Source organism: Streptosporangium sp. NPDC004631 (genome assembly GCF_053601935.1).
Map to the genome: position 1 here is coordinate 57,672 of NZ_JBSGCR010000017.1, position 56,457 is coordinate 114,128.

Annotated in this window: 55 protein-coding genes (2 of these 55 running past the window's edge); 29 read left to right on the forward strand and 26 right to left on the reverse strand. The window is 71.0% G+C overall.

The annotated features are described in order from the left end of the window. Both moeZ and ACWEF2_RS18760 read right to left on the reverse strand, forming a co-directional pair. A protein-coding gene (moeZ, locus tag ACWEF2_RS18755; RefSeq protein WP_355598297.1) for an adenylyltransferase/sulfurtransferase MoeZ crosses the window boundary here: on the reverse strand, window positions 1–300 show its start. 882 nt of this gene lie to the left of the window's left edge; the window shows 300 of its 1,182 coding nt (coding positions 1–300); the start codon lies at window positions 298–300; its stop codon lies off the left edge, out of view. Between the two features lie 80 nt (window positions 301–380). Beyond that, entirely contained in the window at window positions 381–1,292 is a 912-nt protein-coding gene (locus tag ACWEF2_RS18760) for an alpha/beta fold hydrolase (RefSeq protein WP_453816760.1), read from the reverse strand. Window positions 1,293–1,578: 286 nt separating this feature from the next. Between ACWEF2_RS18760 and ACWEF2_RS18765 the strand changes: the two genes are divergently transcribed. Further along, entirely contained in the window at window positions 1,579–1,947 is a 369-nt protein-coding gene (locus ACWEF2_RS18765) for a hypothetical protein (protein ID WP_453816762.1), read from the forward strand. Window positions 1,948–2,294: 347 nt separating this feature from the next. On the opposite strand, the gene ku is transcribed toward ACWEF2_RS18765, so the two are convergent. Further along, a complete protein-coding gene (gene ku, locus ACWEF2_RS18770; protein WP_453816763.1) occupies window positions 2,295–3,215 on the reverse strand; it encodes a non-homologous end joining protein Ku in 921 nt (306 codons plus the stop codon). Between the two features lie 239 nt (window positions 3,216–3,454). Between ku and ACWEF2_RS18775 the strand changes: the two genes are divergently transcribed. From ACWEF2_RS18775 to ACWEF2_RS18785, 3 genes are all read left to right on the forward strand, one after another. Then, entirely contained in the window at window positions 3,455–3,691 is a 237-nt protein-coding gene (locus tag ACWEF2_RS18775; protein WP_453816765.1) for a hypothetical protein, read from the forward strand. A 60-nt stretch (window positions 3,692–3,751) separates the two neighbouring features. Next, a complete protein-coding gene (locus tag ACWEF2_RS18780; protein WP_453816767.1) occupies window positions 3,752–4,378 on the forward strand; it encodes a TetR/AcrR family transcriptional regulator in 627 nt (208 codons plus the stop codon). An 89-nt stretch (window positions 4,379–4,467) separates the two neighbouring features. Then, on the forward strand, window positions 4,468–4,698 hold the full coding sequence (locus ACWEF2_RS18785) for a DUF3107 domain-containing protein (RefSeq protein ID WP_355598287.1): 231 nt from the start codon (window positions 4,468–4,470) through the stop codon (window positions 4,696–4,698). A gap of 501 nt (window positions 4,699–5,199) precedes the next feature. Here the strand turns inward: ACWEF2_RS18785 and ACWEF2_RS18790 are convergent. Beyond that, window positions 5,200–5,850 carry a ferritin-like fold-containing protein gene (locus tag ACWEF2_RS18790; RefSeq protein ID WP_453816769.1) on the reverse strand — a complete coding sequence of 217 codons (651 nt, stop codon included), beginning with the start codon at window positions 5,848–5,850 and terminating at the stop codon, window positions 5,200–5,202. A 369-nt stretch (window positions 5,851–6,219) separates the two neighbouring features. Here ACWEF2_RS18790 and ACWEF2_RS18795 point away from each other — a divergent pair, with 369 nt between their 5' ends. Beyond that, window positions 6,220–8,022: a DEAD/DEAH box helicase gene (locus ACWEF2_RS18795; RefSeq protein WP_453816771.1), complete on the forward strand. Its 1,803-nt coding sequence runs from the start codon at window positions 6,220–6,222 to the stop codon at window positions 8,020–8,022. Between the two features lie 141 nt (window positions 8,023–8,163). Further along, window positions 8,164–9,036, forward strand: coding sequence for an alpha/beta fold hydrolase (locus tag ACWEF2_RS18800; RefSeq protein WP_453816773.1), 873 nt, complete (start codon window positions 8,164–8,166; stop codon window positions 9,034–9,036). A 14-nt stretch (window positions 9,037–9,050) separates the two neighbouring features. On the opposite strand, the gene ACWEF2_RS18805 is transcribed toward ACWEF2_RS18800, so the two are convergent. The 3 genes from ACWEF2_RS18805 to ACWEF2_RS18815 all read right to left on the reverse strand — a co-directional run bounded on the left by ACWEF2_RS18805 (window position 9,051) and on the right by ACWEF2_RS18815 (window position 11,427). After that, window positions 9,051–9,956, reverse strand: coding sequence for a RecB family exonuclease (locus ACWEF2_RS18805; RefSeq protein WP_453816775.1), 906 nt, complete (start codon window positions 9,954–9,956; stop codon window positions 9,051–9,053). Window positions 9,957–9,962: 6 nt separating this feature from the next. Continuing rightward, entirely contained in the window at window positions 9,963–10,682 is a 720-nt protein-coding gene (locus ACWEF2_RS18810; protein ID WP_355598278.1) for an MBL fold metallo-hydrolase, read from the reverse strand. A 109-nt stretch (window positions 10,683–10,791) separates the two neighbouring features. Next, a complete protein-coding gene (locus ACWEF2_RS18815; protein ID WP_355598277.1) occupies window positions 10,792–11,427 on the reverse strand; it encodes a DUF6758 family protein in 636 nt (211 codons plus the stop codon). A gap of 72 nt (window positions 11,428–11,499) precedes the next feature. Between ACWEF2_RS18815 and ACWEF2_RS18820 the strand changes: the two genes are divergently transcribed. Then, complete coding sequence (locus ACWEF2_RS18820) at window positions 11,500–11,895, forward strand: NUDIX domain-containing protein (RefSeq protein WP_453816777.1); 396 nt, start codon at window positions 11,500–11,502, stop codon at window positions 11,893–11,895. On the opposite strand, the gene ACWEF2_RS18825 is transcribed toward ACWEF2_RS18820, so the two are convergent. Continuing rightward, window positions 11,882–15,235: a hypothetical protein gene (locus tag ACWEF2_RS18825; RefSeq protein WP_453816779.1), complete on the reverse strand. Its 3,354-nt coding sequence runs from the start codon at window positions 15,233–15,235 to the stop codon at window positions 11,882–11,884. The genes ACWEF2_RS18820 and ACWEF2_RS18825 overlap by 14 nt on opposite strands. Before the next feature lie 310 nt (window positions 15,236–15,545). Beyond that, window positions 15,546–16,487, reverse strand: coding sequence for an HpcH/HpaI aldolase/citrate lyase family protein (locus ACWEF2_RS18830; protein WP_355598272.1), 942 nt, complete (start codon window positions 16,485–16,487; stop codon window positions 15,546–15,548). A gap of 233 nt (window positions 16,488–16,720) precedes the next feature. Between ACWEF2_RS18830 and ACWEF2_RS18835 the strand changes: the two genes are divergently transcribed. From ACWEF2_RS18835 to ACWEF2_RS18850, 4 genes are all read left to right on the forward strand, one after another. Further along, window positions 16,721–16,990, forward strand: a complete 270-nt coding sequence (locus ACWEF2_RS18835; protein WP_355598270.1) for a DUF4180 domain-containing protein — start codon at window positions 16,721–16,723, stop codon at window positions 16,988–16,990. Then, entirely contained in the window at window positions 16,987–17,826 is an 840-nt protein-coding gene (locus ACWEF2_RS18840) for an alpha/beta fold hydrolase (RefSeq protein WP_453816781.1), read from the forward strand. Before ACWEF2_RS18835 ends, ACWEF2_RS18840 begins: the two co-directional genes overlap by 4 nt. A gap of 179 nt (window positions 17,827–18,005) precedes the next feature. Then, the gene (locus ACWEF2_RS18845; RefSeq protein ID WP_453816783.1) at window positions 18,006–18,581 is read left to right on the forward strand and encodes a biotin transporter BioY; all 576 of its coding nucleotides are present in this window, start codon (window positions 18,006–18,008) and stop codon (window positions 18,579–18,581) included. A gap of 153 nt (window positions 18,582–18,734) precedes the next feature. After that, window positions 18,735–19,100 carry a hypothetical protein gene (locus ACWEF2_RS18850; RefSeq protein ID WP_355598264.1) on the forward strand — a complete coding sequence of 122 codons (366 nt, stop codon included), beginning with the start codon at window positions 18,735–18,737 and terminating at the stop codon, window positions 19,098–19,100. Here ACWEF2_RS18850 and ACWEF2_RS18855 read toward each other — a convergent pair. Beyond that, the gene (locus tag ACWEF2_RS18855) at window positions 19,075–20,022 is read right to left on the reverse strand and encodes an EamA family transporter (protein WP_453816785.1); all 948 of its coding nucleotides are present in this window, start codon (window positions 20,020–20,022) and stop codon (window positions 19,075–19,077) included. The genes ACWEF2_RS18850 and ACWEF2_RS18855 overlap by 26 nt on opposite strands. Window positions 20,023–20,153: 131 nt before the next feature. On the opposite strand from ACWEF2_RS18855, the gene ACWEF2_RS18860 reads away from it, so the two are divergent. The 6 genes from ACWEF2_RS18860 to ACWEF2_RS18885 all read left to right on the forward strand — a co-directional run bounded on the left by ACWEF2_RS18860 (window position 20,154) and on the right by ACWEF2_RS18885 (window position 28,851). After that, window positions 20,154–21,395 (forward strand): magnesium transporter MgtE N-terminal domain-containing protein, encoded by a 1,242-nt coding sequence (locus ACWEF2_RS18860; RefSeq protein WP_355598260.1) that lies wholly within the window; start codon window positions 20,154–20,156, stop codon window positions 21,393–21,395. Next, window positions 21,388–21,882 (forward strand): DUF1003 domain-containing protein, encoded by a 495-nt coding sequence (locus tag ACWEF2_RS18865; RefSeq protein WP_453816787.1) that lies wholly within the window; start codon window positions 21,388–21,390, stop codon window positions 21,880–21,882. The genes ACWEF2_RS18860 and ACWEF2_RS18865 overlap by 8 nt, the downstream gene beginning before the upstream one ends. A 443-nt stretch (window positions 21,883–22,325) precedes the next feature. Further along, complete coding sequence (locus tag ACWEF2_RS18870; RefSeq protein WP_453816789.1) at window positions 22,326–24,884, forward strand: collagenase; 2,559 nt, start codon at window positions 22,326–22,328, stop codon at window positions 24,882–24,884. A gap of 341 nt (window positions 24,885–25,225) precedes the next feature. Next, window positions 25,226–25,693: a hypothetical protein gene (locus tag ACWEF2_RS18875; RefSeq protein ID WP_453816791.1), complete on the forward strand. Its 468-nt coding sequence runs from the start codon at window positions 25,226–25,228 to the stop codon at window positions 25,691–25,693. Between the two features lie 435 nt (window positions 25,694–26,128). After that, window positions 26,129–26,605: a hypothetical protein gene (locus ACWEF2_RS18880; protein WP_453816792.1), complete on the forward strand. Its 477-nt coding sequence runs from the start codon at window positions 26,129–26,131 to the stop codon at window positions 26,603–26,605. Between the two features lie 308 nt (window positions 26,606–26,913). Next, window positions 26,914–28,851 carry a collagenase gene (locus tag ACWEF2_RS18885; RefSeq protein WP_453816794.1) on the forward strand — a complete coding sequence of 646 codons (1,938 nt, stop codon included), beginning with the start codon at window positions 26,914–26,916 and terminating at the stop codon, window positions 28,849–28,851. A gap of 123 nt (window positions 28,852–28,974) precedes the next feature. On the opposite strand, the gene ACWEF2_RS18890 is transcribed toward ACWEF2_RS18885, so the two are convergent. After that, window positions 28,975–29,442, reverse strand: a complete 468-nt coding sequence (locus ACWEF2_RS18890; protein WP_453816796.1) for a MarR family winged helix-turn-helix transcriptional regulator — start codon at window positions 29,440–29,442, stop codon at window positions 28,975–28,977. 268 nt (window positions 29,443–29,710) lie between these two features. Between ACWEF2_RS18890 and ACWEF2_RS18895 the strand changes: the two genes are divergently transcribed. Next, complete coding sequence (locus ACWEF2_RS18895; protein ID WP_453816798.1) at window positions 29,711–30,853, forward strand: Mrp/NBP35 family ATP-binding protein; 1,143 nt, start codon at window positions 29,711–29,713, stop codon at window positions 30,851–30,853. Window positions 30,854–30,992: 139 nt separating this feature from the next. Here ACWEF2_RS18895 and ACWEF2_RS18900 read toward each other — a convergent pair whose 3' ends face one another. From ACWEF2_RS18900 to sigE, 5 genes are all read right to left on the reverse strand, one after another. After that, on the reverse strand, window positions 30,993–31,370 hold the full coding sequence (locus ACWEF2_RS18900) for a sec-independent translocase (protein ID WP_453816800.1): 378 nt from the start codon (window positions 31,368–31,370) through the stop codon (window positions 30,993–30,995). Between the two features lie 105 nt (window positions 31,371–31,475). Then, entirely contained in the window at window positions 31,476–33,080 is a 1,605-nt protein-coding gene (locus ACWEF2_RS18905; protein ID WP_453816802.1) for a S1C family serine protease, read from the reverse strand. 95 nt (window positions 33,081–33,175) lie between these two features. After that, complete coding sequence (locus ACWEF2_RS18910; protein WP_453816804.1) at window positions 33,176–34,192, reverse strand: sigma-E factor regulatory protein RseB domain-containing protein; 1,017 nt, start codon at window positions 34,190–34,192, stop codon at window positions 33,176–33,178. Then, window positions 34,189–34,722, reverse strand: a complete 534-nt coding sequence (locus ACWEF2_RS18915) for an anti-sigma factor family protein (protein WP_453816805.1) — start codon at window positions 34,720–34,722, stop codon at window positions 34,189–34,191. The genes ACWEF2_RS18910 and ACWEF2_RS18915 overlap by 4 nt, the downstream gene beginning before the upstream one ends. A gap of 52 nt (window positions 34,723–34,774) precedes the next feature. Then, window positions 34,775–35,407, reverse strand: a complete 633-nt coding sequence (sigE, locus tag ACWEF2_RS18920) for an RNA polymerase sigma factor SigE (RefSeq protein WP_453816807.1) — start codon at window positions 35,405–35,407, stop codon at window positions 34,775–34,777. A gap of 171 nt (window positions 35,408–35,578) precedes the next feature. Between sigE and ACWEF2_RS18925 the strand changes: the two genes are divergently transcribed. After that, window positions 35,579–36,229: an O-methyltransferase gene (locus ACWEF2_RS18925; protein WP_453816809.1), complete on the forward strand. Its 651-nt coding sequence runs from the start codon at window positions 35,579–35,581 to the stop codon at window positions 36,227–36,229. Here the strand turns inward: ACWEF2_RS18925 and ACWEF2_RS18930 are convergent. From ACWEF2_RS18930 to ACWEF2_RS18945, 4 genes are all read right to left on the reverse strand, one after another. Then, on the reverse strand, window positions 36,213–37,739 hold the full coding sequence (locus ACWEF2_RS18930; RefSeq protein ID WP_453816811.1) for a leucyl aminopeptidase family protein: 1,527 nt from the start codon (window positions 37,737–37,739) through the stop codon (window positions 36,213–36,215). The two genes, ACWEF2_RS18925 and ACWEF2_RS18930, sit on opposite strands and share 17 nt — an antisense overlap. A 171-nt stretch (window positions 37,740–37,910) precedes the next feature. Beyond that, window positions 37,911–38,078: a DUF3117 domain-containing protein gene (locus ACWEF2_RS18935; RefSeq protein ID WP_355598230.1), complete on the reverse strand. Its 168-nt coding sequence runs from the start codon at window positions 38,076–38,078 to the stop codon at window positions 37,911–37,913. Between the two features lie 479 nt (window positions 38,079–38,557). Further along, window positions 38,558–39,103 (reverse strand): DNA-3-methyladenine glycosylase I, encoded by a 546-nt coding sequence (locus ACWEF2_RS18940; protein ID WP_453816813.1) that lies wholly within the window; start codon window positions 39,101–39,103, stop codon window positions 38,558–38,560. Next, a complete protein-coding gene (locus tag ACWEF2_RS18945) occupies window positions 39,100–39,699 on the reverse strand; it encodes a hypothetical protein (RefSeq protein WP_453816814.1) in 600 nt (199 codons plus the stop codon). Before ACWEF2_RS18945 ends, ACWEF2_RS18940 begins: the two co-directional genes overlap by 4 nt. Window positions 39,700–39,740: 41 nt before the next feature. Here ACWEF2_RS18945 and ACWEF2_RS18950 point away from each other — a divergent pair, with 41 nt between their 5' ends. Continuing rightward, window positions 39,741–40,112 (forward strand): hypothetical protein, encoded by a 372-nt coding sequence (locus tag ACWEF2_RS18950; RefSeq protein ID WP_453816816.1) that lies wholly within the window; start codon window positions 39,741–39,743, stop codon window positions 40,110–40,112. Window positions 40,113–40,201: 89 nt separating this feature from the next. Here the strand turns inward: ACWEF2_RS18950 and ACWEF2_RS18955 are convergent, their stop codons facing one another. Then, window positions 40,202–40,999, reverse strand: a complete 798-nt coding sequence (locus tag ACWEF2_RS18955) for an LOG family protein (RefSeq protein WP_355598222.1) — start codon at window positions 40,997–40,999, stop codon at window positions 40,202–40,204. Window positions 41,000–41,343: 344 nt separating this feature from the next. Continuing rightward, window positions 41,344–42,417: a succinyl-diaminopimelate desuccinylase gene (dapE, locus tag ACWEF2_RS18960; protein ID WP_453816818.1), complete on the reverse strand. Its 1,074-nt coding sequence runs from the start codon at window positions 42,415–42,417 to the stop codon at window positions 41,344–41,346. 44 nt (window positions 42,418–42,461) lie between these two features. Between dapE and ACWEF2_RS18965 the strand changes: the two genes are divergently transcribed. Then, complete coding sequence (locus tag ACWEF2_RS18965; protein ID WP_453816820.1) at window positions 42,462–43,190, forward strand: MerR family transcriptional regulator; 729 nt, start codon at window positions 42,462–42,464, stop codon at window positions 43,188–43,190. Here the strand turns inward: ACWEF2_RS18965 and ACWEF2_RS18970 are convergent. Then, the gene (locus tag ACWEF2_RS18970; RefSeq protein WP_453816822.1) at window positions 43,180–44,064 is read right to left on the reverse strand and encodes a 2,3,4,5-tetrahydropyridine-2,6-dicarboxylate N-succinyltransferase; all 885 of its coding nucleotides are present in this window, start codon (window positions 44,062–44,064) and stop codon (window positions 43,180–43,182) included. The two genes, ACWEF2_RS18965 and ACWEF2_RS18970, sit on opposite strands and share 11 nt — an antisense overlap. A 125-nt stretch (window positions 44,065–44,189) precedes the next feature. On the opposite strand from ACWEF2_RS18970, the gene ACWEF2_RS18975 reads away from it, so the two are divergent. Continuing rightward, window positions 44,190–45,038: a hypothetical protein gene (locus ACWEF2_RS18975; protein ID WP_453816824.1), complete on the forward strand. Its 849-nt coding sequence runs from the start codon at window positions 44,190–44,192 to the stop codon at window positions 45,036–45,038. On the opposite strand, the gene ACWEF2_RS18980 is transcribed toward ACWEF2_RS18975, so the two are convergent. The 3 genes from ACWEF2_RS18980 to fdxA form a co-directional block, all read right to left on the reverse strand. Beyond that, window positions 45,035–45,706, reverse strand: coding sequence for a DUF4178 domain-containing protein (locus ACWEF2_RS18980; protein WP_453816826.1), 672 nt, complete (start codon window positions 45,704–45,706; stop codon window positions 45,035–45,037). The genes ACWEF2_RS18975 and ACWEF2_RS18980 overlap by 4 nt on opposite strands. Before the next feature lie 11 nt (window positions 45,707–45,717). After that, complete coding sequence (gene dapC / locus ACWEF2_RS18985; protein ID WP_453816828.1) at window positions 45,718–46,797, reverse strand: succinyldiaminopimelate transaminase; 1,080 nt, start codon at window positions 46,795–46,797, stop codon at window positions 45,718–45,720. Between the two features lie 174 nt (window positions 46,798–46,971). Next, window positions 46,972–47,298, reverse strand: coding sequence for a ferredoxin (gene fdxA, locus ACWEF2_RS18990; protein WP_189792132.1), 327 nt, complete (start codon window positions 47,296–47,298; stop codon window positions 46,972–46,974). 110 nt (window positions 47,299–47,408) lie between these two features. Between fdxA and ACWEF2_RS18995 the strand changes: the two genes are divergently transcribed. The 7 genes from ACWEF2_RS18995 to ACWEF2_RS19025 form a co-directional block, all read left to right on the forward strand. Next, on the forward strand, window positions 47,409–47,645 hold the full coding sequence (locus ACWEF2_RS18995) for a putative acetyltransferase (RefSeq protein ID WP_453816831.1): 237 nt from the start codon (window positions 47,409–47,411) through the stop codon (window positions 47,643–47,645). Between the two features lie 63 nt (window positions 47,646–47,708). Further along, window positions 47,709–48,785, forward strand: coding sequence for an ABC transporter substrate-binding protein (locus tag ACWEF2_RS19000; RefSeq protein ID WP_453816833.1), 1,077 nt, complete (start codon window positions 47,709–47,711; stop codon window positions 48,783–48,785). A 105-nt stretch (window positions 48,786–48,890) separates the two neighbouring features. Then, on the forward strand, window positions 48,891–49,667 hold the full coding sequence (locus ACWEF2_RS19005) for a class I SAM-dependent methyltransferase (RefSeq protein WP_453816835.1): 777 nt from the start codon (window positions 48,891–48,893) through the stop codon (window positions 49,665–49,667). A gap of 123 nt (window positions 49,668–49,790) precedes the next feature. Further along, the gene (locus ACWEF2_RS19010) at window positions 49,791–51,806 is read left to right on the forward strand and encodes a hypothetical protein (RefSeq protein WP_453816837.1); all 2,016 of its coding nucleotides are present in this window, start codon (window positions 49,791–49,793) and stop codon (window positions 51,804–51,806) included. A 3-nt stretch (window positions 51,807–51,809) separates the two neighbouring features. After that, window positions 51,810–53,864 (forward strand): UvrD-helicase domain-containing protein, encoded by a 2,055-nt coding sequence (locus ACWEF2_RS19015; RefSeq protein ID WP_453816839.1) that lies wholly within the window; start codon window positions 51,810–51,812, stop codon window positions 53,862–53,864. A gap of 49 nt (window positions 53,865–53,913) precedes the next feature. Next, window positions 53,914–55,761, forward strand: coding sequence for a sigma factor-like helix-turn-helix DNA-binding protein (locus ACWEF2_RS19020; RefSeq protein WP_453816841.1), 1,848 nt, complete (start codon window positions 53,914–53,916; stop codon window positions 55,759–55,761). Between the two features lie 16 nt (window positions 55,762–55,777). Next, window positions 55,778–56,457, forward strand: partial view of a cysteine--tRNA ligase gene (locus ACWEF2_RS19025; protein ID WP_453816843.1) — the 5' portion only. Its footprint extends 712 nt past the window's final position; 680 of the gene's 1,392 nt are visible here — the first part of the coding sequence; the start codon lies at window positions 55,778–55,780; its stop codon lies beyond the right edge, outside the window.

Here is a 56,457-nt window from a genome sequence, read left to right on the forward strand (position 1 = left end):
CGCGGCGCTCTCGGCCTTCAGCCGGCCGATGTCGGACTGGCCGTGGATGACCTGGCGCTGCAGGTTGGACTCGTCGACGACGTCGAAGTCGATGACGCCGAGCGTGCCCACGCCCGCGGCGGCGAGGTACAGCAGGGTGGGAGAGCCGAGGCCGCCGGCGCCCACACAGAGCACCTTGGCGTTCTTCAGGCGCTTCTGCCCGGCCATGCCCACGTCGGGGATGATCAGGTGGCGCGAGTAGCGGCGCACCTCGTCGACGGTCAGCTCGGCTGCCGGCTCTACCAGCGGTGGCAACGACACAGTTCTGCTCCCGTTTCAGGGGGTCTTGACAGTACGGCCAACACAGCACGCACCACTCACAACCTAGTGTGGTGTCCCGGTCATTCCCCAATCGAGGTGAGGGTGGTCTCGCGGATCAGGCGGCGGGCCTCGCGGGCGACCCTTTCCGGCAGCTCCATCTGCGCCACGTGCCCGGCGTCGGGGAGCAGCACCAGCCTCACGTGCGGGAACGTCCGCCCGGCCCTGGCCGCCATCCGCGGGTTGACCAGCCGGTCGTGGCGGCCGTGGATCACCAGGGTGGGCGCGGCCACCAGGGCCGCCTGCCGCCACAGGTTCTCCGTCCCGCGTCTGAAGTACTCGGCCACGATGCCCCGCGCCGAGTTGATCAACGCGATTCCCGCGTAGGGCAGGCCGTCCCTGCGGCGCAGCTCCTCGATCGCCTCCCTGAGCCGTTCCGGGTGGAGCCGTCCCAGGTCGGCGTAACACATGCCGAGCGTGAGGTTGAGCCGCCGCTCGGCGGGGACGGCCCGCAGCCGGCCCGCGGCCCACTCGCCCAGCCCCGGCACGGTGGACAGGGCCACCCGTGCCGGGCCGTACCTGGGGAACAGGTCGGGCAGCGCCGGGGAGATGAGGGTGAGCGAGCGGACCAGGTCGGGCCTGGTCGCGGCGAGCCGCACCGCGACCGCCCCGCCCAGGGAGTTGCCGAACAGGTGCACGGGACTGTCCGAGACCCGTTCGATCAGCGCGGTGACGGTCCGGGCGTGGGCGCCGACGGAGTAGTCGCCGCCGGGCGGTTCCGGGGAGTACCCGGCGCCCGGCAGGTCCAGCGCGTGGCCGGTGACCACGTCGGACAGCTCGCCCATCAGGTCGGTCCAGTTGGTCGCCGAGCCGGCCAGGCCGTGCACGTAGACGGCGGTCTCGGCGGGCCCGCGCGGGGTCGACCTGAGGTGAACACGCTGCTCCCCAAGGCCGACCAGCCTTCCGGGCCAGTGCGGAATCGGCTCGGCAACCACGCTTCCTCCCTCGCTCACCTGCTGTTTCGACGATAGCCCCCCACCCCGGAGCAAGGGAACAAAAGCGACATTAAAGACTTATCGCATCAAAACAATTAATAAGAGTCCAACGCCGTCAATAAAGAGATAAGGAGATAGTAAAAGCCGCCGATCCCTGTTTGCTGCCCGACATGCGAGGAAATCAAGACTGCGAAGGATGACCCATTAACGGCCATCCGGGGCATTTTCCAACCATTCCGGAAAATGTCGAGAGCGGGGCAACCGATCCTTTCAAGGAGGAAACGCAATGCCCAAGTTCAAGAGTGTCCTGGCGGGGCTCGCAATCAGCACGGCGCTGTCGGGCGGAGTCGTCGCCCTGGGCGCAGTGACCACGGCGACCAGCGCCAGCGCCGGCGCTGTCACCACCACCGTCGCGTCCTTCCAGAGCAACTGGGGCTGGGCCAGCTGTGGCTGCAACCGGGGCTGGGGCCGCTGCTGTGGCCACCGCTGGGGCCGCTGCTGCCACCGGCGCTGCAGCCACCGTAGGCTCATCGTCGTCAACACCAACAACGTCGGCGCCGGTGGCGGCGGTGGCGGCGGTGGCGGCGCTTCCAGGGCCAGGAACTTCAACGACAACGACAACGAGAGGGAGCGGGAGCGGGAGCAGCCGCGCTAGACGCTCCGGCGGTCTCCCGAAACCGCTGACCGTCGAACCGGGGCGGGCTCCGAGGTGAGCCCGGCGCACGGTCGCACCACCTGACCACGCGCAACCGGATTCGCGGTCGCGACAAGCTCCCGGCCCATGGCGGAGGGGCACGGCGCCCGCGTTCGCCGGAATCATGGTCCTCCCCGGAGGACGATGATCACACGGCGGACGCGGGCGACTGGGAGCCAATCTCCAAACTTCGCTTTCCGGTCCGGCGTGGAATGAAATTATCCGCGCAATTCCGGGTGAGGGCTCCGGGGATTTTCATAATCCCCGGAGCCCTTGTCATGCGGGAATCGCCTTTCCTCTCCGGGAGTTCACGCCGGACGGCGCGCCTTTCCCCTTTCGACGGCCCCGTCCGCCGCCGAACTCCCGGTGGCCTTGTCCGCCGCCGAACCGCCGCCCCCCTCGGGCGCGGCGGCTCCGGAGGCCCCTCTCCCGGGCGGAGCCGCGTCCCCGCGCCCCCTGCCGCCCTTGGCCGCCTCGACACCGGCCTGGAGCGCGGCCATCAGGTCGGCCGTCGGTCCCCGCTCAGGCGGCGGACCCGTGGAGACGACCTCCCGGCCGGCGACCTTCGCCTCGATGACCTCCTGGAGCGCCTCCCGGTAGGCGTCCCGGTACAGCGAGGGGTCGAAGTCGGCGGCCATGCTCTCGATCAGCGCCCCCGCCATCATCAGCTCCCGGGGCCCGACCTCGGTCTCCTCCTCCAGGAACGCGAAGTCCGCGGGGCGCACCTCGTCGGGCCAGAGCATGGTCTCCAGCACGAAGACCCCCTCCCTGACCCGCAGCGTCGCGAGCGACTCGCGCCGCCGCAGCGCGACCCTGACGATCGCCACCCGCCCGGAGCGTTCGAGCGCGTCGCGCAGCAGCGCATACGGCCCCGCCCCCACCGGCTCCGGCTCAAGGTAGTAGGACCTGTCAAACAGAATGGGGTCGATCTGGTCGGCCGGGCTGAACTGGAGCACCTCGATCCGGTGCGAGGTGGCCGACGGCAGGTCCTCGAAGTCGCCGCCGTCGAGCACCACCGTCTCCCCCTCGGAGAGCTCATACCCCCTGGCCACGTCGGCGTAGGGCACCTCCTCCTCGCAGACCGAGCAGAACCGGCGGAGCCTGATGCGGCCCGCGTCCTCCCGGTGCACCAGGTGGAAGGCGACGTCGCGCCGCCCGGTCGCGGCGTACAGCCTGACCGGGATCGTGACCAGCCCGAACGAGACCGTGCCGTTCCAGATACTCCGCATGGCGTCTCCCCGGATTGGAGCCTCCACTCAAGTTTCGCACGCGCGTTCGGAGACATCACCGGGTGGAGGCGAACACTCACCAACAGGGCAGGGAGGCGCATGGGGGATCCGATGCCCTGTCTTTCTCGGCGGGCGGCGTCCGAGGCCGTACGCTGGGCGATGTCCGAATATTCGCAGACGGGTGCGCCCGATGTTCACCGGCAGGCGGCGCGGGCGGCGGAACACGACGAGGAGGGCGAATGGCGGAGATGGGTGCTCGTAACGAGGACATCGACGAGGAGGAGCCCGAGAACCTCCCCCCGGAAATCCCCGAGGAGATCGACATCGAGGCGCCCGAGGCCGACGCGGCCGAGCAGTATCGTCTGCTGCGCGAGGAGGGCTCCGAATGGCCCGACCACATCCCGCCGGACGCCGACCCCGCGGACGCGACCGAGCAGAACCGCGCCATCGACCTTGACGAGGACGATTATCGCTGACTCGAATTACCCACGCGTAGGATGATGCGAGACAGCATGAACACCCGCGAGGAGAGTGCCGTGACCACTACCCCGGACGCCAAGCCCCGGGGCACCCGGCTGCCCCGGCCGGCCCGTCGCCGCCAGCTGTTAAGCGCGGCGCAGGAGGTGTTCGTGGAGAACGGCTACCACGCGGCCGCGATGGACGAGATCGCCGAGCGCGCCGGGGTCAGCAAGCCGGTCCTCTACCAGCACTTCCCCGGTAAGCAGGAGCTCTACCTGGCCCTGCTCGACCTGCACATGGACGACATGATCGCCCGCTGCCGCGACGCCCTCGCCTCCACCACGGACAACAAGCAGCGTGTGCAGGCCGTGATCGGCGCCTTCTTCGACTTCGTCTCCGGCCAGGGCGAGGCGTTCCGCCTGGTCTTCGAGTCCGACCTGCGCAACGTCGCCCTGGTCCGTCAGCGCATCGAGCGCAATCTCCGCGAGAGCGCCGAGATGATCAGTCAGGTCATCCAGGAGGACACCGGCTGCTCCAGCGACGAGGCCCGGCTGCTCGGCGTCGGCCTGGTCGGCATGGCCGAGGTCAGCGCCCGATACTGGATCAGCGGCAACGGCTCCATTCCCAAGGACGCCGCCACCCAGCTCATAGCCCGCCTGTCCTGGCGCGGCATCTCCGGCTTTCCCCGGACCGCCGATCACTGATCGGGTGTTCGCTTGACGCGATCAAACGGCGCGTCGCGTCCCCGGCGGGGCGACCATGGGACGAGCAACCCCCGTCGAAAGGGAACGGCATGGAAATCAAGATCGGCGTGCGTTCGGTCCACCGCGAGCTCGTGGTGGAGACGGACCTCTCGGCGGAGCAGGTGGAGGACGAGCTCGGCAAGGCCCTCGCCGCCGACCGGGGGATCTTCTCCATCACCGACGGCAAGGGCCGCCGGATCCTTGTCCCGATCACCTCGCTCGGTTTCATCGAGATCGGCGAGGAGGAGGCGCGTCCCGTCGGTTTCGGCGGAACTCTCTAGGACCCCCGGGGGCCGCCGATCCTCACCACACGGCCCCCTCCCGGATCCCGCGCGGCCCGTGCCAGGTCGTCGTTCCCCCCGGCCACGGCGCGGTCCGTGCTCCGGCCGCTCCCGGCTCGGCGGCCACCGCCTCACCGGCCGCCGGGACACTCCTGTCGTCCGCCGAACCCGCAGCCACACGGGCGCCGGGTCCGGCGGACGTGATGCCCTCCGGCGGCGATGGCCGGGCAGTCCGCACTCCCCCTGCGCAGCACGGGGCGCGAGGCCCACGGATTCGGTCCACATCTCGTCAAGGAACTGCCGTAGCGGCGCGAGGCCCTCATGTCTCGCACGGTACAACCGTTTGACGCCCCCACGCGCGGGTCTCGGGATGTTTCGGCCTCGCGCGGCCCCGCGGGCCCTGTCCGGCGGCCGGGGCCGCCAGCCCCTCTCCCCGCGCCCGAAGCCCGTCACGGACGGTCCACGGGGTCTGTGGAGCCCCGTGGAGCCCCGTGGGAGGCTCTAGGGGCCGGGGGTCAGCCCGAGCGCGGCCATCCGCCTGCCGTGCGCCTCGGTGAGCCGGGCGAACATCCGGGTGACGTCCTCTCCGGCCGCCTCCACCAGCAGCTTGGCCAGCTCCGGCCTGGCCTCGATGACGTGCTGTCCCTGGCTGAGCGCCTCCCCGACCATCCGCCTGGCCCACAGGGCCAGGCGCCCGGCCTGCCGGGGGTCCTCCCGGATGGCCGCGCCGACCCGCTCCACCGCGAACTGCGAGCGTCCCTCGTCCGCGAGCACCTCCTCGACCAGTTCGCGTGTCCCGGCGTCCACGTAGGCGGCCGCCTCCCGGTAGAAGTCGAGCGCGATCCCCGTCCCCACATAGGCTTTGACCAGGGCCTCCAGCCAGTCTCCCGGCACGGTCTGGGTGTGCCAGTCGTCCAGGGGCCCGACGAACGGCGCCATCGCCTCCTCCGGATCGACCCCGATCGAGGTGATCCGGTCGTGCAGCAGGCGGAAGTGGGCGTACTCGGTCGCGGCCAGGTCGCCGAGCGCGGCTCGGTCGGTCAGTGTCGGGGCGTACCGCGTGGCGTCCTCGGCGAGCCGGAGGAACGCCGTCAGCTCGGCGTAGGCGAGCACACCGAGCAGGTCGGCGACGCCGGGAGGGGAATCACTCATGCAGGCAGCCTATGAGTTGAGGCGCCTAACGATTCAGCTGGAATACGAAGAAATCGGTTCCGCGTTGTGGTATCGAGTACACTGCTCTGTGAAAGTGCGACCGCACTGTGTTAGTCCGGGGGATCTGCTCCCGGATGCCCCCAAAAGTCGGCATGACGCCGCAGCGGTCGCTGATGGCATTGAGAGGGCTGGCCCTTCCGCGAGGACCCGGCACGGGGAACTTTTTTCAGCCCGTGGTCCCGGCAGGACTGCCTTCAACGGAGAATTAGGCAGGCCAAGCTGACGACGTTCCGAGACCTCGGAGTCACACCAGAGATCGCCGATGCCCTTGAGACAGAGGGCATCACCGCACCCTTCCCCATCCAGGAGATGGCACTTCCACTGGCCCTTGACGGCCAGGACATCATCGGCCAGGCACGCACCGGCACCGGCAAGACCTACGCCTTCGGCGTGGCGATGCTCCAGCGTGTCGGCAAGCCCAGGAAGAACCGCAAGAAGCCCCGCGGGTTGGTCGTCGTACCCACCCGTGAGCTGGCCGTACAGGTCACCGAGGACCTCGTGACGGCCGCCGGCAAGCTCGGCTCCCGGATTCTCACCGTGTACGGCGGGCGTGCCTACGAACCCCAGATCGAAGCGCTCAAACAGGGCGTCGACGTGATCGTCGGCACCCCGGGGCGCCTGCTCGACCTGGTCAAGCAGAAGCATCTCGACCTGGGCCAGATCGACGTCCTCGTCCTCGACGAGGCCGACCGCATGCTCGACCTGGGCTTCCTGCCCGACATCGAGCGCATCATCAAACTCATCCCGGACGAGCGGCAGACGATGCTGTTCTCCGCGACCCTGCCGGGCGAGATCGTCGCCCTGTCCCGGCGTTACCTCAACCGCCCGACCCACGTGCGGGCCGAGAACAACGACGCCGAGGCCGAGGCGACCCCGCAGACGACCCAGTTCGTCTGGCGCGTGCACCGGATGGACAAGATCGAGATCGTGGGCCGCCTGCTCCAGTGCGAGGGGCGCGGGCTCACAATGATCTTCTGTGAGACCAAGCGCGCCTGCGACATGGTCGTCGAGCAGCTCAAGGAACGCGGCTTCGCCGCCGCGGCCGTCCACGGAGACCTCGGTCAGGGCCAGCGCGAGCAGGCTCTGCGCGCCTTCCGCAACGGCAAGATCGACGTTCTGGTCGCGACGGACGTCGCGGCACGCGGCATCGACGTCGACGACGTCACCCACGTCGTCAACTACGACTGCCCGCAGGACGAGAAGGCCTACGTGCACCGGATCGGCCGCACCGGCCGGGCGGGCAAGACCGGGGTGGCGGTGACCTTCGTGGAGTGGGAGGACCTCACCCGCTGGAAGGTCATCAACAACGCCCTCTCGCTCGACTTCGCCGAACCGCTGGAGACCTACTCGACCTCTCCGCACGTCTTCGCCGACCTGGGCATCCCCGAGGGCACCAAGGGCGTGCTGCCGAGGGCCAACCGGTCCCGGGCGGGCCTGGCCGCCGAGGAGGTCGAGGACCTCGGCGAGACCGGCCGGATCCGCTCGCGCGGCCCCCGCAAGGGCCACGGCGAGGAGCGGGAGGAGCGCCGTGAGCGCCCCGCCCGCACCCCGAGGGAACGGCGCCGCACCCGCGGCGGCCGGACCGGCGCGGAGACCCCGGCACCGGCCGAGGGGATCCAGACCCCGATCGTGGAGCTCTCCGAGCTGGAGGTGGGCGTGACACCGCTCAGGGACACCGGTGAGGACCGGCCCGCCGAGACCGCGCCCCGCCGGAGCCGGTCCCGGAGGTCGGAACCGACCCCCGAGGTGAACCTCCTCGAAGAGACGGGGACCCCGGTCCGCGGCGAGCCCGTGGCCGAGGAGATCGACAGGCCGCGCCGCAGGCGTGAGCCGATGACAGAGGCGCCACGCTGGAAGGGGGAACCGGTGACGGATGACTGGGAGAAGACGGATGACTGGGAGAACGAGCCCGCCGCCGAGGCGCCCGCGCCTCAGCCCCGGTCGCAGCCGGAGAAGATCATCCCGCCCAGCCCGTTCGCGGTGATCTTCCAGTCCCCCGATCTGGCGACCGAGGACGACGAGATCGCCCCGTCGGCCGCCTCCGAGCGGGCGCAGAGTCGCCGCCGCCCGCCGGTGAGGGGCCAGCAGCGGGGTCCCCGCCGCCCGAGCTAGCCCGTACCATGAGAAAACCGAGCTAGCCGCACCATGAGAAAAGGGGCGCGACCGTGATGGTGGCGCCCCTTTTTCGCGCCCGGAGACGCACGTCTTCAGACGCACGGAGCCACGTCAACAAGAGAGGTATCGTGGGGCCACGTGAGTACGCCGCGATTTCTGACTCTGCCTCCAGGCGTTCATGCCCGCCGGATCGACACCTCGGTGGGCACGTTCGCCGCACTGGAGGCTCTGCCGGTCAGCGGCGTCCCCGAACGCTGGCCGGCCCTGCTGGTCCCCGGCCTCACCGGTAGCAAAGAGGACTTCATCGCGGTCCTGCAGACACTCGCCCAGTCGGGCCGCCGGGTCGTCGCGATCGACATGCGGGGGCAGTTCGAGACGAGCGGCCCGGAGGATCCCGCCGCCTACACCTGCGCGGCGCTCGGCAACGACGTCGACGTGCTGTCGCAGCTGATCGGTGAGGGCGACCCCGTCCACCTGGTCGGGCACTCCTTCGGCGGCCTGGTCACCCGCGAGGCGGTCATCGACGGCCGCACCAAGTTCGCCTCCTACACGCTGATGAGCACGGGCCCCGCCGGGATCATCGGCCCCCGCGAACGGGCGGGCCGGGCCATGCTCGCCGAGCTCCCCGAGGTCGGCCTGGAACAGATGTGGTACACCCGGATGGAGCCGGAGGCCCTGGCCGCCGGGGTCCCCGACGAGATCGTCACGTTCCTGCGCAAGCGGCTGTTCGCCAACTCCCCCACCGGGATGTACACGATGACCAGGCAGGTGCTCTCCGCCCGGGACCGCTGTGACGAGCTCATCCAGGTCGAGGTCCCCACCCTGGTCCTGTACGGCGAGCACGACGACGGCTGGCCGCCGGTGATGCAGTCCGAGATGGCGCGCAGGCTGGGCGCCGAGTGCGTGGTCGTCCCCGGCGCGGCCCACTCCCCCGCGGTGGACGCCCCCGAGACGACCGCGGCGGCGCTCATCCGCTTCTGGAAGTCCGCCGAGTCGCGCTCACTGATCTGACCGGGCGCGGATTCTCAACCGTCGGCGAGGCCGTCCCAGGGCCGGCGCTCGTCCCCGGCCGCCCGGCCCTCGGGACAGTGCCTGCGGAAGTCGCACCACGAGCAGAGGGAGCCGGTCCTGGGCGGGAAGAGCCCGTCGACCTCGGGGGGCACCTCGGGGGGCGTGCGCTCGGCGGTCGCGGCGGACGCCGTACGGGAGCGCCCGGGGGCGCTGCCCGACCAGGCCCGATAGACGTCGTCGGCCGCGGAGACCTCGGCGGCGATCTCCTCGGCCCGGCTCAGGTGGCGGGCCAGGGAGTCGTCGGTGTGCTCCCACTCCACGATCGAACCGGTCGGCAGGTGGTGCAGCTCGACCCGGTGACACGGGCGGTGCATCATCCGGGAGGAGGCGACGGCGTAGACGGCGAGTGCGAGTGAGGAGCGGGCGTCGTCGGCGGTGAGGGGGCGCCGGCCGGTCTTGTAGTCGACCACGACCAGCTCGTCGCCGCGCCGATCGAGCCGGTCGACCCGGCCGGAGACGGCGATGGCGGAGGTCCTGGTGGCGACGGTCCGCTCGACGCCGACCGGCTCGTCCGCGGGGTCGAGGGCGGCCACGTATCCGACGACCATCTCCCGGGCCCGGTCGCGCCAGGCGGTGGACTGCTCCGCGTCGCGGAACCCCTCACCGATCCAGCCGTTGCCGAGCAGGACGCCCGCCATCGCCACGGTCCGACGCTCGTACGGCTCGCGCCACCAGGCGGCCAGGGCGTTGTGCACGCTGACGCCGACGCTGTTGTGCGCCCACGGCGGGCCCTTCTGGGGCGACGGCCGGTCCAGGTAGGTGAACCGGTAGCGCCGCGGGCAGTCCAGCCAGGTGTTCAGCCGCGACGGCGTGCACGCGTACAGCCGCCGCGGCATACCCTCCAGGGGCAGCTGGTCCACGGAGGGCTACTGGTCGCGGAGGTTCAGCCGGATTCCGGCGGCTTTCGTCCCGTCGGTCAGCGGCCCCTCCTCGGCCTTCTCGTCCGCCGTGCCCCGGGTCAGGGAGCCGGAGAGCCAGGCGTCGAAGTGCGGCTCCAGATCACCGATGGTGGCCTCCTCGCCGTGCGCCGGCAGCACGCGGGTGCCGTGGCGCAGGGTGAACAGCCGGCCGCCGATCGCGGTGAGCTGGTCGGCCAGCGCGGGGTACTCCCCGCCGATCCTGCCGGGGCCGTCGGCCTGCAGGGACTTGCCGGTGAAGACCGCGTCCAGTGCCTCGCAGTACAGCGAGACGCCTCCCTGGGAGACGCCGGGGGTGGACATGACCTCCAGCTGGACGCCGGCGACGCCGAACAGGCCCTCGTCCTCCATCTCGATGTCCGGCCAGGTGTCCGGCCAGGTCCGCCGCCAGAGCGGCCGGTCCTTGGGGTGCAGGGCCACGACGGCCTCGTCACGCGCCGCCACCTCGATGGCCGCCCCCACGTGGTCGGGCAGGCCGTGGGTGCAGACGACGGCCAGCACCTCCCGCTCCCCGACCTTCTCCAGGATCTTGTCCGCGTCACGCGCGGGATCGATGACGATGACCTCCTCATCGTCACCCAGGATCCAGGTGTTGTTCTCGACCTTGTGCTCGACGCCGTCGATATCGACGACGCCCTCGGTCACCACTCGCTCGATACGCGCTGTCACGCTTCCGAACTTTACTGCCTTGTCCCACCGGGCGGCCCGGGGGCGGGTAACGGATGGCTTTGCACTTCGCCTGCCCGCGTACCCCTCGGGGCGAGGGCGTGCCCGCGGGTCACGCGCCCTCGTCGCCCAGTCGCGGAGAGAACGCGCCGAACGGCAGGTCGAGAAGGTGGTCCCTGAGGTCACGCATGGCGAACTCGGCCAAGGTCATCAGGTAACCCGCCTCGGCGGGCCAGATGACCGACCAGAGCCAGTTGCCCAGCGCCTCGCCCGCGTAGACCGCCCGGTCGGGGGCCGCGTCCACGCACCACAGCGCGGCCGGATGCCCCCTGATCTCGACCTTGGCGTGCGGCGGCCCGTCGTCGAACCCCTCGCCCGGGTCGGTGGCCTCCAGGCCGGCGAACCCCGCGCCGAGCCCCACCCCGGGCTCCTCCGCGATGATCAGCATGTCGGCCGGCCCCTGGGTCAGCGAGGGACCGGAGAGCGCGACCACGGTGGCCCGGACACCGCTGCGCTCGTCACCGGCCTCGGCGAACCCGGTGACCAGCCAGCCCTGCGGCAGGGGCCACGGCAGCCAGACCGGCACCCGGGCGCTCCTGCTTATGGCCTCCAGTGCGGCCACGGAGGGATGCCTGGGCGGCTGCAGCGGCAGCACGTCGCCGTGCGGTCCGCATCGCCACGCGCTCGACCAGGCGCTGGGCGGGCGGAGCGGGCCGAAACAGCGCGGGCAGATGGGCTCGGCTCTCACGCCTACCCACGCTGCTTTGTCGGCGCCCACCCGTCAAGGGCAGTTCCGTTATGCGGCCGTAATCTTATTCACGTGCGGGTAAATTGTGTCGGAGCGATAGTCCGCGACGGCGAGGGACGGATGCTCCTCGTCCTGCGAGGCCACCCCCCGGGGCGGGGCCTGTGGTCCGTCCCCGGCGGCCGGGTCGAGCCCGGCGAGTCCGACGCCGAGGCGGTGGTCCGCGAGGTGCTGGAGGAGACCGGGCTGACGGTCGCCGCCGGACGCCTGGCGGGCGCCGTCGAGCGCCCCGGCCCCGGCGGCGCCGTCTACGAGATCCGCGACTACCTGGCCGAGGTCTCCGGCGGCACACTCGCCGCCGGGGACGACGCCGCCGACGCGGGCTGGTTCGGCGAGGACGAGCTCGCGCGGCTTCCGCTCTCCCCCGGCCTCCTGGACGCCCTCACCGAGTGGGGGGTCATCGGGCGGTGAGGGTCGAGCGCCACAGTGTGAGGTGGTCGGCGTCGTAGGTGGTGGAGCGGCCCAGGGCCACGACCCGGCCACCGGAGACCGCGACCGCGCCGAGCCACTGGGTGCCCTCGCCGCCCAGGCTGCCCTGGGTCGGGGTGTGGCGCTGCCAGGTCAGGCCGTCCTCGGAGGTCCACGCCACGCTGTCCCCCTCGCCGGGGACGCCCTGCCAGCCGACCGCGACCACGCCCTCCGCCGTCGCCGCCAGATCGTGCACGGCGGCGGCCCGGTCGGCGGGGAGCCAGGAGAACTCCCAGGTCGAGCCGTTGTCGTCGGACACCGCGCCGAAGGCCCGCTGTCCTTCGTCGGTCCTGGCCGTACCCGTCGCGACGACGGTGCCGCCGTGCAGGACCACGTGCCGGAGTCCCGCCGACGTGGCGCCCGAGGGCATGACGGGTTTGCGGGCGACCCAGTTGACCCCGTCGGCCGACACCCAGACCACGCCGGTCTCGCGCTCGGCCGTGCCCATGCCGCCGACGGCCATGTATCCCGAGGAGGTCGCCGAGACGTCGTACAGCCGCACCCCGTTGCCGCCGGCGGGCAACCTCGTCGCGCGGGTGTAGCGCTTGAGGTCGGCGGTGAACCACAGGGCGGGGACGGTGGCGGAGGGGCCGCGGTCCTCACCGGCCAGGAGGTAGCCGGACGGACCGGCGGCGACCGCGTGGGGGGCGAGGAAGTCGTGCTCGGCGCCCGGGGCGAGGGGGCCCATGATCGGGACCCTGCGCCAGGTCCTGCCGTCGGCGGAGGTGACGAGCAGGGGGCCGGTGGAGGAGGCGTCGGTCATCGTGCTGCCCACGGCCAGCCAGCCCCGCCGTCCCGGCGCGACGTCGCTGAGAGCCTGCCGTCGTGAACCGCCGAGGACCTGCGCCGGGCCCGCGGCCTTCCAGCTCCGGCCGTCCGCGCTGGTCCAGATGCCCGCGTCGCCGGAGGCGGCGCCCACGGCGACGAACCCGCCGTCCGCGGCGGCCACCCTGGCGGTGTCGCGGGCGGCGCGGGTGAGCCCCGCGATCCCGTCCAGCGCGACCGGTCTGGCCTGCCCTCCCTCCGGCGCGGTGATGAGGACCAGCCGGTTGTCCACGTCGGCGGCGCGCTCGTCACCGCCGACGACGAGCGTGCCCCGGTCGGAGACGGCGAGGGCCCGGAGCGAGCCGGGGACCTGGCCGAGGTCGGTGGTCTTGCGCCAGTCGCGGCCGTCCTCGCTGGTGTAGACGGCGTAGTGCTCGAAGCCCGACTCGGCGATCGCGGCCACCCCCGCCGACGACGAGGCCAGCCGCTTGACGCCCGACCCGTCGCGGGCCAGGCCGGTGATGGTGCCGCACCGGGTCCAGTCGAGACCCTGGGGCGAGCAGTAGACGCCGACCTCGCCCTTGTCGCTGCGCTGCTGGGTCGGGACGAGCACGAACCCGCCGCCGGTCACGGCCAGCGCGCCGGGTTCGGCGATGACACCGGTCAGCGGCGTTTCGGCCCGGCGCCAGGTCCTGCCCCCGTCGGCCGAGCGCAGGACGACCGAGACGGACTGGCCCTGGGCCGGATCGCCCAGGGCCACCACGGTGTCGCCCTTGGCGACGACCGCCTTCAGCCCCCGCACCCTGTCCGGCATGCCGATCTCCCGGGTGTCCACCCGGTGCCAGCCCCGCCCGTCCGGCGAGGTCCAGGCGACGGCCCCGAGGGTGCCGTCGCGGAGCACGGTGGTGCCCACCACGACGAAGCCGGAGGAGGTCCTGGCCAGGTCTGTGATCTTGTCTCCGGTCGAGAAGGCCCCCAGCCCGCCGGGGTCCACCGCCGTCCAGCGATAGCCGTCGGCGCTGGTCCACAGCCCCCGGCCGGCGCCCAGCGGGTCGTTGCCCCCGGCCAGCCAGCGGCCGTCGCCGCCCGCCACCCGGCCCACCGTGGTCGGCCCGTTCTCGTAACCCGCCGGTCCGGTCACGCTGCCCAGCCGCCAGCTCGTGCCGCCGTCCGGGGAGACCAGGAACAGCGGCCTGGGGACCGGGCTGGTGGTGTCGCTACCGACGGCGACCATGACGGAGCCGACGGAGGTCACCGCGTTGAGCACCTGGCTCGACCCGTCGCCACCGACGTTGGGCGGCGGGACGAAGTTCGCGTCCCCGGAGCGCACCTCGTCACCGACCAGCTGGAGGCCGGTGGCGAACGGGCTGCTCACCCACCCCCAGAGCACCAGGCCGCCGCCGACCGCGACGGCCAGGGCGACGACCATCACCACCGGGACCAGCAGGCCCCGCCCGCCGCCGCGCCTCGCCGGGCTGGAGCGGCGTACCGCGGAGGGCGCGGCGGCCGGGCGGTGATGGCGCCCGGCGCCACCCCGGCGCCTGCCGGGCGGCCCCTGGGCGACCAGCAGGTCCGGTCTGGCAGGCCGCCCGCCCGGCGGACGGCCGACACGGTGCACCGGCTCGAAGTCGTCCCCGGTGAGTACGGCCGGCTCGGGTTCCGGCCCCGGTTCGGGTGTGGCCGGGATCCACGGCCCCACCCGGACCTCGTCCTCGGGTTCGGGGGGCGGCCTGAAGGGCGCGGGGGGCGGATCCGAGGCGGCGGACACCCCGGACCGCCCGAACGTCTCAGACCGCTCGGACGGCCCCGGTGGGCCGGACTCCCCGGCGGGAGGGGCAGGGGAGCCGGGAGGCTCGGGCCGATCCCCCGGGGGCCGGTCGGCGGGCCGGCGGGGCGGCCCCGAGGCGACCAGCAGGTCGGGCCGGTTCCTCCTGTTCCGGCCCCGGCTCCCGGGCTCGGACGGGGCGGCGGAGCGGTCCGCGCGGTCACCGTCTCCGGGCGGGCTCCGGTGCGGGAGGTCCTCATACGAGGGGCCGAGGAGGTCTCCGTAGTCACCGTCCTCGATCTCGATCCCGCCGGACGGTCCCCGCCGGTCCACCCGGTCGCCGTCCTGCGGCCCGCGCGACGGTCCGGGCCGGTTCCCGCGGTCACCACCCCTGCCCGGCGGGTCGAGCAGGTCCCTGTAGTCGCCGTCCCCCGGTCCCTCGGGGGGACGGCCGGAGGCGGACGCGTAGGGCTGGGTGTTGAGGCGGCGGCGCTCGCCGCCCAGCCCCTCGGGGCGGGCCCGGGGAGCCTCGCCGTCGTCCGGAACGGGGGAGGCGAAGGGCGGAAGCATCCACGGCGAGGTCAGCGGGAGACCGCGGGTGCCGTCGTCCGAGGGGGCCGGCGGAGAGTGCTGGATCGTCGGCGGGGCGCCCTGGGGATCCCGGGACCTGATTTCGTGCCTCGCGCCGTCGTGGACGCCGTCGTCGTCCGCCGGCCGCTCTCGCGAGCGTGGGTCGTGGGGGCCCGGGGCCACGCTCAGCACCTCCTTGCGGGAAGCCCGTTTTCAGCCCGGATCAGCATCCGGACCGTTCCAGCCGTCTCCATGCGACTCAGCCGCGGCCCCTCGGGGCGGCGGCGAATCGCACGTGACCCTACTACTACCCCGTTCGGTGGAAACGATCACCTCCACGGCCCGACGACCCGGGCTCCGGCCGTACACCATCCAGAGCAGCACGTCGGGGCCTCGATGACGAGACCTCTCTAGTCAGATTTATCGGCGGAGCGCCGGAATTATCACCGTTTGCGGCGGTAATTCCGAGATAAGAATCGCGGGGGGACCGGCGTCAGGCCACGGGCGGGGTGAAGGCGGTGGTGCGCGCCAGACCGGCGGCCCGGCCCTTCGCCGTCACCACCAGCGCCATCTTCCGGGACGCCTCGTCGATCATCTCGTCGCCGAGCATGACCGCGCCGCGCCTCTCGACCGTCGTGTAGTACGCGTAGGCGTCAAGGATCAGCTCGGCCCGGTCGTAGTCCTCCTGCGACGGCGAGAACACCTCGTTGGCGGTCTCGATCTGGGTCGGATGAAGCACCCACTTGCCGTCGAACCCGAGCGCCGCGGCCCGGCCGGCCACCCGGCGGAAGCCGTCCAGATCCCTGATCGCCAGGTAGGGGCCGTCGACGGCCTGCAGGCCGTGCGTGCGGGCGGCCATCAGGATGCGCATCAGGATGTAGTGGTAGGCGTCACCCTCGGTGTAGCCGGGCGGCTGCTCGCCGACCACCAGGGTCCGCATGTTGATCGAGGCCATGAAGTCGGCGGGACCGAAGACCAGCGTCTCCAGCCGCCGCGACGCACCCCCGATGGCGTCCACGTTGACCAGGCCCCGGGCGCTCTCGATCTGCGCCTCGATGCCGATCCGGCCGACCTCCAGGCCGTTGGCCCGCTCGATCTGGGTGAGCAGGACGTCCAGCCAGACCACCTGGGTCGGGTCCTCCACCTTGGGCAGCATCAGGCAGTCGAGGAACTCCCCCGCGCCCTCCACGACCTCGATGACGTCCCGATAGGTCCACTGCGTGCTCAGGTCGTTGACCCGCACGACCCTGGTCCTGCCCGACCAGTCGCCGTCGCGCAGCGCGGCCACGACGTTCTTGCGCGCCCCCTCCTTGGCCGCCGGCGCGACGGAGTCCTCCAGGTCGAGAAAGACCTCGTCGGCGGGGAGGCCCTGGGCCTTCTCCAGGAAACGCGGGCTGCTGCCGGGCACCGCCAGGCACGAACGTCGGGAGCGCATGACCACACGCTAGCCGGGTTTTTGGAATCGTCACCTCTCGGCCCGGTGGTGTACGGCCCTGGTTCTGTGGACGAGTCGCGACAGCGCTTGTAGGTCAGCGTGACGGCGCTCGTTGGATTGCGATGAGACACCGAACTCGGTAGGCGGGGAATGCCTGGTGATCTCACGGCGTGCCCCCCACTTGACCTTGACACGGTGACAAGGCCTTCACTGTTGCCAAGGAGGTGGTCCCAATGCCCATGCCGAAACAGGACGTGGTGGCGGTGCCCGCGGCCCGCCCGGACGAGCGGTTCTTCTCGCTGGGCTCCCGTTTCGCGGGCGAGCTCACGCAGAAGGTCGTCATCCACCGGCTGAAGCCTGCGGTCGTCGGCGGCGTCTCCTCACATCCGGCGGCCGGTTCTGCTCCGCGCGCGCTCGTCGGCGAGTCGAACAGGTCCGGCCACGTGTGGTTCGTTTCAGATCTCGACGCGCTCGACGCGCGACTGGGGGTGCGGTCGTCATGACCATGATCTACAAGTCCGAGGCCGGTGAACGCGAGCTCCGCGACCACTACCGGCGGGCGCTGGACGCCTGGCCGGTTCCCGCCGAGCACGTACGGGTGCCGACTCGCGAGGGCAAGACCTTCGTCCTCGTCTCCGGCCCGCGGGACGCGCCGCCCCTGGTGCTGCTGCACGGCTCGGGCGCGAACGCGTCGATGTGGCGAGGAGATATCGCCACCTGGTCTCAGCACTTCCGCACGTACGCCGTCGACCTCGTCGGCGAGCCGGGCCTGAGCGCGCCCTCGCGCCCCGCCCTGGACTCCGACGCCGTATCCCTCTGGCTGGACGACGTGCTGGAAGGGCTCGGGATCGTCAACGCCGCGTTCGCCGGCATGTCCCTCGGCGGCTGGACGGCCCTGGACCACGCCATCCGCCGTCCGGAACGAGTGACCCACCTGGCCCTGATGTGCCCCGGCGGCGTGGGACGGCAGAAGGTCGGCTGGATCCTCAAGGCCCTGCTGACCCACCCGTTCCGGCGCGGCGGACTGCGCGAGTCGGCGATGGCTGTCGCAGGACTGGACGAGGAGAGGGACCGGCAGGCGCTCGACGCCGTCGTCCTGACGTTCACGCACTTCAACCCGCGCAGGGAGAAGCTCCCGGTATTCCCCGACGACGCGTTGCGCGGGCTCACCATGCCCGTACTCGTCATCGTCGGTGGCCGTGACGCCATGTTCGACTCCCACCAGACCGCGCGGCGCGTCCGTGAGTGCGTCCCGCACTCGACGGTGCACCTGCTCCCCGAGGTCGGTCACGCCGTCTTCGGCCAGGCCGAGCCAATCGCCGAGTTCCTCCGGGCCTGAGGTAGAGGTCGCTCAACACCGAAGGCTACGGGGTGAGGATGGCGCCGCGCGGCAGGCCGGGCCGATCTATGGCGGTCATACAAAGTCTCGCCCCCGTTCTTGGCTCCGACCTTGTACGGCCTCCGGGGGAGATGTCCGAATAATGGGGAATCAAGCTTCGGTATAGGGAGACATGAACCATGGCAAACGCCTCCTCGATGGTCCGGCCCGCCGTACTGTCCGACCTCATCCCCGCATCCCGCGTCCGTGACGTCGCGCTCGTGGTCGGCGGCGCGGCCCTGACCGGCCTGGCCGCGCAGCTCAGCTTCCCCGTCCCCGGCTCACCGGTCCCGGTCACCGGCCAGACGTTCGCGGTCGTGCTGGTCGGCGCGGCGCTCGGCATGAACCGCGCGGCGCTGAGCATGGCGCTCTACATGCTCGCCGGCGTGGCGGGCGTGCCGTGGTTCGCCGACGGCGCCTCGGGCTTCGCCGGCGCCAGCTTCGGCTACGTCCTCGGTTTCATCGCCGCCGCGGCCCTGGTCGGCAGGCTCGCCGAGCGCGGTGGCGACCGTACCGTACCGCGCACGGTCGGCACGATGGTCCTCGGCAACCTGGTGATCTACGCCTTCGGCCTGCCGGTCCTCATCGCCGTCACCGGCATGGACCTGAGCAGGGCGTTCGCCGTGGGCGCGGGCAACTTCCTGCTCGGCGACGCCCTCAAGATCGCGATCGCGGCCGGTCTGCTCCCGGCGGCGTGGAAGCTCCTCCGGCGCTGACCGGCGGATCGGCGCTCCCCGCACGGCCCGCGCCTCCCCGCCTGAGGAGAGGCGCGGGTCACGGGGGCGCGGACCGTAAGGGGGCGCAGGTCACGGGGGCGGAGGCCGTAGGGGGGCGCGGGCCTCGCCGGGCGCAGGCCGTACATTCGTGCTATGGGTGTGATCGAGGAGGGTGCCAAGAAGTCGGGGGTCCTGTGGCTGTCCCTGGACCGGCCCCGGCTGGCCTGGCACGCGTGGCACGACGGCGCGATCTACGTGGTCACCGGCGGCGGCGAGCAGGAACTGCCCGGCCTGACCGAGGCCGAGGAGGTCCGGGTGACGCTCCGGAGCAAGGACAACGGCGCGCGGCTGATCACCTTCGAGGCGGCCGTCGAGGTGGTGGACCAGGCGGCGGCCCCCGGGGCGGTGGCCGCGCTCGCCAGGGAGCGGCTCAACGCCGTTGACGGCGCGGGCCTGACGGCCCGCTGGGCCGCCCACTCCCGGGTGGTACGGCTCACGCCACGCGAACCGGCTCCCTGACCTCCGCCCCCGGTGGCACGGGTGGCGTGACCGTGGCCCGCTGGGCCAGGTAGGCGCCGGTCAGGACGGTGAGACCGCCGATGATCTGGAAGGGCCCGAGCGCCTCGCCCACCAGCACCCAGGCGACCACCGCTCCGGCGATGACCTCCAGCGAGGCGACGGTGGAGCCGATGGCCGCCGACAGGCGGCGGACCGCGGTGACGCCGAGGATGTAGCCGAGAACCGTGGCGACCAGGATCATCCAGATCACGGCCCCCAGCGCCGGCAGGGCGTGGCCGCCCTCGGGCGCCACGGTCAGGGTGAACGCCTCCCACGGGATGTTCCACGGCCGGGCGAACGGGAGGAGCGCCGCGGCGGCGCCCAGCATGCCCCAGGCGATCAGGCCGAGCGGGTCGACGTCGTCGCCGAACCCGTCGCTGAGCAGGAAGTAGCCCGCGCAGCACGCCGCCGCGCCGAAGGCGAGCAGCAGGCCGACCGGGTCCAGGCTGAGCCCCGACCAGACCTCGACCACGACGCCGAGCCCGATCACCGCCACCACGGCGCCGGCGAACGCCGCGGGCGACAGCCGTATCCGGCGGACGAACCGCACCCAGAGCACGACCAGCACCGGCGCGGTGAACTCGATGAGCAGGGCGATGCCGACCGGCAGCCGGGTGATGGCCGCGAAGTAGAGGGCCTGCACCCCGGCCACCGCGATGACCGCGTAGGCCAGGAAGAACGGCAGCCGCGAACGCGGGACGCGGAGCGCCCGGGGCCTGATGATCATGAGAATCCCGGCGAGCAGCAGCCCCGCCCCCATCATTCGCACCCAGACGGCCTCCAGCGGGGCCAGACCGGCGGCGGCCAGGTATTTGGCCATCGGCCCGGAGAAGGCGAAACACCAGGACGACGCGAACGCGATCATCAGACCGGCACGTCTCATAAACCACCATCCATGTAACCACCGTACTAACCTTTTGATGCTGTCATGGCGGGTCGGAAGACAGCAAGTGGGGGTCCGAAATGTGAGCGCGCCGTGGGCCGGGATCCCGGAACGCGACCTACGCTTCGAATGTGAAGATCTTCATCGCGCGACTGGCCGGCACCCCGGTCTTCGACCCGGCGGGGGACCAGATCGGGCGGGTACGGGACGTGGTGGTGGCGATCGCCGGCACCAGACCGCCACGCGTGCACGGCCTGGTCGTCGAGGTGCGGCCCCGGCGGCGGGTCTTCCTGCCCATCACCCGGGTACGCGGCGTCGAGGCCGGATCGGTCGTCTTCAGCGGCCGGATCAACATGCGCCGCTTCGAGCAGCGGGCCACGGAGACCCTCGTCATCGGCGAGATGCTCGACCTTGAGGTGGAGGTGGCCGGCGAGCGCCTGACGGTCCTGGACCTGGCCATGGAGCAGACCGGCCGCGCCGAGTGGCTGGTCACCAAGGTGGCCGTGGTCCCGGGCGGCTCCGGCCTGGGACTGCGGCGACGCGGCCCGACCAAGATCGTGGAGTGGGCCGAGGTCGGCGGCTTCGGCGCGGTGCAGAAGGACCAGGGCGCGGCCAACCTGCTGGTCGCCTTCGAGACGATGCGCGCGGCCGACCTGGCCGGCGCCCTGCACGAGCTGCCGGACAAGCGGCGCGCCGAGGTGGCCGCCGCCCTCGACGACGTACGGCTCGCCGACGTGCTGGAGGAACTCCCCGAACGCGACCAGATCGGCGTCCTGAGCAGGCTCACCCCCCAGCGGGCCGCGGACGTGCTGGAGGAGATGGCCCCCGACGACGCGGCCGACCTGCTGCAGGAGCTCCCCCCCGAACAGGCCGAGGCGCTGATGGCGCTGATGGAGCCCGAGGAGGCCGCCCCGGTCCGGCGGCTGCTGGTCTATCCCGAGGACACCGCGGGCGGCATGATGACGAGCGAGCCCGTGATCCTCCCGCCGAACGCCACGGTCGCGGAGGCACTGGCCCACATCCGCCAGCGCGAGGTGTCACCCGCGGTGGCCGCGCAGGTCTACGTGGCCCGGCCACCCGTCGAGACGCCGACCGGCCGCTTCCTGGGGCTGGCCCACTTCCAGCGACTGCTCCGCGAGCCCCCGTCCACGCTGCTGGGCGGCGTCATGGACACCTCCCTGGACCCGATCCGGCCCGAGTACACCCTCAACCAGGTGGCCTCCTACCTGGCCACCTACAACCTGATGGCGGTTCCCGTGGTGGACGAGGTGGGCCGCCTGGTCGGCGCCGTCACCGTGGACGACGTGCTCGACCACCTGCTGCCCGACGACTGGCGGGAGCAGGACCACGGACCGGGGGCCGAACATGACTGACCGGCTCGACCTGCCCAGGGAGCGGGGCCTGCGCCTGCGCGTGCACTACGACCCGGAAGCCTTCGGGCAGCTGTCGGAGCAGATCGCCCGGTTCCTCGGCACCGCCAGGTTCCTGGTTTACATGACCGTCTTCGTGGCGCTCTGGGTGCTGTGGAATGTTCTCGCCCCGGTGAACCTGCACTTCGACCCCTATCCGTTCATCTTCCTGACACTGATCCTCTCGCTTCAGGCGTCCTACGCCGCGCCGCTGATCCTGCTCGCCCAGAACCGGCAGGACGACCGGGACCGGGTCCAGAACGAGCTCGACCGCGGGGCGGCCGAGCGGAACCAGGCCGATGTCGAGTATCTGAGCCGGGAGATCGCCGCCCTGCGCATCGCGGTCGGCGAGGTGACCACCCGCGACTATCTCCGCTCGGAGCTCCAGCGCCTGCAGGAGGATCTCAGGGAGCCGCCCTCCTCGGCCGTGTCACGGTCCACGGAGCCTTAGTCCCGCGGAACGACGGTCCCCCGGCAGAGCTGTCAGCATCCTGACATTCCTCGATTTTTCTCCACATTCCTCCACATTTTCAAACGGTCCACCGGCGGAGCCCGAGGGCCGGGCCGCGAGCGGGAAGAACGGGCGCGGCGCCGCGGACGGCAGCCCCGCCCCGCCGTTCCCGACCTTGATCCGCAGGTCACTCCGGCGGTCGTGCCCCCGCGCCACACGGGGCAGCACAGGCTCCCCGGACCACGCATTCAGCGGGACAAACCCCAACGAACGACGGATTCCCCGCTTTAAACCATAAAAGACGGAGCTTTCTGACAAACCACAGCAAAACTGGGACTTGCATCGGCCATGTGACGTGTGAAATTTTACATTTCATATAACGATCAACCGCTTGGCCGCGTTCTCGGCCGGGCGGCATCGCTCCCCCTCCCCCCAGGAGTGACATGCAGAGCAGATTGCGCCGGACGATCTCCCAGGTGGTCCTCATCGGCTCCGTCCTCGGCCTCGGCGTCGGCACGCAGGTCGTGCTCGCCTCCCCGGGTTCGGCGGTCGCACGGGACACCTCGACGATCACAAGTGGGACCGTTCCCGACGGGGATGTCATCGGCCCCAGCGACGGTGCGCCGCCCCATATCCAGCACGAACCCCTCAAGCTCGAAGACCGCCCGCCGCTGTCGGCCTCCACCAAGGAGCGCGGTCGCGACCACAACGCTCCGCCGACCACCGGCAAGCCCACACAGAAGTCGACGGAGAAGTCGACCCAGAAGTCCCTGCAGGCCGCCGCTGCCTGCAGCGTCTCGGACTTCACCGGCCGGACCGGCAGCGCCCTGGTCTCCGCGATCAAGAACGCCACCGCCGACTGCGTGAACACGCTGTTCGGTCTCACCGAGGGTAACGCCTCCGCCGCGTTCCGCGAGTCGCAGATGACCAGCGTGGCCTACGCGCTGCGCGACAACGCGCTCTACTACACCGGTGACAACAGCACTGGCACGCTCCAATTGGTGCTGTATCTCCGGGCCGGCTACTACGTGCAGTGGTACCACTCCGGCGACGTGGGCTCCTACGGCACCGGCCTCAAGACCGCGATCCGCTCCGCCCTGGACGCGTTCTACGCCAACGGCCACTCCGGCGACGTCAACAACGTCAACGGCGAGACCCTGGCCGAGGCCGTCACCCTCATCGACAGCGCCAGGGAGAACGCCCGCTACATCTACGTGGTGAAGCGGCTGCTGAACGCCTACAACAGCTCCTACGACCAGTACTGGTACATGCTCAACGCCGTCAACGGCGTCTACACCGTGCTGTTCAACGGCCACGACGAGCCCGAGTTCGTCACCGCCGTCACAAACGACACCAGCGTCCTCGACACCCTCAACAGCTTCGCCAACAACAAGTTCAACCTGATCAGCACGGGGAACTACTTCCTGCCCTACAACGCCGCCCGCGAGCTGAGCCGTTTCCTGCGGCACAGCGCGTTGAAGGCCAAGGTCCGCCCCCTGACCAAGGCGCTGATCGGCCGCAGCAGCATCACCGGCGACACCGCCCGGATCTGGGTGGGCGCGGGCGAGATGACCGACAGGTACGACAAGGCCAACTGCTCCTACTTCGGCACCTGTGACTTCCTGGGAAGGGTCAAGGCCGTCGCCCTGCCGCTCAGCCACACCTGCAGCCCGACCCTGCGGATCCTGGCCCAGGACATGACCGCGGCCCAGTTCAGCGCGAGCTGCACCAGCATGATCAACCAGGACGCCTACTTCCACACCATCGTCAAGGACAGCGGCCCGGTCGCCGACGACAACAACACCGCCCTGGAAGTGATCGTCTTTGACACCGACGTCGACTACGACACCTACGCCGGCGCGTTGTACGACATCGACACCAACAACGGTGGCATGTACCTGGAGGGCAACCCCGCCGTCGCCGGCAACCAGCCCAGGTTCATCGCCTACGAGGCCGACTGGCTCCGCCCGACCTTCGCCATCTGGAACCTGAACCACGAGTACACGCACTACCTCGACGGCCGCTACAACATGCACGGCGACTTCGACGCCGGCATCACGACCCCGACCATCTGGTGGATCGAGGGCTTCGCCGAGTACGTCTCCTACTCCTACCGCGACGAGGTCTACACCGCCGCGATCACCGAGGCGGCCAAGAAGACCTTCACCCTGCGCGAGCTGTTCGACACCACCTACGACCACAACGACACCACCCGCACCTACCGGTGGGGCTACCTCGCGGTCCGCTACATGCTGGAGAAGCACCCCGCCGACGTCACCAAGGTCCTGGGCTACTACCGCGCCGGTAACTGGAGCGCGGCCCGCACCTTCCTGACCGGCCTGAACTACAACACCGACTGGAACACCTGGCTGACCGCCTGCGCGACCGGCGCCTGCGGCGGCGGTGGCGGCAACCCGAACAACCAGGCCCCCACCGCGGCCTTCACCTCCAGCGTCAACGGCGCCACCGCCACCTTCACCGACGGCTCCACCGACTCCGACGGCACCATCGCCTCCCGCGCCTGGGACTTCGGCGACGGCACCACCTCCACCGCCGTCAACCCCTCCAAGACCTACACCGCCTCCGGCACCTACACCGTCCGCCTCACCGTCACCGACAACGACGGCGGCACCGGCACGGTCACCAAGAGCGTCACCGTCACCGTCGCGCTGCCCCAGTGCACCAGCGCCGACAGCCGTGAGCTCGGCAAGAACTGCGCCCGGAGCAACGCCACCGCGACCGCGGGCAACTACGCCTACTTCTACATCAACGTCCCGGCCGGAACCACCCAGCTGAAGATCACCAGCTCCGGCGGCACCGGCAACGCCGACCTCTACTACAGCCCCAGCTCCTGGGCCACCACCGGCAACCACACCAAGCGGTCGGTCACGGCCGGCAACGCCGAGACCCTGACCATCGCCAACCCGGCGAGCGGCTACCACTTCATCACCCTGCACGGCGCCACCGCCTTCAGCGGCGTCACCGTGACCAGCCAGTACTAACGGCCGGAACCGGCGGCCGATGTCAATCGGCCGCCGGAACACCGATCGCTCCCCGAGCCCTCCCCGTCCAGGACGGGGAGGGCTCGGCCGTGCCCGCCAACACGTCCTTTAATCGGCCTATATTTAAATGCCATTATGAATCAGCATATTAATGACGGCTTCGAACGAACATCAGATGTTCCATTGCGAGGCGATGCAGGATCGGAGCGTTCCATAGTGTTGCGCGCAATTTCCCCGCGACTCGATCAGAGGTCATCAATCCGGCATGTGACATGTGACATCTTGTGAATCACGGGCGCCCTGCAACGGGGCGGGCGGCCGTGATTCCACGGAGGAACTCGATGAAGCAGATCGCCAGACGCGTCGCCGCACTCCTGACCGCGGGGGTGGTCGTGGCCTGCGGGCTCACCGTGAGCACCCCAGCCTCGGCCGAGATCACCACGACCACCTGCGGCACTGGACCGATCCAGGCGCTGAACATCAAGGCGTGCGTGGACGTCAGCGGCGGCTACGTACGGATCTACGGGATCGTCGGCGCCCGAGGCATCTCCGAGCCTCCGGGCACCCCCATGAACGTCCGGGCGACCGTCTCCGGCGAGATCGTCGGCGGCGCGTCCCTCGGCTCCAACAGCCGGGGGCTGAGCATCTGGAACAACTCCTTCACCGTCGAGGGCCCCACCGCGTTCGTGGCCTGCGGCTCCACGGTCCGCGCCACGGTAAGCGTCACCCCCGGCCCCTCGGGCCCCGGTGGCGGCGGCGTCCCGCCCGTGCTGACGCCCGTCTCCATCGACGTTCCGGTCTTCTACTGATCCAGACGGGGTCAACCGAATCACAGGGGCGCGGAACCACGGTTCCGCGCCCTCGCGCGTTCTCCAGGCTCCCGCCCACCGCCGGGGCACGTTCCGCCCGGTCGCGTCGGCACCGATACCCGCCGACACCACGCCCACCCCGGCAGTAACTCGCCGAAAACACCCCACGCGGGCAGGATCCGCCGTCTCCACAGGCGCACCCGCAAATCAGATCGCACCTCAATGCGGCTTTAGGACAGTCCGTTAAGACCACCTCCCGCAGACCGTCGCGCGTTCTGTTGCGTGGCGATGCAGGATTAGAGCGTTCCATGATGTTGCGCGCAATTTCGCTGCGATTCACTTGGAGATCATTAACTTGGCATGTGACATGTGACATCTTATGGATCACGGGCGCTCCGCAACGGGGCGAGCGCCCGGACTTCCTGGAGGAACTCGATGAAGCAGATCGCCAAGCGCGGCGCCGCACTCCTGGCCGCGGGGGTGGTCGTGGCCTGCGGGCTCACCATGAGCACCCCCGCTTCGGCCGGCACCACCACGACCACCTGCAGCACCACTGGACCGATCCAGGCGCTGAGCGTCAGGGCCTGCGTGGACGTCACCGACGGTTACGTACGGGTCTACGGGACCGTCGGTTCCGTCGGCATCTCCGAGCCCCCGGTCAACCCGAGGAGCATCGGCGCGCAGGTCTCCGGCTCGATCGTCGGCGGCGCCTTCCTCGGTTCGGGAAGCCAGGCGCTGAGCATCTGGAACAACTCCTTCACCGTCGAGGGCACCACCGCGACCGTGGCCTCCGGCTCCACGGTCCGCGCCACGGTGCAGATCACCCCTGGCCCCTCCGGCCCCGGCGGTGGCGGCGGCGGCACGCTGCCCGGCCCGACATCCGTCTCGGTGGACGTTCCGGTCGTCTACTGACCGGAACCAGATCAACCAAACAGGCAGGGCGCGGAACCACGGTTCCGCGCCCTGCGCGTGTTGCCCGCCCGGCCCCCTCCGCGCCGCACCGGCCTCCCCAGGCCACCCATCAAACGGAATAAACCTCTTCAAACAATAGATTTCCCACTTCAACCCACAAATGGCAATGCCTTTTGACAAGGTGGAGTAAAGCTGGACCTTGCACCCGTCAGGCAGTGTGTGAAATTTTACATTTCACACACTGATCAACTCCCTGGCCGACAACTGCCGGCCAGGGGGGATCGCTCCCCTTACCCCCCAGGAGTGACATGCAGAGCAGATTGCGCCGGGCGGTCTCCCAGGCGGTCCTCATCACCTCCGTCCTCGGCCTCGGCGTCGGCACACAGGCCGTGCTCGCCGCCCCCGGTGCGGCGGCCGCACGAGACGGCTCGACGATCACCAGCGGAACCACTCCCGACAGGGATGTCATCGGTCCCAGCAACGAGGAACCGGCCCACGTCCAGGACAAACCCCTCAAGCTCGAAGACCGCCCGCCGATGTCGGCCTCCACCAAGGAGCACCGCCGCGACTACGACACGCCGCAGGCCTCCGACAAGCCCAAGCGGAAGTCCCTGCGGGCCGCCGCGCCCTGTGACACCTCGCAGTTCACCAGCCGGACCGGCGGCGCTCTGATCACAGCGATCAAGCAAGCCACACCTGACTGCGTGAACACGCTGTTCAGCCTCACCGGGACCGACGCCGCGGCGGCCTTCCAAGAGGCGAAGATGGCCACCGTGGCCACGTCGATGCGGAACGTGTCGGGCAGATACGCCGGCGACAACAGCACCAGCCTGCTTCAGCTGGTGCTGTACCTCCGGGCCGGCTACTACGTGCAGTGGTATCACCCGACCGACGTCGGTACCTACGGCGCGACGCTCAAGAGCGCGATCCGCTCCGCGCTGGACGCGTTCTACGCCAACCCCCGCTCCGGCGACGTCAACGAGGCCAACGGCGAGATCCTGTCCGAGGTCGTCACCCTCATCGACAGCGCCCAGGAGAACGCCCGCTACCTCTACGTGGTGAAACGGCTGCTGAACGCCTACAACACCGGCTACAACCAGTACTGGTACATGCGCAACGCCGTCAACAACGTCTTCACGGTGCTGTTCAACGGCCACGCCCTCCCCGAGTTCGTCACGGCGGTCACCCAGGACCCCAGCGTTCTCACCACCCTCGACACCTTCGCCAACGACTACTTCGGCCTGATCGGCACGGAGAACTCCTTCCTGCCCTACAACGCCGCCCGCGAGCTGACCCGTTTCATGCAGTACAGCGCGCTGAAGGCCACGGTCAGCCCCATGTCCAGGGCGCTGCTCAACCGCAGCAGCCTCACCGATCCGACCACCGTCAGCGTCTGGGTGGGCGTGGCCGAGATAGTCGATCTGTACGACAAGGGGAACTGTTCCTACTACGGGATCTGTGACCTGAAGGCCCGGGTCAAGGCCGTCGCCCTGCCCATCAGCCACACCTGCAGCCCCAGCCTGCGAATCCTGGCCCAGGACATGACCACGGCCCAGCTCGACGCGAGCTGCGCCAGCCTGGCCAACCAGGACGCGTTCTTCCACAACATCGTCAACGACAACGGCCCGGTCGCCGACGACAACAACACCTCCCTTGAGGTCTCGGTCTTCGACTCCAGCTCCGACTACGGGACCTTCGCCGGCCTGCTGTACGACATCGACACCAACAACGGCGGCATGTACCTGGAGGGCAACCCCGCCGTCGCCGGCAACCAGCCCAGGTTCATCGCCTACGAGGCCGAGTGGGTGCGCCCGACCTTCGAGATCTGGAACCTGAACCACGAGTACACGCACTATCTCGACGGCCGCTTCGACATGTACGGCGACTTCGACGCCGGCATCACGACCCCGACCATCTGGTGGATCGAGGGCTTCGCCGAGTACGTCTCCTACTCCTACCGCAACGTCACCTACAGCGAGGCCATCACCGAGGCGGCCAAGAGGACCTTCACGATGCGCGAGGTGTTCGACACCACCTACGAGCAGAACGACACCACCCGCACCTACCGGTGGGGCTACCTCGGGGTCCGCTACATGCTGGAGAGGCACCCGGCCGACATCACCAGGCTCCTCGGCTACTACCGGGCCGGTAACTGGAGCGCGGCCCGCACCTTCCTGACCGGCCTGAACTACGACTCCGACTGGAACACCTGGCTGTCCTCCTGCGCGGCCGGCGGCTGCAACTAACAGCCGACACCAGCCGGACCGGCAACACCGATCACTCACCCGAAGCCCTCCCCACCCAAGACGGGGAGGGCTTCGGCCGTATCCACCGGCGCCTCCGAGAGTCGGGCGAGCCCGCCGCCTCCGTCAGCCGGGATCGGGGAGGATCTCGTCCAACATGGCGACGCACCGGCGCAGTTCCCCGGCCTCCAGCCGGTCCGCGAACTGGGCGCGCAGGTCGCGCAGGTAGGTGGGGGTGGCCTCCGCCAGCCGTACGGCACCCCCCTCGGTGAGAACGGCGTACAGCCCCCGCGCGTCGCTGGCGCAGGCCTCGCGCTCGACGAGGCCGTCACGCTGGAGACGGTCGACGAGACGGGTCAGGCCACTGCGGGAGAGCAGGACCCGCTCGGCCAGGTCGTTCATCCGCAGTCTCCGGCCGGGCGACTCCGCCAGCTGCGCGAGCACGTCGTAGGAGGCCAGGGCCAGGTCGTGCTCGACCAGCAGCCCGGCCTCCACCGCCCGGGTGACGCGCGCCTGGATACGCTGCAGCGTCCGCCAGATCTCCGGCTCGCGTGAGCCGGCGACCTCTCGTGACTCGCCCGCTGTCAAGGACACGGAGTAACCTTAGAACGTTGCACACGCATCTACACAGCGAATTGTCCGAATCGGGGATCACAGCAGGCCCCTGGAATTCCCCAGATCCTCCCCGGGTTCTTACCATGGGTCCGTGACTTATCCCCGCTCCCCTCCGGGAGCGGCCCCTCGCCAAGCCGCATGGCGTCGCGACGGACAGACCGTGCCCGTGGAACGCCTGGCCAACAATAGACAAGGAGGGACGGCACCCTCCGCCGCCTCAGGGTGGCGGTCCGTTGCCGACACTTCGATGGCACCTACCCCGGAACTGGTGATGGCCGCGCTGGCGACCGTCAACGACCCTGAGATTCGTCGGCCGATCACCGAACTCGACATGGTCAAGAGCGTCGACATCTCCCCTGAGGGGGCGGTGCGCGTCGGAATCTACCTCACGGTGTCAGGCTGTCCCATGAAGGACACCATCACCCGCGACGTCACCGGCGCGGTCTCCAAGATCGACGGAGTGAGCGGCGTCCAGGTCGAGATGGACGTCATGAGCGCCGAGCAGCGCAAAACGCTCCAGACCAAGCTGCGCGGCAACAAGGGCCCGGAGAAGGAGATCCCCTTCGCCCAGGCGGGCTCCCTGACCCGTGTGTTCGCGGTCGCGTCCGGCAAGGGCGGTGTCGGGAAATCCTCCGTCACCGTGAACCTCGCCGCCGCGATGGCGGTGAGCGGGCTGAAGGTCGGCGTCGTGGACGCCGACATCTACGGCCACAGCATCCCGCGCATGCTCGGCGTCTCCGAGCGCCCCACCAAGGTCGAGGACATGATCATGCCGCCGGTGGCGCATGACATCAAGGTCATCTCGGTGGGCATGTTCAAGCCCGAGGGCAACACCCCCGTCGTGTGGCGCGGCCCGATGCTGGACCGGGCGCTGCACCAGTTCCTCGCCGACGTCTACTGGGGCGACCTCGACGTCCTGCTGATGGACCTGCCCCCGGGCACCGGCGACATCGCGATCTCGGTGGCGCAGCGGATGCCGTCGGCGGAGCTCCTCGTGGTGACCACCCCGCAGCAGGCCGCCGCCGAGGTGGCCGAGCGCGCGGGGTCGATCGCCGTCCAGACCCACCAGCAGATCGCCGGCGTCATCGAGAACATGGCCTGGCTGCCCTGCCCGCACTGCGACGAGCGGATCCCGGTCTTCGGCGAGGGCGGCGGCCAGACCGTGGCCGACGCGCTCACCCGCACCCTCGGCGCCCGCGTGCCCCTCCTCGGCCAGGTGCCGATCGACATGCGGCTGCGCGAGGGCGGCGACGAGGGCAAGCCGCTCGTGCTCACCGAGCCGGACGCTCCGGCCTCCACCGAGCTGATCGGCATCGCCGCCGCCCTGAGCAAGAGGTCGAGCAGCCTCAAGGGCATGCAGCTCGGGATCTCCCCGACCCGGGGCCGCTAGCGCCGCCACCCGGCCGGAACGCCGACGGGCGCCCCTTCACCTCGGGGTCGCCCGTCGTCCGTGCGCGTGCCGTCCGGCACCCGCTCGTCCGCCGGGGGGCATACCGCTCACCCGCCGGGCGGTCCGTGCCGCCCGCTCCTCAGGTCGCCTCCGAGTCGTACGGCGGGACCTCACCGTAACCGAGCTCGTGAGCCGCGTCCGCCGAGTAGGAGTCGGCGTAGGCGGACGCGACGGCCGCCGTCGGGGCCGCGGACGAGGTGCCGTTCCAGCTGTCCTCAAGATCGCCGGTGAGGTGCTTGCGGACGAAGGTCTTGGGGTTGAGGTCGGCGGGGTCGAAGTCGGCGAACTCGGGCCCGAGCCCGCTCTGCAGATCCTGCTTGGCGTTGTTCGCCATCTGACGCAGGTTGCGCAGCGTCTTCCCCGCCTGCGCGGCGGCCTGGGGCAGCTTCTCCGGACCGAAGACGAGAAGGGCGATGACCACCAGCGCCACGACCTCAGGCCAGCCGAGTCCGAACACGGTGATCTCCTACCGGGACAACGCCATGACAGCCCTCCGGGCAGATGTCCGGAGACTCTCCAGACTAATGCCCCTTACCACGAGCCCGCACCCGCCCCCAAGTGATCAAGACGGCCGGGGCGTGGGCTGCACGGGTGCGGCGCCCACGGTCACGGTGACCGTCCTCTCCCGGCCGCCGCGCTGGAACTTGACCGTCAGCTTCTCCCCTGGGGCCTTGTTCCGGATCAGGGCGATCAGCTCGTTGCCGTCCTGCAGCACGATGCCGTTGACCTCCAGGATGACGTCTCCGGGCTTGAGGCCCGCGTGGTCGGCGGGGCCGTTCGGCTCGACGGGCTGGCTGCCCTGCCTGGCCTCGGTCTGGATGCGCACCCCGGCGCCCTGGTAGCTCTGGTCGATGGTGACGCCGATCCGCGACTTCTTGGCGACCCCGGTGGTCACCAGCTCCTCGGCGACCCGGCGCGCGTGGTTCACCGGGATGGCGAAGCCGAGGCCGATGCTGCCGCTCTGGCCGCCGACCGACCTGCCGAGCGTGGCGATCGCCGAGTTGACCCCGATGACCTGGCCGTCGGCGTTGACCAGCGGACCGCCGGAGTTTCCCGGGTTGATGGCGGCGTCGGTCTGGATCGCGCTGAGCCAGGTGGTGTCGCTGCTGTTCTCCTCCCCCGCCTGGACCGGGCGGTTGAGCGAGCTGACGATGCCGGAGGTGACGGTGCCGGTCAGGCCGAGCGGGGAGCCGATGGCGACGACCGGGTCGCCCACGACCACGTTGTCGGAGTTGCCCAGGGTGATCTCCGGGGCGCCGAACGTCTCGTCGGGCTTGACCACGGCGAGGTCGGATTCGGGGTCACGGCCGATGACCCGGGCCGAGGTGGATCTGCGGTTGCTGAACTGGACCTGAATCTGGACCTGGTCGCTCTGCGCCGCCGCGGCGACCACGTGATTGTTGGTCACCACGTAACCGCCCTTGATCAGGAAACCGGAGCCGGTGCTGGAGCTGGAGCCGGCGTCGATGGAGAGCGAGACCACGCTGGGCAGAACCTTGGCCGCCACCCCCGCGATCGAGTCCGGGGGGCGGGGACTGGAACTGCTCGGCGCCGCTCCGAGGCGGTAGGAGGGGTCGAGCCCCGAGGACGGGGGGCGGGTGAGCAGGTAGGTGCCGACACTGCCGAGCGTCGAGGCCAGCAGCGCGATCAGCACGGCGAGGACGGCGAGCGTGCCGGTGCGCGGCCCGCGCCGGGCGGGGCCGGACGGGTCGGCGCCGCCGAGGACACCCGGAGGCGGCGGGAACGGCGGAGGGGCGGGAGGCGGAGCCCACCCCGGCCCCAGGCCGAACGCCTGGGACGGCGGAGGCGGCGGGGGGGCCTGGGTGGCGAAGACCGCCGTGTCCTGCCGTGCCCTGCCGGACGGATCGCCCCAGCCGCCCCCACCGGGGCGGGCGCCCCCCTCCCGCCGGTCGGTCCAGCCGTCGTGTCCGGGCCCCTCCGCCTGGCCCCGCGCCCCGGCCCGGCCCCACCGGTCCTGGCCGGGGGGCGCGCCGAGCTGGCTCCAGCCGTCGTGACGGGGTGCCTCGCCACGGGGGGAAACCGCGTCCGCCGCGGGCAGGAACTCAGGCCGGGGGGACTCCGTGGTGGGGCCTCTGTCGCCGGTGAGATCCGACGGCGTACGTCCCTCGGCGTCGTCCGCCTCGTGGGTACGGGTCTCGTCGGTCATCGAATGTTCACCACTCCTTGCCTCGCATGAGGCCGCCTACCAGAACAATCCGGTAATTTTCCCTTGAACGGCATACGAGAGATGTAAAGCGCGCCTTATCCGAAGGGGTTGACCCAGGACAGCAGACGGTGCGCACCCCGGCCGAGCCGGGTCCACAGGCCGGGCTCGGACTCGTGGGGCAACGCCGCCACCGCGGCGTCGACCAGGTCGGCCGGAGCGTCCGCGAAGACGGTGTAGACATGACCCCCACTCGCCCAGATCGTCTCCTGCTCGGCTGAATTCCGCATCCAGATCGTATGCCCGTTGCGCTGCTGAGGATGCCATCCGCGCAGCCTTTCCTCATCAAGCACACCAGGCTGGATGAAAACGGACACAACTGACAGTCCATCTGAATATCCCAGATACAAGTATCCAGTAGGAGCGGCGTGCGCGGCGAACAGTTCGAGACGGCCGGGCAGCGCGTCGGGGAAGCTCCAGCCCTGGGCCGACAGCCGGGAGGTCTCGGCGAGGTCGAACCCGCCGACGGTCAGCGCGGGACCGACAACCCTGCGCGCCGGATCGAGGGTCAGGTCGACGAACGCCCCGGCATGGACGATCCTGCCGTGGCCGTCGAGGAGTTCGCGCCGCAGCACCGGTCCACCGGCCTCGTCCAGCCAGTAGCGGGCGGCGACCGTGCCGTCGGCGCGCAGAGCGTGCACGAGGCGGGCCGGACGTCCGCAGACCTGGTCCCTGCCCGCCACCACCACCCGGTAGTTGCGGGCCAGCACCTCCAGCATGACCTCGGACGGGGCGGACATGCTCCCGGCGGGAGTGCCGGGGTCCACCCTCTCGGTGAGGTTCGAGGGCTGGGCGTGGACCGTCAGCCCCCGTCCGGGGACGTTGCGGACCTCCAGCACCGAGGAGAAGGAGCCTGAGCGGCCCCAGGTGGTGACGTACTGCGTCCCGGCGTAACCACGGGTCCGGGCGGCGACCGCCGCCTCACGGAGCAGCGGCAGGCCGGTGTCCTCGTTGTTCTCGGCGTCGTCGGGGGGCGCGGCGTGCGCCGGACCGCCCACCACCAACCCCAGCAGCATGACCGCGGCGAGGATCAGGGTGGCGGGCGGCCGGATCACGGGGTGGGCGAGAAGGTCGGCGTCGCCGCCGGCCCTCCGTAGGGCGCCGTGTTCCTGTGCTGGTTGGCGAACATGTCGACCGGCGGCACGACCCTCGGGTTGGGGTCGGACCCGGCCGCGACGAACAGGGTGCCGAGCGCCACGGCCGCGGAGGCGACGCCCACCGCGACGTAGCCCGCCCTTCTCGTACGGCGAGGGCCCGCGGCACGCCCGCGCGGCCGGTTGTCCGGCGGCGCGACGCTGTGCATGCTCGGAATCGGCGCCCCGCCGAAGGTCCGCGAGCTGGGGAAGGGCCGCTCACGCGGCGGTAAAGGGCCGCCGGGTTCCGCCATCCGCAGCAGGGACATGGTCAGGTCGGCGGGCATGGCGGGCCCGTCGAGGGATCTCAGCCGGTTCTTCAACGCCCGCACGGCGTCGACCTCGGCCCGGCAGGAGGCGCAGAAGGCCAGGTGGGACAGGGCGCGGTCGCGCTCGTGGTGGTTCAACTCACCGTCGACCAGTGCGGAAACGCGTTCTCCGAGATGACTCATGATCACTCCCTGCCAAACGGCTTGTCGTGACATTCGTCATGACTGTGGTTTCTCATGCGAATTCCTCCCCGCGGGTAACGGTCGGGGGGAGTTGGTCGCCACGGGGCGCGCGGTGCTCCAGCGCGTCACGCAACTGCGCCCGGCCGCGGTGGATGCGGCTGCGGACCGTGCCGAGCTTCACGCCGAGCGTCGCGGCGATCTCCTCGTAGGAGAGCCCCTCGATGTCACACAGGACAACGGCCGCGCGGAACTCCGGCGCGAGGGCGTCGAGCGCCGCCTGGATGTCGGCCTCCAGGTGGGTGTCGTCGTACGCCTGGGCGGGGGACGGCTCACGTCCGCGCAACCGCTCGGCGGCGTCGTCGGCGAGCCCCTCGAACCTGATGCGCTGCCTGCGCCGCGCCATGTCGAGGAACAGATTCGTGGTGATGCGGTGCAACCAGCCCTCGAAGGTGCCCGGCGTGTAGTTCGACAGGGACCTGAAGACCCGGACGAAGACCTCCTGGGTGAGATCCTCGGCGTCGTGGATGTTACCGGTCAGCCGATAGGCCAGCCGGTACACGCGCGCCGAGTGAGTCCGGACCACTTCCTCCCAGGTGGGAGGCGTCCAGTCAGGCACGGGAGTAGCTGCCTGGTGGTCGGACTCGTCCACCAGCACTCCTCTCTCCGGGACCACCGCTATCGCCATAGTGCCTGGTTTCGTCCCTTCGTGCGCACTCACTACCTTCAGGACCGGCAAAGGCCGCTTAAACCGTGCAACGCACCGGGCGTTACATGAGTTCCCGATCGGGCCTGGCTCCCTTAGGCTGCGACCCAGCGCCTATATGACTGTGTACGGAGAAAGCGGGAGGAGAGGCCGATGGCAGAGACGCCGACAAGTCCGCTGGAGGCCACTCTGGCCTATGCCGAGAAGTTCCACCCGGAGGACGAGATCCTCATGACCGCCCGCCGGCGTGCGGCGGAGGTGGGGGCTCCGCCGATCCCGCCCGGCGCGGGCGCCGCGCTCTGTTTCCTCGCCTCGGCCATCAACGCCCGCGCCGTGGTGGAGATCGGCACCGGCTGCGGGGTGTCCGGCCTCTGGCTGCTGCGAGGCATGCGCCCCGACGGCACGCTCACCAGCGTGGACGTGGAGCCGGAGCATCAGCGCCTGGCCCGGCAGAGCTTCGCCCAGGCCGGGTTCTCCGGCGGCAGGCTCCGCCTGATCACCGGCCGCGCCCTGGACGTTCTGCCCCGGCTGTCCGACGGCGGCTACGACCTCGTCTTCTGCGACGGGGCCAAGCACGAGTACGCCGACTATCTGGCCGAGTCCGTCCGCCTGCTGCGGGTCGGCGGCATCGTGGTCTTCGACGGCGCGTTCTGGAACCACCGGGTCGCCGATCCCGCCCAGCGTGACCCGGACACCGTCGCCGTACGGGAACTGGGCAAGCTGGTCCGCGCCGACGAACGGCTGCGACCGCTGATGATCCCCCTCGGCGACGGCGTCCTGGCCGCCGTCAAGCTGGGCGACTAGACAGCCACTCCAGCAGCAGGCGCACGCCGTAGCCGGTGGCGCCCTTGCTGAGAACGCCCTCGTCCGCGCCGCTGCGGCCGACGCCGGCGATGTCCAGGTGCGCCCACGGCCGCCCGCCGGTGAACTCGCGCAGGAAGAGCGCCGCGGTGATGGAGCCCGCCCCGTAGGTCGATCCGGCCTCGATGTTGGCCAGATCCGCCACGCTCGACCTCAGGGCCGGAACGTAGTCCTCGATCAGCGGCATCCGCCAGAGCCGCTCGCCGCTGCTCTCGCCCGCCCCGGTCAGCTCGGCGGCCAGACCGTCGTCGGAGGCGAAGATCGCACCGAGCCCCTTGCCCAGGGCGATGCTGATCGCCCCGGTCAGCGTGGCGATGTCCACCACGACGTCCGGGTCCAGCTCCGCGTCGGCGTAGGCCAGCGCGTCGGCCATCACCAGACGGCCCTCGGCGTCGGTGTTGAGCACCTCGACGGTCCGCCCGCCGTACTGTGTGATCACATCGGAGGGGCGCTGGGCCGTACCGGAGAAGGAGTTCTCCGCGGCGGCGATCAGGCCGGTGACCCTGACCGGCACGTCCAGGGAGGCCAGCGCGCCCATGACCGCGATGACGGCCGCGCCGCCCGCCATGTCGGTCTTCATGAACTTCATGCCCTCGGTCGGCTTGAGCGACAGGCCACCGGTGTCGAAGGTGATGCCCTTGCCGACGAGGACCACGTGCCTGGTCGCCCCCTCGGGCCGGTAGGACAGCTCGATCAGCCGCGGCGGGCTCACCGAGCCCTGGCCGACGGCCAGGATGCCGCCGAACCGCCCGGAGCGCAGCGCCGCCTCATCCCACACCGACGCGCCGACCCGGCTCCCGTTCACGGTTCCGGTTCCGGTTCCGGTTCCGGTTCCGGCGAGAACGTGCTCGACGGCGCGCTCGGCGAGCCAGCCGGGGGTCTTGATCGAGGAGGGCGTGTTGGTCAGGTCCCTGGCGAACGCGACGGCCGAGGCGATCACCTCACCCCGGGCCACCTCCGCCTCGGCGCCCTCGCCGACGAACTCGATCCGCGCCACCGGCGTGGCCTTCGCCTCACCGATCCGGAAGGTGTAGGTGGCCAGCAGCGCGCCCTCCACGAACGCGGCCACCGGCCCCTCGGGCAGCACGACCCTGATCGCGTCCCTGCCGCTGCCCCGCCGGGCCACCGCCGCACCGGCCTTGCGCAGGGCCGCGGCCGAGCCGTCCCCGATCCCGTAGAGCAGCACCCGGCCGACGGCCTCGCCGACGGCGACGGGAACCTCGACGATCTCGCCCGCCTCCCCCTTGGCCTCGTAGTGGGCCAGCAGCTCGGCCGTGGGCAGCGGTAACTCGACCTCGGGGGCGAGGTCCGCCGCGAAGGGGACCGCGAACAGTTCGGCCGTCACCGCGACCGAGGTCACGGCAGGGGCCTCCGTGCCCGCCGCACCCTCCAGGTCGGGCGCCTCCCGAAGGGAGGGCTCGCGGGGCAGCAGCACGTACGAGGAGATGGGCATGTGAACTCCAGTCATCGGCCGGGGAGCACCGCGGCCCTGGCGCGAGCCGCCCTCGGGCAGTCCGGCGGCCAGGGCCGTGCGTCGGTCGGGGTCGCTCGGGCCATGGCGGACGTCATGCTCTGTGAGCAGGAACGGATCGGACCCGGCTTCACCGCTGATCTCAGGTCGGGCTCAGACGATGACCTTCTTCAATTCCTCACCAAGGGCACTGGCCTCGGCCGCCGAGAGTTCGACGACAAGCCGGCCGCCACCTTCCAAGGGAACCCGCATGACGATGCCCCTGCCTTCCTTGACGACCTCCAGCGGACCATCACCGGTCCTCGGCTTCATAGCCGCCATGCGTGTATCCCTTCCTGCTTCGGGCTCCGGATCTCCGACTGACCCGAGGGTGGCCGACGCATTCACGTCTTCTGTGATGTCCTATTATCCCGTCTCCGGGCTCGGAATGGGAACGATCAGGCTCAGCATCGACTCATCGGGCAATCAAGACCGTCGTCCGAGCCCCTCCGGACGACCAAACTTGTCCTCGTGAACGCCCGTGCCGCTCCGTGCGCCCCCCACGGGGCATCACCCCCGGTTCCGGGGTGGCCGCCGGCCCGCCACCACCCCGGCCCACCTGCTCGCACCGCTGGACACCGCCGCTTCGGCCGTCCGCTCCGCCGTCCGGCGAACGGCCCGCGGAACCGGCCGCCCCCGGCAGGCCGTTCCGGAGACCGGACCACGAGGCCGTCCCCGGCGCGTTCGCCGTCCCGGCGGAGCCGCGCCGAGAATTTACCGAGTTGGGACGATCGGCCCCGGGAGGACGGCGGCGGGGGGCGTCAGCGGGTGTCGCGCACCCAGCAGTCGGCCACGTGGTCGTTGACCAGGCCGATGGCCTGCATCAGCGCGTACGCGGTGGTCGGGCCGACGAAACGGAAGCCGTGCGACCTGAGCTCCTTGGCCAGCGCCTTGGAGCCGGGCGTCTGGGCGGGCACGTCCGCGAGGAGCCTCGGAGCGGGCGAGTCGGGGTCGGCGTGGCGCCAGACCAGGTCGGAGAGGCCGACGTCGAGCGCGACGCGGGCGTTGGCGATCGAGGCCTCGATCTTGGCCCGGTTCCGCACGATGCCCGGATCCCCGAGCAGGCGGTCCACGTCGGCCTCACCGAACGCGGCCACCGCCGGGATGGAGAATCCGGCGAAGGCCGCCCGGAAGTTCTCCCTTTTGCGCAGGATCGTGATCCAGGAGAGGCCGGACTGGAACGCCTCCAGGGTGAGCCGTTCGAAGACCCGGTCGTCACCGATGACCGGGCGGCCCCACTCCTCGTCGTGGTAGGCGATGTAGTCGGGAGCCGAGCTCACCCATCCGCAGCGCACCGGCCCGGTCATCGAAGATCCCTCGCGCCCGGCGCCCGCGGGCGGTCGCCGTCCCTGTCGCTTTCGAACCCGGACGGGGCCTCCGAGCTCTCCGGGGCCTCCGGAGAACCCGGGGACTCTGGGGCCTCTGGGGCCTCCGGGAATTTCAGGGGTTCTGGGGCCTCCGGGGAACCCAGGGCCTCCGGGGATTCCGGGGAACCCGGGACCTCCAGGGCCTCCGGCAGCTCGGGAGGCCCCTCGGGGGCCTGCGGACGGTGCTCGGTGCGCGGGGCGGCCGGTGGGCCGACACGAAGTTCCTGACGCGCCTGGAGCCTGCCGGCGAGCAGATCGTCCACCCGCTGTTCAAGGACCGCGATCCTGGTGTCGCGCTCGCTCAGCGCGTTCGCGACCCGGTTCAGCGTCTCGTCCACGCTCTGCGTGTGATAGCCGACGAGGCTCACCGGGAGATGCAGGGCCATGAAGTCGGCGGCGCCGAGCCGCGTGGCCTCGGGCAGGTCGAGTGGGGGAACGTCCGGGGCGAACTCGGCCAGCTCGCCTCCGTACCCCATGGCGACCGCCACCACCCCGGCGAGGACGGCGAGAGCGGCGAGAGCGAGTACGACCAGCACATACGAATCGTGCCACAACTCCCCTGGCCTAGGATCAGTTCATGACAGCTCTCATGGTCTTGGGCCCCGGCGACCGCGACGACCCCGACTGGGCCGGGGCCGGTTCGATCGCCGAGATCGAGAGGCTGGTCCGTGCCGGGCGCACCGTCGTCGTCACGCCCGCCGAGCTCGCCGGAGACCTCCCGGACGACCGGGACGGCCGAGACGACGGGGGCGATGGGAACGGCGGAGACCTCGGAGGTGACGAGGACGGCGGGGAGACCGCCGAGCTCGCCGCGGCCGCGCTCTGCGCCTGGGCAGGCGCCCGGGTCTTCCGCACCACCCGCCCCGACCAGGTACGGCTCGCGGTCGAGATGGCCGACTCGCTGGCCGGGCGGCGCCCGCCCACGCTGACCCGCCGCGGCCTCGCCTAATCGCACTGATCGCGAGTGTTCACCGGGCGGCACCGTTCCCGGCGCCGGTCAGGCCGGTGACCCCACTCGCCGTACCGCCGCGGAGAGCCCTATTGGGCGTCGGCGACCGTGCCCCGGGTGGCGGCACGCTCCCTCCTGCCCCTGTTGCCGCGGTTCAGGTGGTCGGCCTCGACGACGATCCGTACGGCCTCGTCCACGCTGTCGGTCACCTGGATGAGACCCAGATCCGCCGGAGAGATCTTGCCGGTGCCCACCAGGGTCGTCTTGATCCAGTCGACCAGGCCGCCCCAGAACTCCGTGCCCAGGAGCACGACGGGGAAGGACGTGACCTTTCGCGTCTGGACCAGGGTCAGCGCCTCGAACAGCTCGTCCATCGTGCCGAAGCCGCCCGGCAGCGCGACGAAGCCGCAGGCGTACTTCACGAACATGGTCTTGCGGACGAAGAAGTAGCGGAACTCGATGCCCAGGTCGACGTACTCGTTCATGCTCTGTTCGAAGGGGAGCTCGATGCCCAGGCCGACGGAGACCCCGCCCGCCTCCCTGGCCCCCCTGTTGGCCGCCGCCATGCAGCCGGGCCCGCCGCCGGTGATCACGGCATAGCCGGCCTCGGAGAGCTTCCGGCCCAGCTTGATGCCCATCCGGTACTCGGGCGAGTCCTGGGGGGTGCGCGCGGATCCGAAGACGGTCACCGCCTGGGGGAGTTCGGCGAGCTGCCCGAAACCCTCCACGAACTCGGCCTGGATGCGCATGACCCGCCATGGATCCATGTGCAGCCAGTCCGCGGGGCCTCGGCGATCGAGAAGCCTCTGGTCGTGGGTGGAGTCGGAGACGAGGTCGCCACGGACCACTGCGGCCCCCTGGCGACGCTCCGGACGTGTCTTCTTCATGGGGACACGCTAGTGCGGCGACCACGAATGTTCACCGGGTCACGTATTGTCCGCCGGCGTCGCTCCGGCCGACGGCACCACTCGCCGTACCGGCGCGGCGGACAGGTCACCAACCCGGCGAAGGTCCGCGATCATCACACCGGCCCCGGAATCAGAAAAATCTTGAAAAATCTCCCGGGAATCCGGGAACCGAATTTCCGGGAGGCCGCGTCTAACTGCCGAGGGTGCTGCTCGGGACTGAAAGTGGCTTTCCCCGCCAAATGGCCGGCGAGGAAAGCCACTTTCATTTGTGCCCCGGCTCTTCAGGGGGCGTGACCAGGGCGGCGACGGCGCGTGGCCCCGGATCAGCCGGGCCGCGAATCAAGCCACTGGAACATTCTTCGCTCACAGTCGGTGATCTTCTCAAGTGAGACGAACTCCCCACTCTGATGGGCGAGATTCGGATCTCCCGGCCCGTAGTTCACCGCGGGAACACCGAGGGCGGAGAAGAGCGAGACATCGGTCCAGCCGAGCTTGGCCCGCGGCGTGCCGCCGACAGCCGACAGGAAGGCCGCCGCCACCGGATGGGTGAGACCGGGCCGGGCGGCGGGGGCGCCGTCGGTGAAACGGACCTCGAATCCGTCGAACACCTCGCTCACATGAGCCTGGGCGGCCTCCAGCGTCAGGTCGGGGGCGAAACGGTAGTTGACGGTCACCACGCACTCGTCGGGGATCACGTTGCCCGCGACGCCGCCGCGGACCGCCACCGCGTTCAGGCCCTCGTGGTACTCCAGCCCGTCCACCACCGGCAGCCTGGCCCGATAGGCGTTCAGGATCTCCAGCACCGGCTGGGCCGCGTGCACGGCGTTGACCCCGAACCACGATCTGGCGCTGTGCGCCCGCCTGCCCCGGAGCGTGATCTCCGCCCGGAGCGTTCCCTGGCAGCCCCCCTCGACCTCGCCGTCGGTGGGCTCCATGAGCACCGCGAAGTCCCCGGCGAGCCAGTCCGGGTGATCTCGGCTGAGCCGGAGCAGGCCGTTGCGCTCGGCCGCGATCTCCTCGCAGTCGTAGAAGACGTAGGTCACGTCCCTGCTCGGCTCCCTGAGCGCGGCGGCCAGTTTCAGCGCCACCGCGACGCCGGACTTCATGTCCGAGGTGCCGCAGCCGTACAGCAGGCCGTCCTCGACCCGGCTGGGCAGGTTGCCGGCGACCGGGACGGTGTCGAGGTGGCCGGCGATCACCACCCGCTCGGCGCGTCCGAGCGCGGTGCGGGCCACGATCGACTCGCCGTCGCGGTCCACCCGCAGGTGCGGCAGCGCCCGCAGCGCCTCCTCGACCGCGTCCGCCAGCACCTTCTCGTCGCCGCTGACCGACTCGACGTCCACGATCCGCGCGGTGAGCGCCCCGACGTCCTGTGTGAGATCCAGACGCGTACTCATGGTCGCGACCCTATCCCCCGGCTGTGGGCTTTACTGGAGGCGTGTTGCGCATCGGCGAACTGGCCGCGCTGGCCGGGGTCACGACCAGGACGATCCGTCACTACCACCAGGTGGGTCTGCTCACCGAGCCGCCGCGGACCCCCGCGGGCTACCGGCTGTACGGCATGGCGGACGTGGTCAGGCTGATCAGGATCCGGCGGCTGACGGCCCTCGGCATGAGCCTGCCCGACATCGGCCGGCTGCTCGGCCCCAGACAGGACCTGGCCAAGGCGCTGACCGACCTGGACGCCGACCTGGCCAGGGAGGAGGAGGCCGTCCGGCGGCAGCGGGCCATGCTCGCCGAGCTCCGGCACACCGGCGGGGATCCGGCGTTCACCCCCGAGCTGGGCCGCGTCTTCGCCGAGCTGGAGCAGGTCTTCCCCGCCCATCCGCTGCTGGAGCGCGAGCGGGAGACGATCGTCATGCTGGAGACCGTGGCGCCCGAGACGGCCGGGGCCCTGGCGGACGTCTACCGGATGTCGATGGGCGACGAGGGGCTCCAGCGCCGGATGTGGGACCTGGGGATGCGTTTCGAGGCGCTGCGGGAGGCCTCCCCCGACGATCCGGAGGTCGCCGCGCTCGCCGGCGAGTTCGCCGACGCGCTGCGTCCCTTTCTCGGCACCGTGGCGGCCGAGACCCCGGCGGGGGCCGTGTCGGGAAAGACGCCCGGCGCGCCGACGGTCGACGACCTGTCACCCGCCCAGCGCAGAATGGTAGAGCTGATCACAGGTTGAGTCCGTACTCCCGCAGGATCTCGCCGAGCGCGGACCTGTCGTGCCGCGGCGCCTCCGGCAGGTGTCCGAGCACCAGCACGCACGGCAGCCCGAAGGCGCCGCCGGCCGGCGACGCGGCCCTGGTGCCGCCGACGGCGACGGACCGGTCGGGAACGCGCCCGCGCTCCAGTTCCTCACCGGTCCGCACGTCGACGACCGGCGTGGAGGCGGACAGGATGGTGCCGGCCCCGACCACCGCGCCCCGGCCCACCCGGGCCCCCTCGGCGATCAGCGCGCGACCGCCGATCAGCGCGTCGTCCTCGACCACCGCCGGGACCCCGTCCGGCGGCCCGGCCCCTCCGCTGACGCAGGCCCCGCCCGACAGGCGGACGTTCTCCCCGATCTGGGCGCACGAGCCGACCGTGGCCCAGGTGTCCACCACGGTCCCGGCGCCCACGTGGGCGCCGATGTCGACGAACGAGGGCATCAGCACGACGCCGGGCGCCAGGTGGGCGCCCCAGCGGGCGATCGCCCCCGGCACCACCCGGACGCCGTCGAAGGAGGTCTTCAGGGGGATGCGGTCGTGGTGCTGGAAGTCGCCCACCTGGGATCTGACCAGGCCGAGCAGGCGGAAGGCGAGCGCGACGGCCCGGCCCGCACGCCTGTCCACGACCACCTCGCCGCCGCCGGAGACGGTGGCGACGCGGGCCGTACCGGTGTCGAGCAGGTCGACGGCCCCCACGACGACGCCACGCGCCTCGGCGTCACCGGGGTCCAGCTCGTCTCGGCGTTTCCACAGTTCGTCGACGGCCGCCGGAAGCAGACTGTCATGGCTCTGGCTCGTGACTCCTCCGCTCCCGGACGAAAGCGGCTTCTCGCCGAGCCGCAGGGGCACCGCGACGGACAGGTCCCGCCCACAGAACCTGTGAAACGATAACAGAACGCGACGGTCCCGCTGCGAGATTTCACCGGGATTCACCGCGGGCTCCCCAGCTCCCCGAGATCGGTAGGTTCTTCAGCGTGCGACGGCGGTTCTCCAAAGGGGTCATCGCGATCGTCTCGATCGTGATCGTGCTCGCGGTGGCCATCACCGTGGGCATCTTCAAACTGCTCAACCGGGTCACGCCGTTCGCCGAGCCCGGCGAGGGATGCAGGATCACCGCGCCGGGGGGCTCTCTGGAGCTGGAGATCGGGCAGGCCCAGGTCGCCTCGGTCATCGCGATGGTGGCCGCCCGCAGGAAGCTGCCCGAGCGGGCGGTGGTGATCGCCTACGCCACCGGCATCCAGGAGTCCAAGCTGCTGAACCTGCCGTTCGGCGACCGCGACTCGGTGGGGGTGTTCCAGCAGCGGCCGTCCCAGGGCTGGGGCAGGCCCGATCAGCTCGTCGACCCGGTCTACGCGACGGGGAGGTTCTTCTCCGCGCTGGTGAAGGTGAAGGACTACCAGAGGCTGCCGGTCCACGTGGCGGCCCAGGAGGTGCAGCGTTCGGCCGACGGGTCGGCCTACGCCCAGCACGAGGAGGAGGCGAAGATCCTGTCCGCGGCGTTCACCGGACGGGTGCCCAAGGCCGTGCACTGCTGGTTCCCCACCCCGGCCCCCACCCCGGCCGCGAGCGCGGCGGGCGGGACGTCGCAGCCCGGCACCGCCAAGGCCAGGCGCGCGCTCGCCTACGCGCTCGGTCCGGGAGCCACGCTCACCGCCACCTCCCCGCGGCGGGGCTGGCTGATGGCCGGTTGGTCGGTCGCCCACGCCCAGGAGTTCGGGCTGCGCCGGATCCGGTTCGGCGGCCAGTCGTGGACCTCGGCCGACGGCGGCCGGGGGTGGAGGGCCGACGCCGGGGCCCCTACGGGCCAGGTGGACATCTCCTAGCTCTTCTTCTCGATGTTGATGGAGCCCGGGGGCAGGGGCTGGGCGTGCGAGGAGTTCCAGGGCTGCCCCTGGAGGCGGTCGAAGCAGAGCAGCCGGCCGTCGGCGGCCCGGTAGTCGGCGAAGTCGAGCAGACCGCGCTCGGGCATCGAGGTGACGCCCTCGGAGCGGAAGGCCGCGGTGCCCCGCTCCACGGGGAAGAACTCGACGCCCTCCACGCTCAGCGTGGTCTTGGCCGGGATCATGCCCTGGGTGGGCACCGGAGTCCAGAGCAACACCTCAAGGTGGGGTGGATCGTCCGGGGTCGGACCGTCGTGCGTCTCGATCGACAACCACTGGTAACGGTGGGTGCCGTCGTCCAGGAGGTACTCGGTCCACTGCTTGCCCTGCCACGACAGGTACAGGGCGCCCAGGACACGGGTACGCACGCCCTGGCGGTCGATCGTGTCGCCCACTTTGATCGTGCGTGGATCGGGGTAGTCGATGCCGACATGGCCGGCGCTCGGGCGGGGCGACGGCTGGACGACCTCGACGGACGGGAGGGGGGTCTCGCCGGGAGACTCGGACCTGAGCGGTCTCCTGTCCTGGCGCGTGGTCGCGAACAGCGCGCCCAGCAGCAGCACGAGGGTGACCGCGCTCAGTCCCAGTATCGCGGCGACCTCAGGGGTCATGCCGCGGGATCCTACTGGAGGCGGCGTGCTGCCGCACTGATACGTTCGTCACTCGCGGTCACGGCGATTCGGATATGCGCACTACCGGCCTTTCCGTAGAAGTCACCCGGTGCGACCAGAATGCCATTCTCAGCGAGGATTCGCGCCTGTTTCCAGCAGTCCATACCGTTGGACGCCCATAGGTACAGTCCTGCGGTGGAGTGGTCGACCCGCCAGCCAGCCGCCTCCAGGGCGGGGCGGAGCACCGCGCGGCGGGCGGCGTAGCGGGCCCGCTGCTCGATGACGTGCGCGTCGTCGTCCAAAGCCACGGCCATGGCGGCCTGAACCGGTGCCGGCATGAGTATGCCCGCGTGCTTGCGGACCTCCAGCAACCGCTGGATCAGCGCCGGGTCACCCGCGACGAACCCGGCCCGGTAACCCGCCAGGTTGGAGCGCTTGGAGAGCGAGTGCACCGCGAGCAGGCCCTCGTGCGAGCCGCCGCAGACGTCGGGGTGGAGGATCGAGACCGGCTGCTCCTCCCAGCCCAGCTCGATGTAGCACTCGTCGGAGGCCACGACCGCGCCGTGCTCGCGCGCCCACGAGACGACCTTGCGCAGGTGCTCGGCGGGCAGCACCCTGCCGGTCGGGTTGGAGGGGGAGTTCACCCAGACCAGCGGCACCCGCTCGGGCCCGAGCGCCGTCAGCCCGTCGGTGGCGTACGGCTCGGCGCCCGCGAGACGGGCTCCGACGTCGTAGGTGGGGTAGGCCAGCTCGGGGAGGATCACCCGCCGGCCGGGGCCGACGCCGAGCAGCGTCGGCAACCAGGCCACCAGTTCCTTGGAGCCGATCAGGGGCAGCACGTCCGCCTGGTCCAGGATCACGCCGTGCCTGCGCCGCAGCCAGCCGGCGGCGGCCGAACGGAGTCGCTCGGTGCCGTAGGTCGGCGGGTAGCCGGGGCTGTCGGAGGCGTCGGCGAGGGCCTGCCGCACCACGGCGGGCACCGGGTCGACGGGCGTGCCCACCGACAGGTCGACGATGCCTCCGGGATGTTCCCGCGCCAGCGTCTTGAGCGGGGTGAGGCGATCCCATGGGAAGTCAGGCAGGCCGATCAAGCTTGTCCCTCGCTGAGGTTGTGCTCCGTCCCCGACGGGGCGGGAGAGAGAAGACGTCTGGTCGGTGAAGCCGTGCGGGTGGAGACGGCTCACCGCGCCACCCCTGCCCGCACGGATCTCCCGGGTGCCCCGCCGGTGGACCGCTCCGGCCCACCGGCGGACCGTTCCGGTCCGCTAGTGGCTTTCGGCCTGCGGAGGCAGAACCGCGACGACCGGGTGGTCCTTGTGGATCTTGCCGACCTTGGACGCCCCGCCGGGCGACCCCAGGTCTTCGAAGAAGTCCACATTGGCCTTGTAGAAGTCCTTCCACTGCTCGGGAAGGTCATCCTCATAGAAGATCGCCTCAACGGGGCAGACGGGTTCGCACGCGCCGCAGTCCACGCACTCGTCAGGGTGGATGTAGAGCATGCGCTCGCCCTCGTAGATGCAATCGACGGGGCACTCCTCTATGCACGCCTTGTCAAGGACGTCCACGCAAGGCTGCGCGATGACGTAGGTCACCTCGGGCTCCTTCTTTATTTACGCACCTAGGCACGACTTCGACCGCGGGTTGCTACGCCCTAGTATTGCCGTGCCCGCCTTGTAGCTGAAACGGGAGGGGGCGAAAGACGATGATCCCCGGTCTGGGCGCCGCCCTTGAAATCACCATAACCCCTTCTGACGTGGGGAAAAGAGTAACCACCCGACGACGTGTTCCCGAGGGGTTCCGCGACGCCGTGGGCGAGCTGGAGTTCTGGCGGGACGGCGTGCTGGGCGTGCGCAAACGCGACGGCACCCTGGTCGAGATCGCCCAGGCGACGCTGGCCGCGGCGAAGGTCGTCCCGGACCGGCCGCCCCGCCGGATGTAAGCCGTTCCCCAAAAAAGGCCGCGCCTCCTCGACCCGTCCGGCCGTCGCGGAGAGTATTCGGCCGTGACCGTACGCATCAGCGCCGCCGCCGCCATGATCCTCACCGCCACGATCGCCGGATGCAGCACTCCGGCCACCGAGGACAAACAGCTACCCCCGGTCAAACCCCAGGCCTCCTCCCTCCGTGACGGGTTCTCGACGATGGACCGCCTTGTCGAGGCGGCCAGGAAGGAGAGCTCGCTCACCGTCATCGGCCTGCCGCGTGACTGGATGAACTACGGCGAGATCATCGACACCTTCTCCGACGAGTACGGAATCAAGGTCAACCAGGTGGAGCCGGGCGCGAGCAGTCAGCGGGAGATCGAGGCCGCGGCAGCGCTCAAGCCCGACGTGTTCGACCTGAGCCTTGAGGTCGCGGTGGCCAACGCCTCCGCCTTCGCCCCCTACCGGGTGCAGCCGTGGCAGGACATCCCCGACCACCTCAAGGACTACGGCGGGCGCTGGTACGCCGGGTACGGCGGATACATGTCCATCGGCTACGACCCCCGCAAGGTCGCGGCCCCCACCTCCTACGCCGACCTGCTCAAGCCCGGTTACAGCGTCTCGCTGCCCGGCGACCCCCGGCAGGCCGCCACGGCCTTCAACGGGGTGATGGCGGCCTCGCTCAGCGGCGGCAAGGCCGAGGCGGCGAGGGGCGTGGAGTTCTTCGGCCGCCTGAAGAAGGCCGGCAACCTCGCGGCGACGCAGGGGGCGGCCTCGGCCGTGGTGGACTGGGACTACCACAACGCCGAGCGGGCGGCCCACGAGGCGGGCGGCGACAAGCCCGGCTGGAAGGTCGCGATCCCGGGCGAGAACGTGCTCAGCGCGTACTACGTCCAGGCCATCAGCAAGAACGCCCCGCACCCGGCGGCGGCCCGGCTCTGGCAGGAGTTCATCTTCTCCGACCGGGGCCAGAACCTGTTCCTCAAGGGGTACGCCCGGCCGGTGCGGATGGAGGCCCTTCAGATGCGCGGCACGCTGGATCGGGAGCTCGCCGCCAAGCTGCCCGCCACGGACGCCAAGCCGGTGATTCTCACGATTCCCGAGACCGATACGGCCAAAACGTACCTCAAGCGCGAGTGGGGGGCGAAGGTCGGTTAAGCCTGAGGCTGACGAGACTGATATGTCGGGACATCTTCAAGGCTCTAAAGTGTCTGAGGAGGACCGATAAGAGGCCGTGGCGTCTTGGAATGTGAGCTGATCGTCTTGCGATACGACACCCCGACCCCGATGAGGTGGAACGCTCGCGCCTATGACAGCGGCTTTGGTTACGTCTCGACGTACGGCGCCCCCCTGGTCGACCTGCTCGACCCGCGGCCTGGGGAGCGCATCGTGGATCTCGGCTGCGGCACCGGGGTGCTGACCGCCGAGATCAGCTCCCGGGGTGCCCGCGTCCTGGGCGCGGACGGATCCCAGGAGATGATCGAGAAGGCCAGGACCCAGTATCCGGGGCTGGACTTCATCGTGGGAGACGGCCATGACTTCACGGTCGCCGAGCCGTACGACGCGGTCTTCTCCAACGCGGCCCTGCACTGGATGAGCCGCGAACCGGACGCGGTGATATCCGGCGTGCGGGAGGCACTGACCCCGGGCGGCCGGTTCGTGGCGGAGATGGGCGGCGCGGGCAACTGCGCCGCGCTCATCGCCGCCCTGCTCACCTCCTGGCGGGAACACGGGCTCCCCGAGCCCGACCTGCCGTGGTACTTCCCCAGTCCGGCCGAGTACGCCACCCGTCTGGAGAAGGGCGGGTTCACCGTCCGGCTGCTGGAGTACTTCGACCGGCCCACCCCACTGGACGAGTGCCCCGGCGGAGCCGCGGACTGGGTACGGATGTTCGCCGGCTCCCTGCTTCAGGGAGTGCCCGCAGACCTGGCCGAGTTATTGCTCCGCCGGGTGAACGAGTTGGCCGCCCCCGCTCTGCGCCGGGAGACGGGATGGATGGCCGACTACGTACGACTCCGGTTCGCGGCGGTACGCCGCTGACCAGACCCGATGCGCTGGGGCGATTTGCCAGACTATGGTCTGTTCCATGAGTCTCGTTCCCCGGCGACGTGGAGTGACTCGGGCGGCTTGAGGGGCTGGTGAAGGGAACGGATGAATTTCTGTTTGAGTGACCTCGTGCCGCCGCTGCGCTGGAGCGACGCGGCCACGATCCCACTTCTACGTGATCAACCGGAGCTTCCGGACGCCTGGTGGCGGAGCCTGCCGATGGCCCGCGTGCTCGCGGTGCTGAGCCCGGAACGGCTGGCCGGGATCCTCTCCCGGGTCGCCCTGGAACACTGGCCGGCCGCCGCCGTGGGAGACATCCTGCCGGCCCTGTACGCGCTGGATCCGGAGGAGGCCGACGAGCCCTGCACGGCCATCGCCCTCGACCGCACGGGCTCCTGGTCCGGCCTGCTCGCCCTCACCGGCCACGAGCTGCGCGACCAGCCCTTCATCCAGCCGCTCCCGGTGCTGAACGCGCTGTTCGCCGCGGTCTTCAGCCGCATGGCCCAGCCGGTCTCCGGCGTCGCCTCCCGCTCGGGGGCCCTCGTGGTGCCCTCCGGCGCGGAGGTGGCGGCGCCCTCCGGCGCCGCCGCTCCGGAGACGGCCGCTCCGGAGACCTCAGCCTCGAAGACCGCGGTCCCGAAGACCGCGGCTCCAGAGGGCGCGGCCCCGAAGACCGCCGCCCCGGGGGCCGTCAGCCCGGAGGGTGCCGTTCCGGAGACCGCTCTCCCGGAGAGCGCGGTTCCGGAGGGTGGCGTTCCGGAAGGTGCCGTTCAGGGGAGTGCGGCCCCGGGGATCGCCCCCGGATCCGGGGGGGTTCCCTCCACACCGGACGGGCCGCCGGCCCCGGACACCTCGGACGCCCGACCGGCCGCCTCCCCCCGCAGGGCCGGGAAGGCCCCGCCGAACGCCGGAGGGGAGGAGAGGCGCCCCGGCGGCCTGCACGCGCTACTGGACGGCGCCTTCGCCGACCTGGACGACAAGAGCTGGGCCGTCGCGCAGAACAGGGTGTTCAGCGACGTCCCGGCCACCGTTGAGGCGCTGGCCAAGCTCTTCGGGGTGAGGCCCGAGGTCATCGACGAGGCCGAGGCCGACCTGCGCCGGCGGCTCGGGGAGTGGCTCGCCTCGGATGAGGCGGCGCCGTACCGGGACCATCTGACCGAGGTCAGGAACGCCCTCGGCAAGGCGGCGCCCAAATCGCGCCTGGTCACCGCGGCCTCCTGGCACGTCCGCGAGCTGCACTCCCTCGACGTGCCCGCCTGGCAGTTCGTGCTGGCCACTCTCTCCGGCTACCACCTGGTCGACGAGTGGCTGGTGGACGGCGACATCGCCGAACTGCGCCACCACACCAGAGACGTGATCAGCGGCGCCAAGCCCCCACTGACCATGACCAAGGCCCTCAAGCTGGTCACCTCCCTCGGCATCCACCCCGAGGTGTCCAAGGAGTGGCTGGAGAACGTCCCCCAGCTCCGCATCCTGGGCGCCGGCCAGCAGGCCCCCCAGCGGGCCGGCGGCGACAAGGGCAACGGCAACGGCCGGGGGAACCCACCGGGACCGGCGGGCAAGACGGTCGGCGCAGCGGGCGGTGAACCGGGGCGGGAACCGGCGGTCGCCCCGTTTCGCCCCCTGAAGGACGTCTCACTGACCCGGCGCTGCTTCAGGCAGCCGGACGGCCGATGGTGGCTCAGAATCGACATCACCACCGAGCACATACAGGGCACCGAGTGCGCGCTGCCCACCGGATTCGCCTCCTACCTCGGCATGTCGCCCGGTACCGCGAGCAGGGTCCAGAGCGCGGTGGGCGAGATCGCGCTGAGCTGGCGGGAACGCCCGGTCCTGGAGTCGCTCAGGACGCTGCTGGAGGACGTGGGCGCCAAGCAGGGAAGCCACCTGTTCCTGACCCTGTCCGACGAGGGGGTGCTGCGGGCCAGGCACCTGCCGACGGCGGGCGAGGAGGTGGAACCGATCGCGCGGGCCCTGCGGCTGGTCGGCTACACGGCGCCGGGGGGAACCCAGGAACAGGCCGGCCGGGTCATCGCGACCCGGGTCGGCATGACCGGTCCGGTGAGCCTGCCCGACCTTCTCGGCCGGCTACGAGAGCGCGGGGACCGCGATCTGCTGTCCCTGATGGCCTAGCCGATGCCCCGACTCGCCATCTCCCCGGAGTTCCCAGCGGAACTCGGCGCCCTGGCCAAGCCGGTGCGCCAGGACGTCGTGGTCGCGGTGCGCCGATTCATGCAGAACGTGGCGGGCGCGCCGTACCCGGAGCGCGTCAGGGGGGCCAGGGATCCCCGGGTCGCCACCCTGCGCCTGGCCGGCGGCCACCGCGGGGTCGTGGTCAAGCAGCGGGACGTCTACTGGCTGCTGACCGTGTTACCGGACGCCGAGGCGTCGGCCTACGCGCGAAGTCACCGCTTCGGGGTCAACACCGCGCTCGGCGTGGTCGAGGTGTGGGACGCCGCGGCGCTGGAGCGGGTGGAGCCCGCCGTGCGCAGGGCCGCCGAGTCCTCCTCCGCCCGGCTCTTCTCCGACACCTGTGACACCGACATGATCGCGCTCGGCATCGACCCCCGGTTCCTGCCGCTGGTCCGGCAGATCACCGACGAGCTGATCCTGGAGGCGCTGGAGCCGCTGCTGCCCCCGACGCAGTACGAGCCGCTGGCCGCGCTGGCCAGGGGGGAGTCGGTGGCCGGGGCCTGGCGGGAGCTGGAGGCCTGCCGCGCGATCGCTCCCAGCAAGGACCCGGTCGATCCGGAGGACCTGGCGGCGGCGTTGCGGCGCAGCCCGGACCGCGCCGTCTTCGTCGGCAGCCCGCGCGAGCTGAACCACGTGCTCGACGCACCCGACTGGTGCGTGTTCCTGCATCCGCCGCAGCACCGGCTGGCCCAGTGGGAGTCCTACGAGCAGCCGGTGCTGGTGATCGGCGGCGCGGGCACCGGCAAGTCCCTGGTCGCGCTGCACAGGTCGGCCTTCCTGGCCGGGCGCGGAGCCGGTCCGATCCTGCTCGTCACCTTCTCCCAGCAGTTGAGCACCGAACTCGCCAACCGCCTGGACGTCCTGATCGAGGACGAGGTGATCCGCGGGCGGGTCGAGGTCGGCAACGTGGACCGGCTGGCCCACCGCGTCGTCGCCGACGCCGAGGGCCGGGCGCCCGCGCTGGCCGGGGCCGCCGAGCTGACCGCGCTCTGGCGGGAGACGGACACCGGCCACAGCCCCGCCTTCCTGCTGCGCGAATGGGAGCAGGTGGTGCTGGCGCAGAACCTGCGCACCCTGGAGGAGTATCTGGGCGCGTCCCGCGCCGGGCGCGGCGTCGAGCTGTCGGGGCCGGAGCGCGTCGCCGCCTGGCGGGCCATGGAGCACGTCGTCGGACGGCTGCGGGAGCGCGGTAAGCGCACCCTGCTCCAGCTGGCCGCCGAGGCGTCCCTGCTGCTCGGCCGGACGACCGGGGATCTGCTGGAGGACGAGCCGAGGCGGGGGCCGTACCGGCACATCGTGGTGGACGAGGCGCAGGACATGCACCCCGCCCAGTGGCGGCTGCTGCGCGCGGCGGTGCCGCACGCCCGCGACGACCTGTTCATCGTGGGCGACCCGCACCAGCGCATCTTCGACACGCGGGTGACGCTCGGCTCCGTCGGGATCGACGCGATCAGGCACCGGTTGCAGGTGTCGTACCGGCTTCCCCAGGAGATCCTCTCCTGGGGGGTACGGCTGCGCGGAGGCGGCCCCGCCGACGGGCTGGTGGACGTGGTCCAGGAGCTGTACGGCTTCCGCGCGACGCGGCACGGGCCTCGGCCGATGGTCCGAGCCTACGATTCACCGGAGGAAGAGCTGACCGGTCTGGTCGCACAGGTGGGACAGTGGGTGAAGGACGGGGTGCCCTCCCGGGAGATCGGGGTGGCCGCCAGGAGTGCGAGCCTGGTGCGTGACGCCCGCACCGCCCTGCGTGAGCTGGGGGTGAGGGTGACGACGTTGCACGGCATGAAGGGGCTGGAGTTCCGCCGGGTCGCCGTGATCGGCGTGGCCGACGGCATCGTGCCCGCCCCCGACTCCCTCACCCCGGCCGACGAGGATCCGGGGGCACGGGCACACGACCTCCAGCGCGAGCGCGGCCTGCTGTACGTGGCCTGCACCCGGGCCAGGGAGCTTCTCTACGTCTCTCACTCCGGGCGCGCCAGCCCCTTCCTTCCCACCTGACCACATACTCTGAACTGCGGATATATTCCCCTTTGCCGGTTGGACCCCAATGAACCTCAGCCTGAGCGACATCGCGCCACCCCTGCGCTGGACCTCTCCCGGCCAGGTAGCGCCCATCGCGAACGACCCCCGTCTCCCCGAGGCGTGGTGGCAGGCGCTTCCGCTCGACCGGGCCTGCTCCACCATCGGGACCTCAGAGGTCGCCGGACGTCTGGCCGATCTGGCCCTGACGTGCTGGGGACATCTGATGCTCGGCGACGTCCTGCCTCTGCTCAGGTTCGCCGACCCGGCGGCGAGCGTCCGCACGCCGGAGGGGCTGGGGCGCGAGGTGGTGCACAAACTGTTCACCGGCGTGCTGGAGCATCTCCTCGAACCCGTCACCGAGGAGAGCGTCGCCCAGGTCCGTCCCACCCGGCCCGACCGGCCGCTGCCCGAGTTGATCAATGAGGTCTTCGCGGCCCTGGACGATCGGCAGCGGGCCATCGCCAGGGACCGGCTGTACGCCTCGCAGCGGGCCACGCTCGACGACCTGGCCCAGCGGTTCTCGGTGACCAGGGAGCGCATCCGGCAGATCGAGCGCGACCTGCGCGACCACGTCGAGTCCTGGCTGGCCGGCGAGGACGCGGCCCCGCTGGTCGCCCACGTGTCCTGGCTGCGGGGCCGGCTGGGCTCCGCCGTTCCCGCGGACGACCTGGCCGCCGCGGTGCCGTGGCACCGCGGCGACCTCGCCACCCTGGGGATCCCGGCCTGGCGGTTCGTGCGGACCCTGCTGACCGGCTACGACCAGGTGGACGGCTGGCTGGTGGCGGGCGGCGCCGACGAGCTGCGGGAGAAGACGCGGCAGCTGTTCACCGACGGGCCCCGCCCCCTGGAGGAGGCCGTCACGCTGGTCAGCCAGCTCGGCATCCGCGAGGACGTGGCCGAGCGGTGGCTCATCGCCGTGCCGCAGCTCCGGCTCCTGGACAGGCACGTGGTGCCGTGGCCGCGCAGCGTCAACGACAAGGCCGAGGCCGTGCTCGCGGTGACCGGCAGCGCGCTGACCCCCGAGGAGATCCAGGAGCGCATCGGCGAGGACTACAGTCTCGTCGGCATCCGGAACCAGCTCACCGCCGACGACCGCTTCCTGCGGCTGGACCGGAACAAGTACGGCCTGACCCGCTGGGGCGGCGAGCAGTACCTGGGCATCAGGGAGATGATCGTCCGGGAGATCGAGCGGGCCAACGGCGAGGCGTCGGTCAACACGATCGTCACCAACCTCACCTCGCGCTACGACGTGAGCGAGAGCTCGGTCCGCGCCTACGCGGGCGGCCCCGGCTTCGAGCGCACCCAGCGCGGCTGGATCCGGGTGGCCGGTGCCGAGCAGGCCGACTACCAGCCGCGCCGGGACGTCTCGGCGACCCGTCGCTGTTTCCGCAGCCGCGACGGGCGCTGGTGGCACCGGGTGGACGTCAACGCCGAGCACCTGCGCGGCTCAGGCTCCCCGCTGCCCACCGGCTTCGCCGCGCATCTGGGCATGGCCCCCGGCGGCCAGCTGACCGCCTCCACCCCGTCGGGCGACGTGGTGATCAGCTGGCACAACCAGCCGACCATGGGGTCGGTCCGCCCGATCCTGGTCGCCGCCAACGCGGCCGAGGGCGACCACGTCTTCCTGACGGTCTCCGACGGCGGCGAACTCCTGACCCGCTACCTCCCCGCCGCCGCGTCCGGCCTGCCGGCGCTGAACCGGGCGCTGCACCTGATCGGCTACACCGCGCCGGTCACCTCGGAGGCCGAGGGCGTCCGTCTCATCGGCGCCCGTATCGGCCTGCCCGACGGCGCGGCCCGCGAGGACGTCGTCGCCCGGCTCCGCGACCGCGGCGACCGCGACATCCTGGCCTTCCTGGAGGGCCCCACCTGAGAAGTAGGCTCGGATCATGTTGCGGCTGTATGACACCCGGCACCGCCAGATCGAACCGGTCGTCCCCCCGGGGGCCCGATCAATGCGGATGTACACCTGCGGGCCGACCGTCCACCGCCGCGCGCACGTGGGCGACCTCCGCTCCTACCTGCTCTCCGACCTGATCAGGCGGGTCTGCGAGCGGAACCGGATCCGAGTGGTCGTCTGCCGGAACATCACCGACGTCGGGCACCTGGTGGACGACGCCGAGATCGCCCCGGGGGGTGAGGACAAGACCCCGGCCCGGACGCGGGCCGGGGGACGGACCGCGCTGGAGATCGCGCGGTTCTACGAGGACGCCTTCCTGGCGGACACCGCCGCGCTGAACATCCGGCCCCCCGAGCACTCCCCCAGGGCGACCGAGACGATCGGCCCGATGGTCGAGATGATCGCCAAACTGATCTCCAAGGGACACGCCTACGCCGTCCCCGACGGGTCGGTCTTCTTCGACGCGGCATCCTTCCCCGGCTACGGCGAGATCTCCGGCAACCGCCTCGACCGGCTGAGGCCCGGCCACCGCGCCGAGGGCGTCGACCCGCGCAAGCGCTTCCACGCCGACTGGGCCCTGTGGAGGCCCTCGGACCGCGAGACGGCCTGGGAGACCCCGTGGGGCCGGGGCCTTCCCGGCCGGCACATCGAGTGCTCCGCGGTGTCGCT

Coding starts and splice junctions, on each gene's coding strand:
- ACWEF2_RS18765 (WP_453816762.1), top strand. CDS start 1,579: ATGCCCAAGTTCAAGAGTGTCCTGGCGGGGCTCGCAATCAGCACGGCG.
- ku (WP_453816763.1), bottom strand. CDS start 3,215: ATGCGGAGTATCTGGAACGGCACGGTCTCGTTCGGGCTGGTCACGATC.
- ACWEF2_RS18775 (WP_453816765.1), top strand. CDS start 3,455: ATGGCGGAGATGGGTGCTCGTAACGAGGACATCGACGAGGAGGAGCCC.
- ACWEF2_RS18785 (WP_355598287.1), top strand. CDS start 4,468: ATGGAAATCAAGATCGGCGTGCGTTCGGTCCACCGCGAGCTCGTGGTG.
- ACWEF2_RS18790 (WP_453816769.1), bottom strand. CDS start 5,850: ATGAGTGATTCCCCTCCCGGCGTCGCCGACCTGCTCGGTGTGCTCGCC.
- ACWEF2_RS18795 (WP_453816771.1), top strand. CDS start 6,220: ATGGCACTTCCACTGGCCCTTGACGGCCAGGACATCATCGGCCAGGCA.
- ACWEF2_RS18830 (WP_355598272.1), bottom strand. CDS start 16,487: ATGCGCTCCCGACGTTCGTGCCTGGCGGTGCCCGGCAGCAGCCCGCGT.
- ACWEF2_RS18835 (WP_355598270.1), top strand. CDS start 16,721: ATGCCCATGCCGAAACAGGACGTGGTGGCGGTGCCCGCGGCCCGCCCG.
- ACWEF2_RS18840 (WP_453816781.1), top strand. CDS start 16,987: ATGACCATGATCTACAAGTCCGAGGCCGGTGAACGCGAGCTCCGCGAC.
- ACWEF2_RS18845 (WP_453816783.1), top strand. CDS start 18,006: ATGGCAAACGCCTCCTCGATGGTCCGGCCCGCCGTACTGTCCGACCTC.
- ACWEF2_RS18850 (WP_355598264.1), top strand. CDS start 18,735: ATGGGTGTGATCGAGGAGGGTGCCAAGAAGTCGGGGGTCCTGTGGCTG.
- ACWEF2_RS18855 (WP_453816785.1), bottom strand. CDS start 20,022: ATGAGACGTGCCGGTCTGATGATCGCGTTCGCGTCGTCCTGGTGTTTC.
- ACWEF2_RS18865 (WP_453816787.1), top strand. CDS start 21,388: ATGACTGACCGGCTCGACCTGCCCAGGGAGCGGGGCCTGCGCCTGCGC.
- ACWEF2_RS18870 (WP_453816789.1), top strand. CDS start 22,326: ATGCAGAGCAGATTGCGCCGGACGATCTCCCAGGTGGTCCTCATCGGC.
- ACWEF2_RS18875 (WP_453816791.1), top strand. CDS start 25,226: ATGAAGCAGATCGCCAGACGCGTCGCCGCACTCCTGACCGCGGGGGTG.
- ACWEF2_RS18880 (WP_453816792.1), top strand. CDS start 26,129: ATGAAGCAGATCGCCAAGCGCGGCGCCGCACTCCTGGCCGCGGGGGTG.
- ACWEF2_RS18885 (WP_453816794.1), top strand. CDS start 26,914: ATGCAGAGCAGATTGCGCCGGGCGGTCTCCCAGGCGGTCCTCATCACC.
- ACWEF2_RS18895 (WP_453816798.1), top strand. CDS start 29,711: ATGGCACCTACCCCGGAACTGGTGATGGCCGCGCTGGCGACCGTCAAC.
- ACWEF2_RS18905 (WP_453816802.1), bottom strand. CDS start 33,080: ATGACCGACGAGACCCGTACCCACGAGGCGGACGACGCCGAGGGACGT.
- ACWEF2_RS18915 (WP_453816805.1), bottom strand. CDS start 34,722: ATGAGTCATCTCGGAGAACGCGTTTCCGCACTGGTCGACGGTGAGTTG.
- sigE (WP_453816807.1), bottom strand. CDS start 35,407: ATGGCGATAGCGGTGGTCCCGGAGAGAGGAGTGCTGGTGGACGAGTCC.
- ACWEF2_RS18925 (WP_453816809.1), top strand. CDS start 35,579: ATGGCAGAGACGCCGACAAGTCCGCTGGAGGCCACTCTGGCCTATGCC.
- ACWEF2_RS18930 (WP_453816811.1), bottom strand. CDS start 37,739: ATGCCCATCTCCTCGTACGTGCTGCTGCCCCGCGAGCCCTCCCTTCGG.
- ACWEF2_RS18935 (WP_355598230.1), bottom strand. CDS start 38,078: ATGGCGGCTATGAAGCCGAGGACCGGTGATGGTCCGCTGGAGGTCGTC.
- ACWEF2_RS18940 (WP_453816813.1), bottom strand. CDS start 39,103: ATGACCGGGCCGGTGCGCTGCGGATGGGTGAGCTCGGCTCCCGACTAC.
- ACWEF2_RS18950 (WP_453816816.1), top strand. CDS start 39,741: ATGACAGCTCTCATGGTCTTGGGCCCCGGCGACCGCGACGACCCCGAC.
- ACWEF2_RS18955 (WP_355598222.1), bottom strand. CDS start 40,999: ATGAAGAAGACACGTCCGGAGCGTCGCCAGGGGGCCGCAGTGGTCCGT.
- dapE (WP_453816818.1), bottom strand. CDS start 42,417: ATGAGTACGCGTCTGGATCTCACACAGGACGTCGGGGCGCTCACCGCG.
- ACWEF2_RS18980 (WP_453816826.1), bottom strand. CDS start 45,706: ATGACCCCTGAGGTCGCCGCGATACTGGGACTGAGCGCGGTCACCCTC.
- ACWEF2_RS18995 (WP_453816831.1), top strand. CDS start 47,409: ATGATCCCCGGTCTGGGCGCCGCCCTTGAAATCACCATAACCCCTTCT.
- ACWEF2_RS19015 (WP_453816839.1), top strand. CDS start 51,810: ATGCCCCGACTCGCCATCTCCCCGGAGTTCCCAGCGGAACTCGGCGCC.
- ACWEF2_RS19020 (WP_453816841.1), top strand. CDS start 53,914: ATGAACCTCAGCCTGAGCGACATCGCGCCACCCCTGCGCTGGACCTCT.